50 protein-coding genes are annotated in these 56,057 nt (G+C 71.3%); 23 read left to right on the forward strand and 27 right to left on the reverse strand.

Annotated features, from left to right (window positions below; genetic code table 11):
- Positions 1-21: 21 nt before the first annotated feature.
- The 3 genes from OCJ37_RS07565 (at position 22) to OCJ37_RS07575 (ending at position 4,924) form a co-directional block, all read left to right on the forward strand.
- A complete protein-coding gene (locus OCJ37_RS07565; RefSeq protein WP_263113052.1) occupies positions 22-492 on the forward strand; it encodes a GFA family protein in 471 nt (156 codons plus the stop codon).
- A 205-nt stretch (positions 493-697) separates the two neighbouring features.
- Entirely contained in the window at positions 698-1,444 is a 747-nt protein-coding gene (gene rlmB, locus OCJ37_RS07570; RefSeq protein WP_263113053.1) for a 23S rRNA (guanosine(2251)-2'-O)-methyltransferase RlmB, read from the forward strand.
- Positions 1,445-1,993: 549 nt separating this feature from the next.
- Positions 1,994-4,924: a ligand-binding sensor domain-containing diguanylate cyclase gene (locus OCJ37_RS07575; protein WP_263113617.1), complete on the forward strand. Its 2,931-nt coding sequence runs from the start codon at positions 1,994-1,996 to the stop codon at positions 4,922-4,924.
- Positions 4,925-5,061: 137 nt separating this feature from the next.
- Here OCJ37_RS07575 and OCJ37_RS07580 read toward each other — a convergent pair whose 3' ends face one another.
- The 11 genes from OCJ37_RS07580 to OCJ37_RS07630 form a co-directional block, all read right to left on the reverse strand.
- Positions 5,062-5,517: a GNAT family N-acetyltransferase gene (locus tag OCJ37_RS07580; protein ID WP_317633228.1), complete on the reverse strand. Its 456-nt coding sequence runs from the start codon at positions 5,515-5,517 to the stop codon at positions 5,062-5,064.
- A 94-nt stretch (positions 5,518-5,611) separates the two neighbouring features.
- Positions 5,612-6,073 carry a gas vesicle accessory protein GvpU gene (gene gvpU, locus OCJ37_RS07585; protein WP_263113055.1) on the reverse strand — a complete coding sequence of 154 codons (462 nt, stop codon included), beginning with the start codon at positions 6,071-6,073 and terminating at the stop codon, positions 5,612-5,614.
- A 222-nt stretch (positions 6,074-6,295) separates the two neighbouring features.
- On the reverse strand, positions 6,296-6,940 hold the full coding sequence (gene rnt / locus OCJ37_RS07590; protein WP_263113056.1) for a ribonuclease T: 645 nt from the start codon (positions 6,938-6,940) through the stop codon (positions 6,296-6,298).
- A 205-nt stretch (positions 6,941-7,145) separates the two neighbouring features.
- Complete coding sequence (locus tag OCJ37_RS07595; protein ID WP_263113057.1) at positions 7,146-7,553, reverse strand: RcnB family protein; 408 nt, start codon at positions 7,551-7,553, stop codon at positions 7,146-7,148.
- Between the two features lie 152 nt (positions 7,554-7,705).
- Entirely contained in the window at positions 7,706-8,425 is a 720-nt protein-coding gene (gene phoU / locus OCJ37_RS07600) for a phosphate signaling complex protein PhoU (RefSeq protein ID WP_263113058.1), read from the reverse strand.
- A gap of 115 nt (positions 8,426-8,540) precedes the next feature.
- Positions 8,541-9,368, reverse strand: coding sequence for a phosphate ABC transporter ATP-binding protein PstB (gene pstB, locus OCJ37_RS07605; protein WP_263113059.1), 828 nt, complete (start codon positions 9,366-9,368; stop codon positions 8,541-8,543).
- Positions 9,369-9,387: 19 nt separating this feature from the next.
- Positions 9,388-10,254 (reverse strand): phosphate ABC transporter permease PstA, encoded by an 867-nt coding sequence (gene pstA / locus OCJ37_RS07610; protein WP_263113060.1) that lies wholly within the window; start codon positions 10,252-10,254, stop codon positions 9,388-9,390.
- The gene (pstC, locus tag OCJ37_RS07615) at positions 10,255-11,229 is read right to left on the reverse strand and encodes a phosphate ABC transporter permease subunit PstC (RefSeq protein ID WP_263113061.1); all 975 of its coding nucleotides are present in this window, start codon (positions 11,227-11,229) and stop codon (positions 10,255-10,257) included.
- 237 nt (positions 11,230-11,466) lie between these two features.
- On the reverse strand, positions 11,467-12,567 hold the full coding sequence (pstS, locus tag OCJ37_RS07620; protein WP_263113062.1) for a phosphate ABC transporter substrate-binding protein PstS: 1,101 nt from the start codon (positions 12,565-12,567) through the stop codon (positions 11,467-11,469).
- Positions 12,568-12,936: 369 nt separating this feature from the next.
- On the reverse strand, positions 12,937-13,956 hold the full coding sequence (gene pstS / locus OCJ37_RS07625; protein WP_263113063.1) for a phosphate ABC transporter substrate-binding protein PstS: 1,020 nt from the start codon (positions 13,954-13,956) through the stop codon (positions 12,937-12,939).
- 160 nt (positions 13,957-14,116) lie between these two features.
- Positions 14,117-15,367: an OprO/OprP family phosphate-selective porin gene (locus tag OCJ37_RS07630; RefSeq protein WP_263113064.1), complete on the reverse strand. Its 1,251-nt coding sequence runs from the start codon at positions 15,365-15,367 to the stop codon at positions 14,117-14,119.
- A gap of 312 nt (positions 15,368-15,679) precedes the next feature.
- On the opposite strand from OCJ37_RS07630, the gene OCJ37_RS07635 reads away from it, so the two are divergent.
- From OCJ37_RS07635 to OCJ37_RS07645, 3 genes are all read left to right on the forward strand, one after another.
- Positions 15,680-15,973, forward strand: a complete 294-nt coding sequence (locus OCJ37_RS07635) for a hypothetical protein (RefSeq protein WP_263113065.1) — start codon at positions 15,680-15,682, stop codon at positions 15,971-15,973.
- A 173-nt stretch (positions 15,974-16,146) separates the two neighbouring features.
- A complete protein-coding gene (locus OCJ37_RS07640) occupies positions 16,147-16,836 on the forward strand; it encodes a carbonic anhydrase (protein WP_263113066.1) in 690 nt (229 codons plus the stop codon).
- 11 nt (positions 16,837-16,847) lie between these two features.
- Positions 16,848-18,416 carry a SulP family inorganic anion transporter gene (locus OCJ37_RS07645; RefSeq protein WP_263113067.1) on the forward strand — a complete coding sequence of 523 codons (1,569 nt, stop codon included), beginning with the start codon at positions 16,848-16,850 and terminating at the stop codon, positions 18,414-18,416.
- A 726-nt stretch (positions 18,417-19,142) separates the two neighbouring features.
- Here the strand turns inward: OCJ37_RS07645 and nth are convergent.
- The 3 genes from nth to OCJ37_RS07660 are packed head-to-tail and all read right to left on the reverse strand — an operon-like array spanning position 19,143 to position 20,981.
- Positions 19,143-19,820 (reverse strand): endonuclease III, encoded by a 678-nt coding sequence (gene nth, locus OCJ37_RS07650; protein WP_263113068.1) that lies wholly within the window; start codon positions 19,818-19,820, stop codon positions 19,143-19,145.
- Positions 19,817-20,185, reverse strand: coding sequence for a hypothetical protein (locus OCJ37_RS07655; protein ID WP_263113069.1), 369 nt, complete (start codon positions 20,183-20,185; stop codon positions 19,817-19,819). Before OCJ37_RS07655 ends, nth begins: the two co-directional genes overlap by 4 nt.
- 13 nt (positions 20,186-20,198) lie before the next feature.
- Positions 20,199-20,981: an enoyl-CoA hydratase-related protein gene (locus tag OCJ37_RS07660; RefSeq protein WP_263113070.1), complete on the reverse strand. Its 783-nt coding sequence runs from the start codon at positions 20,979-20,981 to the stop codon at positions 20,199-20,201.
- 163 nt (positions 20,982-21,144) lie between these two features.
- On the opposite strand from OCJ37_RS07660, the gene OCJ37_RS07665 reads away from it, so the two are divergent.
- From OCJ37_RS07665 to OCJ37_RS07680, 4 genes are all read left to right on the forward strand, one after another.
- On the forward strand, positions 21,145-21,846 hold the full coding sequence (locus OCJ37_RS07665; protein WP_145707454.1) for an FKBP-type peptidyl-prolyl cis-trans isomerase: 702 nt from the start codon (positions 21,145-21,147) through the stop codon (positions 21,844-21,846).
- Positions 21,847-21,960: 114 nt separating this feature from the next.
- A complete protein-coding gene (locus OCJ37_RS07670) occupies positions 21,961-22,761 on the forward strand; it encodes an NUDIX hydrolase (RefSeq protein ID WP_263113071.1) in 801 nt (266 codons plus the stop codon).
- The gene (locus tag OCJ37_RS07675; protein ID WP_263113072.1) at positions 22,758-23,645 is read left to right on the forward strand and encodes a sulfurtransferase; all 888 of its coding nucleotides are present in this window, start codon (positions 22,758-22,760) and stop codon (positions 23,643-23,645) included. Before OCJ37_RS07670 ends, OCJ37_RS07675 begins: the two co-directional genes overlap by 4 nt.
- 64 nt (positions 23,646-23,709) lie before the next feature.
- Positions 23,710-24,642 (forward strand): DUF1684 domain-containing protein, encoded by a 933-nt coding sequence (locus tag OCJ37_RS07680; protein WP_263113073.1) that lies wholly within the window; start codon positions 23,710-23,712, stop codon positions 24,640-24,642.
- A gap of 130 nt (positions 24,643-24,772) precedes the next feature.
- Here OCJ37_RS07680 and OCJ37_RS07685 read toward each other — a convergent pair whose 3' ends face one another.
- Entirely contained in the window at positions 24,773-25,390 is a 618-nt protein-coding gene (locus tag OCJ37_RS07685) for an N-acetylmuramoyl-L-alanine amidase (RefSeq protein ID WP_263113074.1), read from the reverse strand.
- A gap of 38 nt (positions 25,391-25,428) precedes the next feature.
- Here OCJ37_RS07685 and OCJ37_RS07690 point away from each other — a divergent pair, with 38 nt between their 5' ends.
- From OCJ37_RS07690 to rlmKL, 5 genes are all read left to right on the forward strand, one after another.
- Positions 25,429-25,923, forward strand: a complete 495-nt coding sequence (locus OCJ37_RS07690) for an MOSC domain-containing protein (RefSeq protein ID WP_263113075.1) — start codon at positions 25,429-25,431, stop codon at positions 25,921-25,923.
- Positions 25,920-26,447 (forward strand): alpha/beta fold hydrolase, encoded by a 528-nt coding sequence (locus tag OCJ37_RS07695; protein ID WP_263113076.1) that lies wholly within the window; start codon positions 25,920-25,922, stop codon positions 26,445-26,447. The genes OCJ37_RS07690 and OCJ37_RS07695 overlap by 4 nt, the downstream gene beginning before the upstream one ends.
- A 43-nt stretch (positions 26,448-26,490) precedes the next feature.
- Complete coding sequence (locus tag OCJ37_RS07700) at positions 26,491-27,000, forward strand: GNAT family N-acetyltransferase (protein ID WP_263113077.1); 510 nt, start codon at positions 26,491-26,493, stop codon at positions 26,998-27,000.
- Positions 27,001-27,165: 165 nt separating this feature from the next.
- Positions 27,166-28,779, forward strand: a complete 1,614-nt coding sequence (locus OCJ37_RS07705; RefSeq protein WP_263113078.1) for an ATP-binding cassette domain-containing protein — start codon at positions 27,166-27,168, stop codon at positions 28,777-28,779.
- Between the two features lie 201 nt (positions 28,780-28,980).
- Positions 28,981-31,161, forward strand: a complete 2,181-nt coding sequence (gene rlmKL / locus OCJ37_RS07710; protein ID WP_263113079.1) for a bifunctional 23S rRNA (guanine(2069)-N(7))-methyltransferase RlmK/23S rRNA (guanine(2445)-N(2))-methyltransferase RlmL — start codon at positions 28,981-28,983, stop codon at positions 31,159-31,161.
- Between the two features lie 108 nt (positions 31,162-31,269).
- Here the strand turns inward: rlmKL and OCJ37_RS07715 are convergent, their stop codons facing one another.
- The 4 genes from OCJ37_RS07715 to OCJ37_RS07730 form a co-directional block, all read right to left on the reverse strand.
- Entirely contained in the window at positions 31,270-32,313 is a 1,044-nt protein-coding gene (locus OCJ37_RS07715; RefSeq protein ID WP_263113080.1) for an HD domain-containing phosphohydrolase, read from the reverse strand.
- A 57-nt stretch (positions 32,314-32,370) separates the two neighbouring features.
- The gene (locus tag OCJ37_RS07720; protein ID WP_263113081.1) at positions 32,371-36,474 is read right to left on the reverse strand and encodes a CHASE domain-containing protein; all 4,104 of its coding nucleotides are present in this window, start codon (positions 36,472-36,474) and stop codon (positions 32,371-32,373) included.
- Positions 36,475-36,652: 178 nt separating this feature from the next.
- Positions 36,653-37,954, reverse strand: a complete 1,302-nt coding sequence (locus OCJ37_RS07725; protein ID WP_263113082.1) for a DUF445 domain-containing protein — start codon at positions 37,952-37,954, stop codon at positions 36,653-36,655.
- A 361-nt stretch (positions 37,955-38,315) separates the two neighbouring features.
- On the reverse strand, positions 38,316-39,185 hold the full coding sequence (locus OCJ37_RS07730; RefSeq protein WP_263113083.1) for a plasmid replication/partition related protein: 870 nt from the start codon (positions 39,183-39,185) through the stop codon (positions 38,316-38,318).
- 158 nt (positions 39,186-39,343) lie between these two features.
- On the opposite strand from OCJ37_RS07730, the gene OCJ37_RS07735 reads away from it, so the two are divergent.
- Positions 39,344-39,673, forward strand: coding sequence for a hypothetical protein (locus OCJ37_RS07735; protein ID WP_263113084.1), 330 nt, complete (start codon positions 39,344-39,346; stop codon positions 39,671-39,673).
- 112 nt (positions 39,674-39,785) lie between these two features.
- On the forward strand, positions 39,786-40,145 hold the full coding sequence (locus OCJ37_RS07740) for a ribosomal maturation YjgA family protein (protein WP_263113085.1): 360 nt from the start codon (positions 39,786-39,788) through the stop codon (positions 40,143-40,145).
- 96 nt (positions 40,146-40,241) lie between these two features.
- Here the strand turns inward: OCJ37_RS07740 and OCJ37_RS07745 are convergent, their stop codons facing one another.
- The 5 genes from OCJ37_RS07745 to OCJ37_RS07765 form a co-directional block, all read right to left on the reverse strand.
- Positions 40,242-40,556, reverse strand: coding sequence for an EthD family reductase (locus OCJ37_RS07745; protein ID WP_263113086.1), 315 nt, complete (start codon positions 40,554-40,556; stop codon positions 40,242-40,244).
- A 100-nt stretch (positions 40,557-40,656) separates the two neighbouring features.
- Positions 40,657-40,986 carry a hypothetical protein gene (locus OCJ37_RS07750; RefSeq protein WP_263113087.1) on the reverse strand — a complete coding sequence of 110 codons (330 nt, stop codon included), beginning with the start codon at positions 40,984-40,986 and terminating at the stop codon, positions 40,657-40,659.
- Positions 40,987-41,070: 84 nt separating this feature from the next.
- Positions 41,071-42,564, reverse strand: a complete 1,494-nt coding sequence (locus tag OCJ37_RS07755; protein ID WP_317633221.1) for a CoA-acylating methylmalonate-semialdehyde dehydrogenase — start codon at positions 42,562-42,564, stop codon at positions 41,071-41,073.
- Positions 42,565-42,593: 29 nt separating this feature from the next.
- Positions 42,594-43,706, reverse strand: coding sequence for an alanine dehydrogenase (gene ald / locus OCJ37_RS07760; RefSeq protein ID WP_263113088.1), 1,113 nt, complete (start codon positions 43,704-43,706; stop codon positions 42,594-42,596).
- 60 nt (positions 43,707-43,766) lie between these two features.
- Complete coding sequence (locus tag OCJ37_RS07765) at positions 43,767-45,143, reverse strand: omega-aminotransferase AptA (RefSeq protein WP_263113089.1); 1,377 nt, start codon at positions 45,141-45,143, stop codon at positions 43,767-43,769.
- A gap of 259 nt (positions 45,144-45,402) precedes the next feature.
- Between OCJ37_RS07765 and OCJ37_RS07770 the strand changes: the two genes are divergently transcribed.
- Together OCJ37_RS07770 and OCJ37_RS07775 are read left to right on the forward strand one after the other, a co-directional pair.
- Positions 45,403-45,951 carry a type II toxin-antitoxin system RelB family anti-toxin gene (locus tag OCJ37_RS07770; protein WP_263113090.1) on the forward strand — a complete coding sequence of 183 codons (549 nt, stop codon included), beginning with the start codon at positions 45,403-45,405 and terminating at the stop codon, positions 45,949-45,951.
- 73 nt (positions 45,952-46,024) lie between these two features.
- Entirely contained in the window at positions 46,025-47,527 is a 1,503-nt protein-coding gene (locus OCJ37_RS07775) for an aldehyde dehydrogenase (protein ID WP_263113091.1), read from the forward strand.
- A gap of 258 nt (positions 47,528-47,785) precedes the next feature.
- On the opposite strand, the gene OCJ37_RS07780 is transcribed toward OCJ37_RS07775, so the two are convergent.
- The 3 genes from OCJ37_RS07780 to OCJ37_RS07790 form a co-directional block, all read right to left on the reverse strand.
- Positions 47,786-48,256, reverse strand: coding sequence for a DUF1203 domain-containing protein (locus tag OCJ37_RS07780; protein ID WP_263113092.1), 471 nt, complete (start codon positions 48,254-48,256; stop codon positions 47,786-47,788).
- Between the two features lie 444 nt (positions 48,257-48,700).
- A complete protein-coding gene (locus OCJ37_RS07785; RefSeq protein ID WP_263113093.1) occupies positions 48,701-49,294 on the reverse strand; it encodes a hypothetical protein in 594 nt (197 codons plus the stop codon).
- A gap of 349 nt (positions 49,295-49,643) precedes the next feature.
- Positions 49,644-50,711, reverse strand: coding sequence for a substrate-binding domain-containing protein (locus OCJ37_RS07790; protein ID WP_263113094.1), 1,068 nt, complete (start codon positions 50,709-50,711; stop codon positions 49,644-49,646).
- A 157-nt stretch (positions 50,712-50,868) separates the two neighbouring features.
- On the opposite strand from OCJ37_RS07790, the gene OCJ37_RS07795 reads away from it, so the two are divergent.
- From OCJ37_RS07795 to OCJ37_RS07810, 4 genes are read left to right on the forward strand one after another with little or no spacing between them, the layout of a single operon-like run.
- Positions 50,869-52,551, forward strand: a complete 1,683-nt coding sequence (locus OCJ37_RS07795) for an OFA family MFS transporter (protein WP_263113095.1) — start codon at positions 50,869-50,871, stop codon at positions 52,549-52,551.
- Between the two features lie 25 nt (positions 52,552-52,576).
- Positions 52,577-53,416: a formate dehydrogenase accessory sulfurtransferase FdhD gene (gene fdhD, locus OCJ37_RS07800; protein WP_263113096.1), complete on the forward strand. Its 840-nt coding sequence runs from the start codon at positions 52,577-52,579 to the stop codon at positions 53,414-53,416.
- Positions 53,413-55,761 (forward strand): FdhF/YdeP family oxidoreductase, encoded by a 2,349-nt coding sequence (locus OCJ37_RS07805; RefSeq protein ID WP_263113097.1) that lies wholly within the window; start codon positions 53,413-53,415, stop codon positions 55,759-55,761. Before fdhD ends, OCJ37_RS07805 begins: the two co-directional genes overlap by 4 nt.
- On the forward strand, positions 55,751-55,999 hold the full coding sequence (locus tag OCJ37_RS07810; RefSeq protein WP_263113098.1) for a hypothetical protein: 249 nt from the start codon (positions 55,751-55,753) through the stop codon (positions 55,997-55,999). Before OCJ37_RS07805 ends, OCJ37_RS07810 begins: the two co-directional genes overlap by 11 nt.
- Positions 56,000-56,057: the final 58 nt, after the last annotated feature.

Below are 56,057 nucleotides of genomic sequence, written 5' to 3' on the forward strand. Positions count from 1 at the left end.
GGACGCAACCAGGGAGCAGGCATGGACCACGATCAGTACAGCGGCGGTTGCCAGTGCGGGGCGGTGCGCTTCCGCGTGCGCGGCCGGCTCGACGACGCCTCGATCTGCCATTGCCGGATGTGCCAGAAGGCGTTCGGCGCCTACTACGCGCCGCTGGTGTCCACGCGCGGCGCGGAGCTGGTGTGGACGCGCGGGGCGCCGGCGCATTTCCAGTCCTCCAACCTGGTGCGGCGCGGTTTCTGCGCCGATTGCGGCACGCCGCTGACCTACGAGGCGCCGGACGGCATCGCGCTGGCCGCCGGCGCGTTCGACGACCCGGCGGCGTTGCCGCCGCGGATCCAGTACGGGCTGGAGGGCAAGCTGCCGTTCGTGGACGGCCTGCACCGCTTGCCGGCGATGCGCACCGAGGGCGATCTGGAGGCGGCGCCGTTCCTTGCGCAGCTGGTATCGCGCCAGCATCCGGACCACGACACCGAGCATTGGCCTGCCTGAGCCCCGGGGGGCGCTGGGCCATGCGGCGTCCTGTAAACGGCGCTCGGCCTGCATCGGGCCGCGCAGGACGCCTTCGCGCTCCGTTTCCGGGCGCGGGCCGCCTGGAGGCTGGCGCGGCCCAGCCTGCGCTTGCGGCGCCGGCAATGTGACGCGGGCGGCCGCAACGCCTACCATGCCCGCTTTCCTTCCTCGCAGTCCCCGTCTCATGAGCAAGCAGAACCAGTGGATCGTCGGCGTCAACGCCGTGGCCTCGTCGATCGAGAACGATGCCGACAACGTGCGCGAAGTGCTGGTGGAGGCGGGCAGCAAGAACCCGCGGCTGGTGGAGATCGAGGAGAACGCGCGGCGCAAGGGCATCGAGGTGCGGCGGGTCAACACCCAGGCATTGGACGGCGTCGGCGGGTCGGTGCGGCACCAGGGCGTGGCCGCGCGCTATGCGGCGGCGCGCACCTGGGGCGAGAACGAACTGGAAGGGCTGGTCGCCGCCGCCGAGGGCCGCGCGCTGCTGCTGGTGCTCGACGGCGTGCAGGATCCGCACAACCTCGGCGCCTGCCTGCGCAGCGCGGCGGCGGCCGGCGCCACCGCGGTGGTGATTCCGAAGGACAAGTCGGCGCCGGTCAACGCCACCGTGCGCAAGACCTCGGCCGGCGCCGCCGACCGCATCCCGATCGTGGCGGTGACCAACCTGGCGCGCTGCCTGCGCGAGCTGCAGAAGCAGGGCGTGTGGATCTACGGCCTGGTCGGCGAGGCCGAGACCTCGCTGTACGCGCAGGACCTGCGCGGCAACGTGGCGCTGGTGCTGGGCGGCGAATCCGACGGCCTGCGCCGGCTCACGCGCGAGCATTGCGACGGCCTGGTCAAGATCCCGATGCCCGGCGACATCGAAAGCCTCAACGTGTCGGTGGCGACCGGCGTGACCCTGTTCGAGGCGGTGCGGCAACGCATGGGGTGAATCGCGCGAGCGCGCAGCGGGCCGGATAGCCCGCCGAGCGATCGCGCCCGCGGCGACTGGGGGGGCGGCCAGCCCCGCGTCCGCCCTGCGTGCATGGCCCGGCGGCAATGGCGCGACGCTGGATGCGGCATGGCGCAGCCCGCGGCGCAGCGCGGTGTCACCCGCGCGGCCGGATTTTTGCCTACCATGTGCATTCTTCCCGTGTTCAGTTCCGGCAATGAGCCAGCATCGCCCCCGTCTCGCCGATCCTGGCCGGCCGTCGTGCCCGTGCCCCGGGGCGGGTCGCCCACCGTCGCGCAGGATCCGCCCGCCGCGCCGCGCTCGCGTCCGCCCGGCGCCGCGCCAGCGCCCGCAGCCGAACCTCTCGGCCTTTGCTTGCCCTTGCTTGCCCCGTGCGTGCGCAGCAACGTTGCGACCCGCCCGGGGGCCGACACGCCCTAGCGCGCGCCAGGTCGGATCCGCCCGGTGAGGGCGGCGGCGTCGTTGCACGCGGCGGCCGGCCGCCGCGCTGCGCATGCGTGGTTGCCGGTGCTGCTGGCGCTGCTCGGGTTGCTGTTCGGCGCAGGCACCGCCGCGGCGGACGACGCGCCCGCCGCCGGGCCGCCGCCGCTGCGCGACTACGCCGTGGACGCGTGGACCTCGCGCAACGGCCTGCCGCACAACTCGCTGCGCGACCTGGCGCAGACCGCGGACGGGCGCCTGTGGTTCGCGACCTGGGAAGGGCTGGTGCGCTACAACGGCCTGGACTTCGCGGTGATCGACCGCAGCACCCGTCCCGGCCTGCCCGACAACGGCGTCGGTTCGCTGTACGTGGGCCGCGACGGCGCGCTATGGCTCAGCGACTCGCGCGGCAACCTGGGCCGCTACGACCGCGCCGGCCGCTGGCGCTTCTGGGTGCAGCCGCCGGGCTGGCCGCGCGCGTTGATCCACGCCATGACCCAGGACCGCCATGGGCGGCTGTGGCTGCTGTTCGAAGGCAACGGGCTGGGCTGCCTGTGGCCGGACGGCCGCTTCGACTACCAGGCGCCGGCGCCGGACGTGCCGCTGGCGGCGAGCTTCCCGCACATCGCCGTCGACGACCGCGACCGGGTCTGGATCGGCAGCCTGGACGGCCTGCTGTACCGCGACGCGCAGGGCGCGCTGCGGCGCGCGCCGGCGGCGTTCGGGCTGCCGCCGGGGCTGGCCTGGCCGTACCGCGACGCGGACGGCACGTTGTGGCTGGTCGCCGGCGAGAACGTGTACCGGCTGCAGGGCGAGCGCGCGGTGCTGATGCATCGGCTGCCGGGCCACGGCCATTTCACCGCGATGCTGCGCGATCGCAACGGCGAGCTGTGGCTGGGCACCGAGAACCAGGGCCTGCTGCGCATTGGCCGCCATGGCGTCGAGCACATGGCGCCGGGCGAGGTGCTGCCCAACGGGCGCATCGTGAGCCTACTCGAGGACGCCGAAGGCAGCATCTGGATCGGCGCCAACGGCGGCCTGTTCCGGCTGCGCGAAACCCTGTTCACCAGCTACACGCGCCACGACGGACTCAGCGGCGACTACGTGCGCGCCTTGCTGGAGGCGCCCGACGGCGCGCTGTGGATCGGCAGCGCCGCCGGGCTCGACCGGATGGCGGCGGACGGCACGGTCGCGCCGGTGGGCTTGCGCAACGCCGACGGCAGCGCGCCGTCGGTGCTGAGCCTGGCGCGCGGCGCCGACGGCGACCTGTGGGTCGGCACCTATGCCGACGGTGTGTACCGGATGCGCCAGGGCCGCGTACTTCGCCACTACGGCCAGGGCGACGGCCTGCCCAGCGGCCACGTGCGCGCGATCAGCGTGGACCGCGCCGGCACGGTGTGGATCGGCACCCAGCGCGGGCTGGTGCGCATCGACGGCGAGCAGGCGCGCGCCGCCGACGTACCTGGCCTGCCGCAGGGCCTGATCACCGCGCTGGCCAGCATCGACGGCGCGCTGTGGATCGGCTCGGTCGAGGGCACCTCGGTGCTGCGCGACGGCCAGGTGCAGCGGCTGCCGCTGGAGCCGCTGGGCGGCGCGCGCAGCGTGTTCGGCTTCCAGGCGCTGGGCCGCGACATGTGGATCTCCACCGATCGCGGCCTGCACCGCTATCGCGACGGCCGCCTGGCGCGGGTCGGGCTGGAGCAGGGCATGCCGGTGGACACCGTGTTCCAGCTGGTCCGCGACCGCCTCGGCAACGTCTGGATCAGCAGCAACCGCGGCGTGCTGCGGACCAGCGCCGACGCGCTCGACGCGGTCGCCGACGGCCGCGCCGGCACGCTGCAGGTGACCCGCTACAACGAGATCGACGGCATGGCCAATGCGCAGGGCAACGGCAGCTCCGGCCCGTCGATGATCGTGCGCGGCGACGGCAGCGTGTGGCTGGTCACCGCCGGCGGCGTCAGCACGGTCGATCCGCGGCGGCTGCAGCGCTTCCGCGAGCGTCTGCCGCCGCCGGCGGCGATCGAGACCGTGCTGCTGGACGGGCGCCCGCTGGCCTGGCGCAGCCAGTCGCGCCTGCCCGGCGCCACCCGCATCGCGGTGTCCTACGTCGGGCTCAGCTACCTGTTGCCCGAGCGCATCCGCTACCGCACCCGGCTCGACGGCCTGGATGCGGAGTGGGTCGAACGCGGCCAGCAGCGCAGTGTCGAATTCGTCGGCCTGCCGCCGGGCGACTACATCCTGCACGTGGCCGCGGCGCATCCGGACGGCGCGTGGAGCACGCGCGAGGCGATATGGCGTTTCAGCGTGGCGCCGTTGTGGTGGCAGCGGCGCAGCGTGCAGGCCGGCGCGGCGCTGGCGCTGCTGCTCGGCATGGTGGCGCTGTACCGCTACCTGATCGGCCGCTACAAGCGCCGCAACCTGCGCCTGGAGCGGCTGGTCGAGCAGCGCACCGGCGACCTGCGCCTGCAGACCGAGCGGCTGCTGCAGGCCGATGCCGACAAGAACCGGCTGCTGGCCAAACTGCAGGACCAGGCCGACGCGTTCGAACGCCAGGCCCACGAGGACGCGCTGACCGCGCTGCCGAACCGCCGCCATTTCGACGAGGTGCTGGCCCGCGACGTGCGCCGCGCGCAGCGCAGCGGCACCCCGCTGTGCCTGCTGGTCATCGATATCGACCGTTTCAAGCAGATCAACGACGGCTATTCGCACGCTACCGGCGATGCGGTGCTGCGCGAGGTCGGGCGCCTGCTCGCCGAGGCCTGCCGCGGCTCCGACTTGGCGGCGCGGCTGGGCGGGGAGGAATTCGCGGTCGTGCTCAGCGACACCACGCTGGCCGACGCCGAGCGCATGGCCGCGCGGCTGCGCGAGCTGTTCCACGCGCGTCCGCAATGGGCCGACGGCCCGGCGCTGCGGGTGACCTTCAGCGCCGGGCTGGTGGCGCTGGGCGCGGAGGAAACGCCCAGCCAGCTGCTGCAGCGCGCGGACGTGGCGCTGTATCGGGCCAAGAGCGGCGGGCGGGACCGGGTCTGCGTGGGCTGAGTGCGGGTGCGGCGGTGCGGCGCCAAGCGCACGCGGCGGGACCTTCCGCGCATGCCGCGCGGCCGCGGTTGCGCATCTGCCGGAGCGATGGGGGCGCGCTCGGCCCGTTGCCAAGCGGGTGCGACGGGCGCGCGTGGTCAGGAGTCTTGCGCTTGCAGGAACTTGAACATGACGTGGGCATCCACCAGGCCCAGTTGCCGATGCCGGAAGGCCTTGGGCAGCGTACCGACGATGGCGAAGCCGAGCTTCCGGTACAGCGCCATGGTCGGGCGATTGGTGCTCACGACGTAGTTGAACTGCATGGCCATGAAACCATCGCGCTGCGCTTGGGCAAGGCTGTGCTCGACCAGCGCGCGGCCCACGCCCTTGCCTTGCGCGGACGGGTCCACGAGGTAGGTCGCGGTGGCGACATGCGCGCCCAGATCCGGGTAGTTGGCGCCAAGTTTGTACATGCCGAGCAGGCGCGCGCCGGCCACGGCCACATACGCGATGTGGGCGCCAAACCAGTGCGCGCGAAAGGTGTCGCAGTCCACGCCATCGGAAAAGGGCAGGGTGTCGCCAGGGGCGATGACGGACCGAAAGAGCGTCCACATCGCCTCAAGGTCGGCCGGTCCGGCTTGCCGAATCGTCGCCGTCGTGGGGAGGACGCTCGCCTGCACGCGCTTGGACCTGTTGCCCGGCGCGTGGTCAGGCCTGCTCGGCGGTGAGCGATCCCAGGCTGAAGCCGGACACGGCATTGATCTTGCCGCGCCACAGCACGCCGCGGTTGTTCGGCAACGGCTGGCCGCCCGGGGAGAAGTGGCGCGAATCGATCAAGTGGATGAATTGCGGAGGCGAGGCGGCTTGCCCGTCGTTCCCGGCGTCGTAGATCGAGGCATGGCTGGCGAAGGCCTGGCGGATGCTCTCCTTGCCTTCGGCGTCGCCGGGATAGGCGGTGGAGAACTCCTGCGCGAACGTCTCGAAGTATTTCCTGCCGCTGACCAGCACGCCCGACACGATGGCGCCTTCGACGAACAGGGTGACGCCGAACTGCACGTCGGAGGTGTTGACCACCGAGACCAGCTTCTGCAGGTACCAGTCGACACTCTGGCCGTCGAACGACAGCTTGATCGCTTCCGGGTTGGAGGGGGTTTCGTCTTGAGCGGTCATGCGATTCTCCTTGGTGGAAGGGCTGGCGCCTGAACCGCGCCGCGGAGCGGTGGCGGCCAGGCTGCGTCGCCAGGCGGCGAGCGGCCGCGCCGGTTGGATGGTGCGACGCGCTTCCCGGTACCGCCGCGCGAGTGTGCCACAGGAGGCGGGGCGGAACGCGTTGTCGCGCCGGAGGTGGGATGGCGGCGGCGCAGCGGCCCGGCATCCGGCCGCGCGAGGCGCTCAGCCGAGCTGCGGCGCCGGCCAGGCGTTGGCGATCTTGCAGAACAGCCGTGCGGTCTGCTCGGTGTCGTAGACCGCGCTGTGCGCGTCGGCGGCGTTCCAGTCGAAGCCGGCCGCCTGCACCGCGCGTGCCAGTACGGTCTGGCCGTAGGCGATGCCGGCCAGGGTCACCGTGTCGAATACGCTGAAGGGGTGGAACGGGTTGCGCTTGTGGCCGCAGCGGGCAACGGTGGCGTTGAGGAAATTCAGGTCGAAGTGCGCGTTGTGGCCGACCAGGATCGCGCGCTGGCAGCCGTATTTCTTCACCGCCGCGCGCACCGGCGCGAACACGTGGTCCAGCGCTTCGCGCTCGGGCTTGGCGAAGCGGAACGGGTGGTCGAGGATGATGCCGGTGACTTCCAGCGATTTCGGGTCGATGGCGGTGCCGGGCGCCGGCACCACGTGCGCGCTGGCGGTGGCGCCGGGATACAGCTGGCCGAAATCGTCCATCTCGATCGGCACCGCGGCGATCTCCAGCAGCGCATGCCGGTTCCAGTCGAAGCCGCCGGTCTCCACGTCCACCACCACCGGCAGGTAGCCGCGGAAACGCCGCGACATGGGAGTGATGGCAAGGGGCTGGGACGGGCTGTCGACGTGATCGTTCATGCGCTCAGGGTAGCAGAGCGCGGCCGAATGCCTGCCACGGAGGCGTGCGGCACGCGGCGCCTCGGCAACGTGGACGTAGGTCGCATCGCCACGCTGGCGGTGTCCGCCAAGCGGGTCCGCAGCCGCCGTTCGCATATGCCGCGCGGCGCCGGGCGCGCAACGAAAAGCCCCGCCGAAGCGGGGCCCTGTTGCGTTGGCGCCGGCGTCAGCGGCTGTTGGCGACGACGCTGGCGATGATGCCGGTGGCGACGGCGATCAGCACGTACTGGTCGTCGACCCGGCGCCACTCGTGGCCGCGCGGCGGCGCCCTCAGGCCGTGCTTGCGGTAGTCCGGCACGCGATCGCCGCGATGGCCGAGCGCGAGGCGTTCGCCGCGCTGGTGGTGGCGCCAGCCTTCGTGGCGGCCGTTGTCGTGGCGATCGTCATGGCGGTCGTCGCGACGATCGTCGCGATGGTCGTCGTGGCGCGCCTGCTGCGGGCCGCGGTCGTCGCGGTGGTCGTTGCGATCCTGGGGCCGATCGTGGTCGCGATCGTGGCTGTTCTGGCCGGCGGCGAAGGCGCCGCCGGAGGCCAGCAGCGACAGTGCGAGGACCGAACCGATGATGCGCTTCATGGTGTCTCCCGGGGGCGGTGGAGAACGGCTCCACGCGTGACCACACCGTACGCGCCGCTGCATGAACGCAATGAATTGCCAGGAGAATCAGCGCGTTGCGGGCGCCGATGCGGCGCCCGGGCGATTGCGCCGCCCGCCGCGGCGAAGCGCGCTCAGACGCCGGTGGTGGTGGTGGTGGTGGTGCTGGTCTCGTCGCGCTTGTCGCGCGGCGGCAGCGGCTGGTCGCCGTGCACCAGGAACCACACGTTCTCGGCGATGTTGGTGGCGTGGTCGCCGATCCGCTCCAGGTTCTTGGCCATGAACAGCAGATGCGTGCACGGGGTGATGTTGCGCGGATCTTCCATCATGTAGGTCAGCAGTTCGCGGAACAGCGCGGTGTACTGCGCGTCCAGCAGCGCATCGCCCTGGCGCACCCGCAGCGCGGCGTCGGCATCGCCGCTCTGGTAGGCGGTCAGGGCTTCGCGCACCTGCTGCGCGGCCAGCGTGCCGAGCTGGCGCAGGCCCAGCGTCTGCGGCATCGGCGGCGAGGTGTTCAGCGCGATCGAGCGCTTGGCCACGTTCGCGGCGTAGTCGCCGATGCGCTCGATGTCGGCCGGGATGCGCAGGCCGGCCAGGATCTCGCGCAGGTCGCGCGCCATCGGCCCGCGCAGCGCCAGGCGCATCACGTCGTGGCTGATGGATTGCTCGAGCGCGTCGATCGCCTCGTCGTTGACGACGATGCGCAGCGCGGCGTTGTCGTCGCGGCGTTCGACCACGTCCAGCGCCGCTTCCAGCTGCGCCACCGCGGTCTCGCCCATGCGCACGATCTCGGCAACGAGGCGGTGCTGTTCTTCGTCGTAGCTCTTCACGATGTGCTCGTTGGGGATGTTCATAGGCTGCCGGGAATGGGAAATGGGAATGGGAAGGGCGCAGCGGCGCGTGGAGGAGGGGCCGCGAACGGGGGCGTTGCCGCGATGCCCCCATTCCCGATGCCCGATCCCCGGCGCGTCAGCCGAAACGGCCGGTGATGTAGTCTTCGGTCTGCTGCTTGCTGGGCTGCGAGAAGATGATCTCGGTGCGGTCGTGCTCGATCAGGTCGCCCAGGTACATGAAGGCCGTGTAGTCCGAGACGCGCGCGGCCTGCTGCATGTTGTGGGTGACGATGACGATGGTGTAGTCGGTCTTCAGCTCTTCGACCAGTTGCTCGATGCGGCTAGTGGAAATCGGGTCCAGCGCCGAGGTCGGCTCGTCGAGCAGCAGCACGTCCGGGCGCAGGGCCACCGCGCGGGCGATGCACAGGCGCTGCTGCTGGCCGCCGGACAGGCCCAGCGCGCTCTGCCCGAGCTTGTCCTTGACCTCGTCCCACAGCGCGCCCTGGCGCAGCGCCTGCTCGACGCGGTCGTTCATGTCCGCCTTGGACAGCTTCTCGTGGTGGCGGATGCCGTAGGCGACGTTCTCGAAGATGGTCATCGGGAACGGCACCGGCTTCTGGAACACCATGCCGACCTTGCTGCGCAGGCGGTTCATCGGGTACTTCGGCGACAGGATGTTCTCGCCGTCCAGCAGCACCTCGCCGCGCGCCTCCAGCTTCGGATACAGCGCGTAGATGCGGTTGAAGATGCGCAGCAGGGTGGACTTGCCGCAGCCGGACGGGCCGATCAGCGCGGTGACGCGCTTTTCCGGCACCTCGATGTTGATGCCCTTCAGCGCGTGGTACTTGTCGTAGTAGAAGTCCAGGCCGCGCGCGGCCACCTTGACCGGCGATGGCGCCAGCGCGGTGTGCCCGGTGGGCATGGCGATGCGGTGCATCGGTGCGGCGTTGTGCTGATCGTTCATGGCCGGTTCCATAGGGGAATCAATCGTTGGATGTCTTGTAGCGGCTCAGCAGGGCGCGCGCGCCCAGGCTGACCAGCAGCACGAACACGGTGAGCACCAGCGCGCCGGACCAGGCCAGCTGCTGCCAGGTCGGGTAGGGGCTGCCGGCGAAGGAGTTCATCACCACCGGCACGCTCGCCATCGGCTGCATGATGTTGTTGTTCCAGTACTGGTTGCCGAAGGCGGTGAACAGCAGCGGCGCGGTCTCGCCGCTGATGCGCGCCAGCGCCAGCAGCACGCCGGTGACGATGCCGGCCGAGGCGCTGCGGTACAGCACCTGGATGGTCACCTTCCACTGCGGGATGCCCAGCGACAGCGCCGCTTCGCGCATCTGCGAAGGCACCAGGCGCAGCATCTCGTCGGTGGTGCGCACCACCACCGGCAGCACGATGAAGGCCAGCGACAGCGCGCCGGCCATCGCCGAGAAGCGCCCGCCGGTCTGCATCACGTACAGCGTGTACACGAACAGGCCGAGCACGATCGACGGCGCCGACAGCAGGATGTCGTTGACGAAGCGCACCACCTGGCCGGTCTTGCGCGCGTTGCCGTATTCGGCCAGCCAGGTGCCGGCGGCCACGCCCAGCGGGGTGCCGATCAGCAGCGCCAGGCCGCACATCACCGCGCTGCCGAAGAACGCGTTGGCCAGGCCGCCATCCTCGCCCGGCGGCGGGGTCATGCGGGTGAACAGGTCGACGTCGATGCCGGCGATGCCCTTGGCCAGCAGCGTCCACAGGATCCAGCCCAGGAACACCAGCCCGAACAGCGCGGTGAGGCAGGACAGCAGCAGCGCGAAGACGTTGACCACGCGGCGGCGGTTGTACAGGCGGTCTGCGATGTCGGCGGCCATTTAGTTGCCCTCCCGGCGCGACAGTTGCTGCAGCATCAGGCGGGCGATCGCCAGCACGATGAAGGTCACGATGAACAGTACGAAGCCCAGCAGCAGCAGCGCCGAACGGTAGGTCTCGGTGGCCTCGCCGAAGTCGTTGGCGATCAGCGCGGCGATGGTGGTGCCCGGCTCCAGCAGCGACGGCGACAGCCGCACCGTGTTGCCGACCACGAACGCCACCGCCATGGTCTCGCCGAGCGCGCGGCCCAGGCCCAGGAAGATGCCGCCGATCACCGCCGAGCGGGTGTAGGGCAGCACGATGTCCCAGCTCACTTCCCACTTGGTCGAGCCCAGCGCGTAGGCCGATTCCTTCAGCCGCGTCGGCACGGTCAGGAACACCTCGCGCATCACCGAGGAGATGAACGGGATCACCATGATCGCCAGCACGAAGCCGGCGGTGAGCAGGCCGATGCCCAGCGGCGGGCCCTGGAACATCGGGCCGATCACCGGCAGCGTGCCGACGTGGTCGTTGAGCCACGGCGTGCCGTATTCGGTCATCACCGGCACCAGCACGAACAGGCCCCACATGCCGTAGATGATCGACGGGATGCCGGCCAGCAGTTCGATGGCGGTGCCGATCGGGCCGCGCAGCCAGCGCGGCGACACTTCGGTGAGGAAGAAGGCGATGCCGTAGCTCACCGGCACCGCGATCAGCATCGCGATCAGCGCCGTGACCAGGGTGCCGTAGATCGGCGCCAGCGCGCCGTACTTGTTCTCGACCGGGTTCCATTCGCTGGAGTAGAAGAAGCTCAGGCCCTGCATCTGCAGGGCATGGCGGCCGCCCCACAGCATCGACAGCGCCGCGCTGGCCAGGGCGATGAGGACGAATACGACGGTGGCGGTGAGCGTCCAGCGGAACAGTCGGTCGGCACGGGCGTCGCGCAGGTCGCGTCCGCGGGGCGCCGTTATCGCTTCGGGAATGACAGTGGCGTTCATGGGCTCGATGTTTGCCGGACCGCGCAGGGGCGCGGTCCGATCGTGGCCGCGGCGGGGGTGGCCGCGCGCGGTGGGTGGCTGCGTCGCTCCCGCGCAGGCGGGAACCCGAAAGTCCGGATTACGTGGTGCCGATGCGGCGGCCGGCGGTGCTTGCGGCGCACCGCCGGTCGCTGGATACCTGCGCGGCGCGCCATGCGTGCCGCGTTGCCGCCGCCGGCAAGGGCGGCGGCGGTGCGCTTACTTGAACTCCTTGGCCCAGTACGCCTCGATCTGCTGCACCAGCTCCGGCGGCAGCGGCACGTAGTGCAGGTCGTTGGCCTGCGGCTGGCCCTTCTCGAACGCCCACTTGAAGAACTCCAGGGTCGCCTTGTTGCGCGCCGGATCCTTGGCCTGCTTGTGCATCAGCATGAAGTTGGTGGCGGTGATCGGCCACGCCTGCGCGCCGGCGGCGTTGGTGATGACCAGGTTGAAATCCTGGGCGTTGGCCCAGTCGGCCGAGGCGGCGGCCGCGGCGAAGCTCTCGGCGTTGGGCTGCACCCAGTTGCCGGCGGCGTTCTGCAGCGAGGCGTACGGCATCTTGTTCTGCAGCGCGTAGGCCAGTTCGACGTAGCCGATCGAGCCCTTGATCTGCTGCACGTACGAGGCCACGCCCTCGTTGCCCTTGCCGCCGACGCCGCCCGGCCACTGCACGGAGGTGCCTTCGCCGACCTTGCTCTTCCAGTCCGCGCTGACCTTGGACAGGTAGTTGGTGAAGTTGAAGCTGGTGCCCGAGCCGTCGGAGCGGTGCACCAGGTTGATCTTGGTGTCGGGCAGGGCGGTGCCGGCATTGAGCGCGACGATCGCCGGATCGTTCCACTTGGTGATCTTGCCCAGGAAGATGTCCGCCAGCACCGTGCCGGTCAGCTTCAGCTTGCCCGCTTCCATGCCGTCCAGGTTGACCACCGGCACCACGCCGCCGATCGCCGAGGGGAACTGGCCGAGGCCGGCGGCGGCCAGCTCGGCGCTGTCCAGCGGCTTGTCGGAGGAACCGAAATCGACCGTGCCGGCCTTGATCTGGGCGATGCCGCCGCCGGAGCCGATCGACTGGTAGTTGATCTTGTTGCCGGTGGCGGTGTGGTAGTCGGCCGACCACTTGGACACCAGCGGATAGATGAACGACGCGCCGGCGCCGGAGATCTCCGCGGCGGTCTTGGCGCCGTCGGCCGGCGCGGCCGCGGGTGCGCCACCCGCCGCATCGGCGGCACCCTGCGGCTTGTCGCCATTGCCCGGCTGGCAGGCCGTGACGGCGAAAGCGAGGGCCAGGGACAGGACGGCAAAGCGTGCCGGCTGCAGTTTCATGGGGGTCACTCCGTAGCGAAGAGGGCCGGACGATCCGGCGGATGCACGCTATGAAATGATGTTTTTGTTACAGCCTCATGACGCGGCCACCCGCATGTGAAATTGATCAAGAAAAACAGCCGCTTGCTCCCTTCTCCCGCCGGCAGAGGGGCCGCAGGTGAGGGGACGGGGCGACGCGATGTGCGACCGGCGCCACCGTTTCGCCATGGCGCTCGTGCCGCAGCCGGAGTGCGTTCTCGCGCGCACCCTCATTTGCCTGCAGGCACCATCCCTGAGAAGGGGGCACGGTCCCGACGCGGGGCCGCGACAAAAAACGCGGGCCCCGTGAGGGGCCCGCGTCCGGGTAGCGATCGACGGAGAGAGAGCCGATCAGTACTTCAGGTTGGCGCTCCAGTAGGCGTCGATCTGCTTGACCAGCGCATCCGGCAGCGGCACGTAGTCCAGCTGCTTGGCCTGCGCGTCGCCATTGGCGTACACCCACTTGAAGAAGTCCTTGGTGGCCTTGGCGCTGGTCGGGTTCTTCGGCTGCTTGTGGACCAGGATGAAGTTGGTCGCGGTGATCGGCCAGGAGGCCTCGCCCGGGGCGTTGGTCATCACCAGGTAGAAATCCTTGGCGCTGGCCCAGTCGGCGCTGGCGGCCGCGGCGGCGAAGCTCTCGTCGCTGGGCTGCACGATCTTGCCGGCGGCGTTCTTCATCGCGGTGTAGGACATCTTGTTTTGCAGCGCATACGACAGCTCGACGTAGCCGATGCCGCCCTTGATCTGCTTGACGTAGGCGGCCACGCCTTCGTTGCCCTTGCCGCCGATGCCGACCGGCCACTGCACCGCGGTGCCTTCGCCGACCTTGCTCTTCCAGTCCGGGTTGACCTTGGACAGGTAGTTGGTGAAGTTGAAGCTGGTGCCCGAACCGTCGGAGCGGTGGACCACGGTGATCTTGCCGTCGGGCAGCTGCACGCCCGGGTTGAGGGCCACGATCGCCGGGTCGTTCCAGGTCTTGACCTTGCCCAGGAAGATGTCGGCCAGGGTCTTGCCGTCAAGCTTCAGCGCGCCCGGGGCGATGCCCTGCACGTTGACCACCGGCACCACGCCGCCGATCACCGACGGGAACTGGGCCAGGCCCGACGCGGCCAGGTCGTCCGGCTTGAGCGGCGCATCGGAGGAACCGAAGTCGACCGTCGCGGCCTTGATCTGGGCGATACCGCCGCCGGAACCGATCGACTGGTAATTCACCTTCTTGCCGGTGGCGGTGTTGTAGTCGGCCGACCACTTGGACATGACCGGGTAGATGAACGAGGCGCCGGCGCCGGTGACATCGGCGGCGTTGGCGGCGAACACGAACGACGCGGCGACGGCGGCAGCCAGGACGCGGGATTTGAGCGAGAAGATCACGGAGGAAGCTCCTGAAGGGTGGTATGCGGGACACCGCACGCGGCCATTACATAACCGTTGGATGACAGCCGCGAGGCTGTTACATGACGGAAACATGACGCTGCGGCGGGCATGTGCGAGCGCAGGGCGCGGCAGTCGCGCCCTGCGCCGGCTGGAGCGATTACCAGTAGAACTGCGCGCGCGCTTCGAGGATGTTCGGCTTGTCGCTGACGTTGCCGCGGGCGGCGCTGCTGTACTTGCTGCTGTCGACCATCACGTAGTTCAGCGCGAACTTGAAGTTGGAGTGCCAGTACCAGTTGGCGCCGACCGTCCAGGTGTTCATCTTGCCGCCGAGCACGCCGTCGACCAGCGGTGCGCCGACCGGACGCGCGACCAGATCGCCGTCGTTGAGGTCGATGCTGTCGTAGCGCACGCCCAGCTGCCACATGCCGCCGGCCGGATCGTTCGGCAGCGGGGTGGTCGGCACGCCGGCCTTGTAGCCCCAGGTCTCGCCGGTGATGTTCCACACGCCGCTCAGGTACCAGCCGTCGGTGCTGTAGTTGTCGCTGGCGCCGTAGCGCTCGACCTTGGCGTTGTAGTACTCGCCCTGGGCCTTGAACGGGCCGGTGACCCACATCGCTTCGCCGCCGATCACGCCGATGCGGTCGGTGTTGGTCAGGTTGCCGCTGTCGACCAGGCGCACGCCGGACAGGTCGGCGTTCGGACGCGCGCGCAGGCGCAGCGTGTCGGCGTCGGTGTCGTAGTTCACGTAGCTCAGGCCGAAGTGCAGGATGTTGCCCGCTTCGTTGATCGGCGCGAAGGTGCCGCGCGCGCCGTAGCCGCTGCCGTGCGCCAGGTTGCGGCTCAGCTCGCGGCCGAACACGCTGCCGACCACGCTCCAGTTGCTGTCGCCGAAGCCGACCGCGCCGCCGAGACGGCGTGCCACCGCGTAGGTGTTGGTGACCGAGGACTTGGAGATGAAGTCGTTGTTCTTGGTGCTGGACAGTTCTTCCAGGCTGTTGGGCTGCTTGTACTGGCCGACCTGCAGGAAGTTGTTGGCGTTGCCGCCGAACTTGTACTTGATGTTGGTGTCCAGGAACTTGCCGGTGCTGCGCACGGTGGTGCCGTTGTTGGACGACTCGCGCAGGACGCTGGCGTCGTAGCCCAGCACCCACTCGAAGTTGCCCGGGCCCTTGCCCTTGGCGACCAGCTCGGCGCGGCGGATGCCGAAATCGGTGTTCTTGCCGTTGTTGCCGGTGGTGCCGTTGAGGTCCTGGACGTCGTTGTCGTACCAGCTGCCGTCGGCCTGGACCAGGCCTTCGAAGGAGATTTCCGAGCCGCCGATCACGTCGATGGCGATCTCGGCGTGAGCGGCAGGCGCGAACACCGCGGTGAGCACGGCGGCCGAGAGGAGGGTGCGAGACAGTTTCATGGGTTGCCTGGGCGGTGGAAGATGCGCGCAGGCTAATATGTGAAGATTGCGTAAATGTGACACTTAACGTACACCGGGCATGCACACCCGTGCTCGCCGCCGCGTCTTCTGCGCCATTGAACGCGCGGCATGTTGCGATCCGATGGCGCGCAGATGAAATGCGGCCGGGCGCGTCATCCCAGGATGGACGTCACAAAGCGCGGCATCGTCTCGCCATCGCGCCACCGATTGGCGCTTTTGTGCGCTGCACCACTTGTCGGCTTCCGGCACGGTGGTTAGCGTGAAGGCATGAACCTGCATGCCTGCAATCGGATGCCGACATTCGCCGCGCTGTTGCTGGTCGCGTTGTTCGCGCTGTTCCCGGCGCAACGCTCGGCGCTGCCGGCATTGCCCGCGGCAGGCCAGGCCGAAACGGTGCAATCGCCTGCGGACGATGCGCAGATCGAAACGCGCAGCAGTGCCGAACAGGTCGCCTACGACGACACGCCGGTTCTGCCAATGGCGCCGTGCTGGCCGGCGCGTGTCGTGCCACGCTGGCCCGAGCCGGCGCCGCGGCATGGCGCCGGCACCCGTCCGCAACCGCGCTTGCGACCTCCCAGCGCCTGAGCCGCCGGATCGGGCGCCGCCCGGCCCATCGCCGCGGCGGTCTCGATCGTCCACGCCGTGCCGCGCAACGTGCCGTCGCCGGCAGCGCTCGCGCGGCGTGCAGTCCTCCTTCCGTTCTCCGTTCTGCGGCGCCCGCCGCGGCGACGCCTGCCCCTTGTCCCGAGGTCTCCCCCATGCAAAGCCTGCTCGATGGTTTCCGCCACTTCCGCAAGGAGGTCTATCCGCGCCAGCGCGGCCTGTTCCGGCAACTGGCCGGCGGCCAGACCCCGCACACGCTGTTCATCACCTGCGCCGATTCGCGGGTGATGCCGGAACTGATGTTCGCCGCGCAGCCCGGCGAGCTGTTCGTCTACCGCAACATCGGCAACGTGGTGCCGCCGTACTCGCAGCACGTCAGCGGCGTGGTCGCGGCGATCGAGTACGCGGTGGCGGTGCTGCAGGTCAAGCACATCGTGGTCTGCGGCCATACCGACTGCGGCGCGATGAAGGCGGTGCTCAACCCCGATTCGCTGCGCGACGTGCCCAACGTCGCGGCCTGGCTCAAGCACACCGACAGCGCGCGCCATGTCGCCGCCCAGCACGGCCACGCCGCGCACGGCGCGGACGCGCTGCACTGCCTGACCGAGGAGAACGTCGTCGCGCAACTGGACCACCTGCGCACGCAGCCGGTGGTGGCGGCGCGGCTGGCGCGCGGCGCGCTGCGCCTGCACGGCTGGATCTACGACATCGCCCATGGCGAGATCCGCGCCTTCGACGCCGAGCAGGGCCGCTTCGTGCCGCTGCTGCCGGAAGAGGGCCGGCGTCCTCCCGAAGCCACCCCGCGACCGCGCCTGGCGCCGGTGCCGCGCGACGTCGCGATCTGAAGGAGCCACGCATGCGAACCATGACAGAACCTTCTTTCGCCGGGGCGTCCGCGCGCGCCGGCTACCTGCGCAACGGCCTGTTCGGCCGCGACCTGCTGGCCTCGGTGGTGGTGTTCCTGGTCGCGCTGCCGCTGTGCATGGGCATCGCGATCGCCTCGGGCATGCCGCCGGCGGCCGGGCTGATCACCGGCATCGTCGGCGGCCTGGTGGTCGGATCGATCGCCGGCTCGCCGCTGCAGGTCAGCGGCCCGGCGGCCGGCCTGGCGGTGCTGGTGTTCGAACTGGTGCGCGAGCACGGCGTGGCCGCGCTGGGGCCAGTGATCCTGCTGGCCGGCGCGATCCAGCTGGTGGCCGGGTTGTGCCGGGCCGGGGTGTGGTTCCGCATGACCTCGCCGGCGGTGGTCGCCGGCATGCTGTCGGGCATCGGCATCCTGATCGTCGCCTCGCAGGCGCACGTGCTGATGGATGCGGCGCCGAAGGCGCGCGGCCTGGAGAACTTCGCCGTGCTGCCGGCGGCGCTGTGGCGGGCGCTGGAGCAGGGCGTGGGCCGTGCCGCGCTGCTGGTCGGGCTCGGCACCATCGCGATCATGCTGGCCTGGGAGCGGCTGCGCCCGCAGCGGCTGCGCTTCGTGCCCGGCGCGCTGCTGGCGGTGGTGGCGGTGACCGCACTGGTGCAGCTGCAGGGCGTGGACGTGCGCAAGGTCGACGTGCCGGCCAACCTGTTCTCGGCGATCCGGATCCCGACCCCGGCGCAGATGCTCGGCGTGTTCGACGCCACACTGCTGCTGTCGGCCTTCACCTTCGCCTTCATCGCCAGCGCCGAAACCCTGTTGTCGGCGGCGGCGGTGGACCGCATGCACCAGGGGCCGCGCACTCACTACGACCGCGAACTGGCCGCGCAGGGCGTGGGCAACATGCTGTGCGGCTTCCTCGGCGCGTTGCCGATGACCGGGGTGATCGTGCGCAGCGCGGCCAACGTGCAGGCCGGCGCCGCCACGCGCGTGTCGACCATGCTGCATGCCGGCTGGCTGCTGCTGTTCGCGCTGCTGCTGCCGTGGCTGCTGCGGATGACGCCGGTGGCGTGCCTGGCCGGCATCCTGGTGTACACCGGGTTGAAGATGGTCAAGCTCGGGCAGGTGCGCGAGCTGGCCGCCTACGGCCGCGGCACCGCCGCGATCTACCTGGCCACCACCTTCGCCATCGTCGCCACCGACCTGCTCACCGGCGTGCTGATCGGCTTCGCGCTGTCGCTGCTGCGGCTGGCGCTGCAGCAATCGCGGTTGAAGGTGGGCGTGCATGCGCATGAGGACGCCGGCGGCGCCGCGGCGGGCGCCGGCAAGCTGCGCCTGTCGCTGGAAGGTTCGGCCACCTTCCTGCGCGTGCCGACGATGGCGCGCACCCTGGAACGGCTGCCGCCCAACACCGAGCTGCATCTGGACGTGGCGCGATTGCACCACGTCGACCACGCCTGCCTGGAACTGCTGCGCGACTGGAGCCGCAACGCCGCCGCCCGCGGCTGCGCGCTGGTGGTGGACTGGAAGGAACTGCACCGGCGCGTGGAAGGGCAGCGCGCGGCATAGAGTGTGTGGCGCGGTGCATCAGCCAGTCACCGCAGACCCTGTAGGAGGAGCGGCTTCAGCCGCGACGAGCGAAGTGGTGAAGTTCCCGGCTTCGGAAACGGTCGGGGCTGAAGCCCCTCCTACAGTGCACCCAGCCAGCGATCGGGAAGGCCTGTGTAGGAGCGACTTCAGTCGCGACGAGCGAAGCGATGGATTCGGCGGCTTCCGTCAGCGTCGGGACTGAAGTCCCTCCCACAGTGCTCCATGAGTCGATCGCGCGCCTTGATGCTTTGTAGGAGCGGCTTCAGCCGCGACGAGCGAAGTGGTGAAGCTCCCGGCTTCGGAAACCGTCGGGGCTGAAGCCCCTCCTATAGCGCACCCAGCGCCGATGCGGAAGGCCGGTGTAGGAGCGACTTCAGTCGCGACGAACGAAGCGATGGATTCGGCGGCTTCGGTCAGCGTCGGGACTGAAGCCCCTCCCACAGTGCTCCATGAGTCGATCGCGCACCTTGATGCTTTGTAGGAGCGGCTTCAGCCGCGACGAGCGAAGTGGTGAAGCTCCCGGCTTCGGAAACGGTCGGGGCTGAAGCCCCTCCTACAGTGCACCCAGCCGCCGATGCGGAAGGCCGGTGTGGGAGCGACTTCAGTCGCGACGAGCGAAGCGATGAGCGTCCTGGCTCCGGAAGCTGTCTCGGCCGAAAACCCGCACGGCGCAGCAAACGGCGCTGGCCTTCGCCGCGCCACCCCTCACCCCGGCGTCTTGTCCGCGTACCGGCACAGGTCGCGGATCACGCAGCGCGGACAGTCCGGCTTGCGCGCCTTGCATACGTAGCGGCCGTGCAGGATCAGCCAGTGGTGCGCGTCGTGCATGAATTGCGCCGGCACCCGCTTGAGCAGGCCGTCCTCGACCGCGCGCACGTCCTTGCCCGGCGCCAGGCCGGTGCGGTTGGCGACGCGGAAGATGTGCGTGTCCACGGCGATGGTCGGCTCGCCGAAGGCGGTGTTGAGCACCACGTTGGCGGTCTTGCGCCCGACCCCGGGCAGGGCCTCGAGCGCGGCGCGGTCGCGCGGCACCTCGCCGGCGTACTGCTCGACCAGGATGCGGCAGGTGGCGATGACGTTCTTGGCCTTGGCGTTGAACAGGCCGATGGTGGAGATGTAGCGCTTGAGCCCGTCCTCGCCCAGCGCCAGGATCGCCGCCGGCGTGTTCGCCACCGGGTACAGGCGGCGCGTGGCCTTGTTGACGCCGACGTCGGTGGCCTGCGCCGACAGGATCACCGCGATCAGCAGTTCGAACGGGGTGCTGTACTCCAGTTCGGTGGTCGGGGTGGGGTTGAGTTCGGACAGGCGCGAGAACAGTTCGTGGATCTCGGCCTTGCTCAACGTGCGCCCGCGCCGCGGCGCGACGGCGGCGAGCGCGCTCATTGCGGCCCCCGCGCGGCCGCCTTGGCCTTGGCCCGCGCCAGGATCGCCGCGGCCGCCGGCGGCAGCGACGGCGCCGTGGCGGCCACGGCGGCCGGCGGCGTGCGGCGGGCGTCGCGCGCGGCGGCGCGGCGTGCCAGGCGCGCCTGGCGCGCGCGATAGCGCTCGCGCGCGGCCCATGCGTCGCGCAGGCGATGTTGCGCCGCCAGCAGCTGCGCGCGCAACTGCGGATGCGCCGGGTCGAGCCGGTCGTCGGCGGCATCGCCGACGTAGTCCATCAGGCCGCCGTCGATCGCCGCGTCCAGATCGTCGTCGAGCACCCAGCGCAGCAATTGCAGCGGCGCCGCAGGGGAGGGCGGAACAGGCATCGGTGCGCGCGGCTCAGCGATTGCGGAACAGCGGCGCGCGCCGCTCCAGGAACGCGCGGGTGCCTTCGCGCATGTCCTCGCTGGAGAACAGCAGGCCGAACTGCGCGGTCTCGTATTCCAGGCCCTGCTCGATCGCCGATTCGCCGCCGACCTGGATCGCGTCGAGGATGCCGCGCAACGCCAGCGGCGCGGCGCCGGCCAGTTGCCGCGCCAGCTGCAGCGTCGCCTCGCGCAGTTCGGCGGCCGCCACCACGCGGTTGACCAGGCCCAGGTGCAGCGCGCGCGCCGCGTCGATCGGCGCGCCGAGCAGGCACAGCTCCAGCGCCGCGGCGCGGCCGACCAGCCGCGGCAGGCGCTGGGTGCCGCCGAAGCCGGGGATCAGGCCGAGATTGATCTCCGGCTGGCCGAAGCGGGCGCTGTCGGCAGCCACGCGCAGGTGGCAGGCCATGGCCAGTTCCAGCCCGCCGCCGAGCGCGAAGCCGTTGACCATCGCCAGCACCGGCTTGGGCATGCGTTCGATCCGGCGCATCAGGCGCTGCCCCAGTTGCGAGAAATCGCGGCCCTGAACCGGTGTGAGTTCGTTCATTTCGGCGATGTCGGCGCCGGCCACGAAGGCCTTTTCGCCGGCGCCGGTCAGCACCACCACGCGGATCGCGGGGTCGGCCTCGGCCTGCGCGAAGGCCGTGTCCAGGTCCTGCAATGTGTGGCGATTCAACGCGTTGAGCTTGTCCACGCGGTTCACGGTGACGATGCGGATCGCATCCTGGGTAGCGGTGTCGACCGGCACGCCGGACATGGCCATTCCTGAGATGTAAAAAAATGGTGAAGGGAACTCCGGGCGCGCCGGCCGTGTCAGACCTGCGTCCCGTCGGTAGCGGTTATGCGCCGCGGCGGCTATCCTAACGCGTCATCTCAGGCGGCACAGGCCGTCCTGTGCCACCACCCTGGAGAATTGTTTGATGAAGTTGCGTTCTATTGCGGTCGCCGTGGCGGCCCTAGCCCTGAGCGGCAATGCGTTCGCCCAGGACACCTCGTCCGAGAAGGGCAAGCTGAGCTATTACTTCGGTTACGACTACGGCAACAACCTTGCCGAACTGTCCGGCCGCGGCGAGCAGCTCGATATCAACGCGGTGGTGAAGGGCCTGCAGGATGCCTACGCCAAGAAGCAGCCGGCGGTCGCCGCCGACCAGTTGAAGCCGGCCGTCGAAGCGTTCCAGAAGCGCGAGCAGGCCCGTGCCCAGCAGGCCAAGGCCGACTACGAGAAGGCCGCTGCCGAGAACAAGACCAAGAGCGATCAGTTCATCGCGCAGAACAAGGCCAAGGCCGGCGTGCAGACGCTGCCCAGCGGCGTGCAGTACCGCGTGATCGAAGCCGGCAAGGGCGCCAAGCCGACCCAGGCCAGCACCGTGCAGCTGGAAGTGGCCGGTCCGTATCCGTTCGGCCAGCGCCCGGCGCAGGCGCGTCCGGCGCAGCAGATCCCGTCGATCAAGGTCAGCGAAGTCGAGATGCAGGCCATGCGCGACACGCTGCTGCAGATGCCGGCCGGTTCCAAGTGGGAAGTGACCCTGCCGCCGGACAAGGCCTACGGCGCCGACCCGCGCACGCCGTTCCCGCCGAACGTGGCGGTGCAGTTCGAGATCAAGCTGATCAGCGTCAAGTAAGCGCGCTGCCCAGTGCATGACCAATGCGCCGGCGGCAACGCCGGCGCATTTTTTTGTGGCGAGCAAAGTGCCGCCGCCGGCAAATCGCGCTAGGCTGACCAGGTGTCGAATCCGATGGATCCCGTCCCCCATGCGTTGCTCTCGCCCTGCATCGGCATCTGCGCGCTCGACGCGCAGGGCTACTGCGCGGGCTGCCTGCGCAGCGGCGAGGAGATCGCGCGCTGGCGCGGCATGAGCGACGCCGAGCGCCAGCGCTACATGCAGGAGGTGCTGCCGGCGCGCGGCTGGTCGCCATCGCCCGGCCAGCGCCTGGCCGAACGCACGCGGCTGCTGCGCGCACTGCATCCGCTGCAGCGGCCGCCGGCAGGTCCTGGCTGGAACCATCACGAACTGCACGATCTGCTGCCCGACGGTACGCCGGCCGAGGCGGCGGTGCTGGTCGGGCTATTGCCGCGGGCCGACGGTACCCACGTCCTGCTGACCCGGCGCACCGACGGCCTGCGCCACCATGGCGGCCAGGTCAGTTTTCCCGGCGGCCGCATCGAAGCCGGCGATGCCGATGCGGTGGCGGCGGCGATCCGCGAGAGCGAGGAGGAGATCGCCCTGTCCGCGGCGCAGGTCGAACCGCTGGGCTATCTGGATCCGTTCGTGACCATCAGCGGTTTCCGGGTGATGCCGGTGGTGGCGGCGATCGATCCGGCGTTCGTGCCGCAGCCGCATCCGGGCGAAGTGGCGGACGTGTTCGAAGTTCCGCTGGCCTACCTGATGGCGCCGGAGAACCTGCGCAGCATCGAGACCGACTACCGCGGGCGGCCGCGCGCCGTGCTGGAATACGGCTGGCCGGGGCAGCGGATCTGGGGCGCGACCGCGGCGATCCTGCTCAACCTGCGCCGACGACTGGAGCACACCGCATGAGCGAACGCAGCGCATTTCCCGACTGGCAGCACCTGGTCGACGCGCCGGCGCTGGCCGCCGCGCTCGGCCACCCCCATCTGCGCATCGTGGATGCGCGTTTCGCCGCGGCCGCGCTGGCCGATCCGCAGGCCGCGCAGCTCGCGCGCCAGGCCTATGCGCAGTCGCACCTGCCCGGTGCGGTGTACGCCGATCTCAACACGGACCTGTCCGACCTCGGCCGCCCCGGCCTGGGCCGGCACCCGCTGCCGGCGGCCGAGGCGTTCGCGCAGACGCTGGGGCGCTGGGGCATCGCCCCGCACACCCAGGTGGTGGTCTACGACGCCGGCGACGGCAGCATGGCCGCGGCGCGGCTGTGGTGGATGCTGGGCCTGCTCGGGCATCGCCGTGTCGCCGTGCTCGACGGCGGCCTGGCCGAATGGCGCCGGCTCGGCCTGCCGGAAACCGACGCCGCCGCGGCGCCGTCGCCGCAGCCGCCGTATCCGGGACGGTTCGACACCCGCCGCATCGCCGATGCCGAGGAAGTCGCCGCGCGCCTGCACGAGGCGCCGGGCTGGTTGCTGGATGCGCGCGCCGGCGAGCGCTTCCGCGGCGAGGTCGAGCCGATCGATCCGGTCGCCGGGCACGTGCCCGGCGCGATCAACCGCCCGCTGGGCCAGAACCTGCGCGACGGGCGCCTGCGTCCGCCGCAGGAACTGCGCGCGGAGCTGGAACCGCTGCTGCACGGGCGCGATCCGCGCGAGGTGGTGCTGATGTGCGGGTCGGGCGTGACCGCCTGCCATCTGCTGCTGGCGCTGGAACACGCCGGCCTGCACGGCGCGCGCGTCTATGCCGGGTCGTGGAGCGGCTGGATCGCCGATCCGGCGCGGCCGCGCGCCAGCGGCTAGGCCCGGGCCAGGCGTGCCGCGCGGCGCGAGGACACACACGGTGGCAAGCAGGAGGACTGAGGCGATGCGGTGGCGTGGACTGTGGATGCTGGCGGTGGCGCTGGGCCTGGCCGCCTGCGGCGAACGGTCGCGCGATGCCGGGGCCGACGCATCGCCGGCATCGCAGTCCGGCGCGCACTACCGGATGGCGGTGGAGCAGCGCCGCGCCGAACGCGTGGCGCAGTTGCGCGCCCCGTCCAGTTGGCTCAGCTATACCGGCTCGGGCCGGCTGCGCAGCGGCGAGTACCGGGTCGGCAGCGCGGCAGGCAACGACGTGCAGCTGCCGGCCGGTCCGGCGCACCTGGGCCGCCTGCGCGTGGATCCCGATGCCGGGGTGTTCTTCGAGGCCGCGGCGGACGCGGCGGTGACGGTGCGCGGGCAGCCGTTCGGCGCCGGCCGCCTCGGCACCGACGCGGCGCACGGCACCGAGACGCGGCTGGCGCTGGGCGAGCAGGAGTTCTACGTGGTGCGCACCGGCAACCTGTTCGGCTGGCGCTTCCGCGATCCGCATGCGGCCGCGCGCAGCGGCTTCCGCGGCATCGACTATTTCCCGGTCGATCCGCGCTGGCGCGTGGTGGCCGACTGGCATCCGGCACCGGCGCCGCGCGCGATCGTCCTGCTCACCTCGATCGGCACGCCGCAGCCGCTGGCGCTGGCGGGCAGCGCCGAATTCACCCTCGACGGCCGCCGTTACCGGCTGCAGGCGATGCGCGAGGACGACGGCAAGCGGCTGTTCTTCCCGTTCTCCGACCGCACCAGCGGACGCGAGAGCTACGGCGGGGCGCGCTACCTGTTCGTCGAACCGCCGCAGGGCGCGCGCATCGTGCTGGACTTCAACCTGGCGCAGAACCCGCCCTGCGCGTTCACCGCGCACGTGGTGTGCCCGCTCGCGCCGGTCGCCAACCGCCTGGAACTGGCGGTGACCGCGGGCGAGAAGAATTACGTCGGTCCGCGCTGAGCGCGCGGCGCTGCGGCGTCGCGCAGCTCGGGCGTGGCAGGAACGTGCGCCGGCGTGGCGGGCGCTTCCGTAGGAGCGGCTTCAGCCGCGACAGGCAGCCTGGCGGCCCATGTCGCGGCTGAAGCCGCTCCTACAGGGGCGCGATCGGGACGTTTCCGCTGCCCGCAAGCGCGTCCGCCGAAGGCACGTACGGCGTCAGCGCCACCGCCTCCAGCACCTGCGTCCAGGGAAAGCGCGGGCCGGGATCGAGCTTGCGCTGCACCTGCAGCGCCGGATCGTCGCTGGCCGGTTCGCGGCTGCGGTCCAGCGCGTCGTGGCCGGCGATGCGGCGCAGCTGCGGCAACTGCGCCTGCAACTGCCGCAGCAACGCGATCAGCGCCTGGATCTGCGCCGGCGGATACGCCTCGTCCATCGCCTGGTGGCGCGAATCCAGCCAGTGCGGGTAGCGTCCGCGGTTGACCAGTTCGATGCCCAGTGACTGCGGGTTGTAGCCGCGCACGTGGTGCGCGACGCGCTGCAGCGGCACGTACTGGTGCACGCTGCCGTCGCGGTCGATGTAGAAGTGGCCGCTGTTGCCGGTGCCCGACGGATACAGCACGCGTTCGCCGTAGGCGCGCGCGCTGGCCAGGTCGGGCAGTTCGGTGCAATGGATCACCGCCAGCTCGATCGCATCCAGCGTGCGCGCCTGCAGCCGTTCGACGTAGGGCAGGGGAGCGGTGTGGATCGGCAACGGCGGGGTCTGCGACATGCGCGGATGCTAGCATTCGCCGATCGCTCTGAATCCTGGTGACGACTCTGAATCCCGACAGCCCGCTGGCGACGCTGCTCGCCACGTTGCCGCGCGCCGGACGCGTGGACTGGATAGGCCTGCGTTCGGCGCGCGACGTGCCGATGCTCGAGGTGGCGCAGGCCGTGGCGCATGCCGACGGCGGCCTGTTCGGCGACCGCTACGCCGGCAGCAGCGGCAAGCGCGGCGTGACCCTGATCCAGGCCGAACACCTGCCGGCGATCGCCGCGCTGGCCGGCCATGCGCAGGTGGCGCCGGCGACGCTGCGGCGCAACCTGGTCGTCTCCGGCATCCCGCTGATCGCGCTGAAGGGGCGCCGCTTCCGCATCGGCGACGTCGAGCTGGAAGGCATCGCGCCGTGCGATCCGTGCTCGCGGATGGAGGATGCGCTGGGGCCTGGCGGCTACAACGCGATGCGCGGCCATGGCGGGCTGTGCGCGCGGATCGTGCACGGCGGCACGCTGCGGCTGGGCGACGCGGTGGTGGCGCTGTGAGCCGCGGCCACTGCATCCTCGCGCACGGTTTCGAGAGCGGCCCGGACGCGATCAAGGTCGCGGCGCTGGCCGAGGTCGCGCAGCGCCTGGGCTGGAGCCACGAACGCCCGGACTTCACCGACCTGGACGCGCGCCGCGAGGTCAGCCAGCTTGGCGACGTGCCGATGCGGCTGCAGCGCCTGCTGCAGCTGGCGCAGGCCGCGGCGCAACGCGGCCCGGTCGTGCTGGCCGGCTCCAGCCTGGGCGCGTACATCGCCGCGCAGGTGTCGCTGCAGGTGCCGGTGCGCGGCCTGTTCCTGATGGTGCCGCCGACGCGGATGGGCTGGATGCCGGCGCTGGACGCGGCGCCGGTGCCGATCTCGATCGTGCACGCCTGGCACGACGAACTGATCCCCGCCGCCGAGGTGATCGCCTGGGCGCAGGCGCGCGCGGCGCGGCTGCTGCTGGTCGACGACACGCACCGGCTCGGCGCCCACGTCGAGACCGCGGCGCATGCCTTCGCCGAATTGCTGGAAACGCTGTGAGCGGCGCATCGCGCGCGGCAGGCCGCAGCCGCCGGAGCCCCCGATGGACCTGAACATCCGCGCCGAAACCGCGGCCGACCATGCCGCGATCGAGGCGCTGACCCTGGTCGCGTTCTTCCGCGTCGCGCACAGCCGCCACGACGAACAGCTGAGCATCGAGCGGCTGCGCGCCGACGGCGCGCTGACCCTGTCGCTGGTCGCCGAGCACGACGGCTACGTGGTCGGCCATGTGGCGGTGTCGCCGCTGCAACTGTCCGACGGCAGCCGCGGCTGGTACGCGCTGGGGCCGCTGTCGGTGGGGCCGGGCCACCAGCGCCAGGGGCTGGGCACGCGACTGGTGCGCGAGGCGCTGGCGCAGCTGCAGGCGCTGGGCGCGGCTGGCTGCGTGGTGCTGGGCGAGCCGGCGTTCTTCGCGCGTTTCGGCTTCGCTCCGGAACCGGGGCTGGTGCTGCCCGGCGTGCCGGCCGGGGACTTCCAGGCGCTCGGCTTCGGCGACCGCCTGCCGCCGGTGGCCGAGGCCGACTACCACGACGCGTTCCTGGCCGGCGGCTGAGCGCCGCCGCCGCAGTGCTGCCGGGTACGCGGCGGCACGGGTTACCATCGCCATCCCGATCCGCGAGTTGAGGCTTCCTCCGATGCGCCATTGATGCCGCCGTCTTCGACGGCCTCGTCCGTTCCTGCCGACCCGGCGGGCGCGACCGGCATCTGTGGAGGTTCCATGACGCATCCCCTGCTCGCGCTGCAACGCGCGTCGTATGTCCTGCCCGACGGCAGGATCCTGTTTTCCGATCTGGATTTCGCGCTCGACGCGCGGCCTACCGGCCTGGTCGGCCGCAACGGCGTAGGCAAGAGCGTGCTGGCGCGGCTGCTCGCCGGGCAGCTGGCGCCGAGCGCCGGCAAGTGCCACCGGCATGGCCGCGTCCACTACCTGCCGCAGCAGATCGTGCGCGCCGCGCACGACACGGTGGCGGCGCTGGCCGGCGAGCGCCCGGCACTGGACGCACTGGCGCGGATCGAGGCCGGCAGCACCGATCCGGCCGACTTCGACGCGCTCGGCGAGCGCTGGGACATCGCCCAGCGCGTGCGCGCGGAACTGGAGCTGCACGGGCTCGGCCACCTGGCGCCGGAGCGGCCGGCGCGCACGCTCAGCGGCGGCGAGGCGATGCGGGTGGCGCTGCTCGGCGCGTGGCTGTCCGCGGCCGACGTGCTGATCCTGGACGAACCGAGCAACCATCTGGACCACGCGCAGCGCCGGCATCTGCAGCAGCAACTGCAGCGCTGGCCGCACGGCCTGCTGCTGGTCAGCCACGACCGCGCCTTGCTGGAGCCCATGCAGCGCACCGTGGAGCTGTCCACGCTGGGCCTGCGCGACTACGGCGGCGGGTACGCGTTCTACGCCCAGTGCAAGGCGCAGGAACGGCAGCAGGCGCTGGACGAGCTGGAGCGGTGCCGGCACGAACGCCGCCGCCAGGGCGAGGCGCTGCACGAGCAGCAGGCGCGCCAGCAACGGCGCAACGCGCACGGCCGCCGCCAAGCGCAGGACGCCAACCAGGCGCCGATCCTGCTCGGCGGGCAGAAGCAGCGCAGCGAGCACAGCGCCGGCAGGCAGCACCGGCAGCTGGCCGCCGCGCACGCCCGGCTGTCCGCCCAGGTACGCGAGGCCGCGCGCGCGGTCGAGGTCGCCGCGCCGATCGCCCTGTTCGCGCCGGCACCGGCCGCGGCGGCGGCGCGCCGGGTCGCCGACCTGCACGGGCTGCGGCTGCCGTACGCGCCGCCGACGCGCGCCGCACTGGACCTGCGCATCGGCGGCCGCCAGCGGATCGGCGTGGTCGGGCCCAACGGCAGCGGCAAGTCGACCCTGCTGCGGGTGCTCGACGGCCAGCTGGCGCCGGTGGCCGGGCGCTGCGCCGTGCCGGTGCCGAGCGCCTACCTGGACCAGTCGCTGCAGCTGCTCGACCCGGCGCGGCCGGTGCTGGCGCAACTGCAGGCGGCCAACCCGGCCGCCGACGTCGCCGACCTGCGCACGCGGCTGGCCCTGCTCGGCCTGGATGCGCAGCGCATCGGCGTGCCCAGCGGCCGGCTCAGCGGCGGCGAGCGGCTGAAGGCGGCGCTGGCCTGCGCGTTCTACCGCGATCCGCCGGCCGAGCTGCTGTTGCTGGACGAGCCGGACAACCACCTGGACCTGGACGCGCGCGAGGCGCTGCGGCAGGTGCTGCTGCAGTATCCGGGCGCATTGCTGGTGGTCTCGCACGATGCCGCGTTCCTCGACGGCCTGTGCCTGGACACGCGCCTGCAGGCCGACGCCGACCGCTGGCGGCTGGCGCCGTGGTGAGCGTGCGGCGCACGCCGCGGGCTGCGCCCACCGGCGTGGATCGCGGCCCGGGCTGGTAATGGCGGGCGCGATGGCCGACCATTCGCGTCTTCCCGTCCGTTGCCGCCGCCCGCCCGTCGCGGGCCGCGCTGCCGCGATACGCGCGGGGCGGGCCCGGCGCCCGCCCGCGCATTCCTCCTTCTCCGTGTGGTCCGCATTCCCGTGAAATTCTTCGTCTCCTGCGCCAAGGGCCTGGAATACCTGCTCGTCGACGAGCTGCTCGCGCTCGGCGCGGCCAAGGCCACCGCCACCGTGTCCGGAGTCAATGCCGAGGGCGAACTGCGCGATGCGCAGCGCGCGGTGCTGTGGTCGCGCCTGGCCAGCCGCGTGCTGTGGCCGCTGGACGAATTCGATTGCCCCGACGAGACCGCGCTGTACGCCGGCGTGGCCGCGCTGCCGTGGCGCGACCACCTCACTTCGCAGCACACCCTGGCGGTGGACGCGCACGTGTCCGGGACCGCGATCACGCATGCGCGCTACGCCGCGCAGCGGGTCAAGGACGCGGTGGTGGACACGCTGCGCGGCGAGGGCCTGGAGCGGCCGTCGGTGGACGTGGAGCAGCCGGACCTGCGCCTGAACCTGTCGCTGCGCAAGGGCCGCGCCACGCTGTCGGTGGACCTGGGCGGCGGCTCGCTGCACCGGCGCGGCTGGCGTCAGGCGCAGAACGAAGCGCCGCTGAAGGAGAACCTGGCCGCGGCGGTGCTGCTGCGCGGGCAGTGGCCGCAGCTGTACAAGCAGGGCGGCGGCCTGCTGGATCCGATGTGCGGCAGCGGCACGCTGCTGATCGAAGGCGCGCTGATGGCCGCCGACGTGGCCCCGGGCCTGCTGCGCGGCGACCTGGCCGCCGCGCGCCGCGGCGATGCGGGGCCGCTCGAGTTCAGCGCCGCGCCGAGCCGCTGGCTGGGCTTCGACCAGGCGGCCTGGCGCGAGCTGCTGGCCGAGGCGCGGCAGCGCGAGGCCGCAGGCCGCGCCGCATTGCAGCCGGTGATCCACGGCGGCGACATCGATCCGCATGCGATCCGCGCCGCGCGCGAGAACGCGCAGGCCGCCGGGGTCGCCGCGGCGATCACGTTCGAGGTGCGCGACGTCGCCGACCTGCGCACGCCGGCGCAGGCGCTGGGCACGGTGGTGTGCAATCCGCCGTACGACGAGCGCCTGGCCGCCGACACCGCGCTGTACCGGCGCCTGGGCGAGGCGCTCAAGCGCGCGGTGCCGCAGTGGCGCGCCAGCCTGCTGTGCGGCAATGCCGACCTGGCCTACGCCACCGGCCTGCGCGCGGCCAAGAAATACCAGATGTTCAATGGCGCGCTGGAATGCCCGTTGATCGTCTGCGACCCGATCGCGGTCGCGCAGCGCGAGCCGGCCGAGGCGCCGCGCGCGCTCAGCGACGGCGCGCAGATGGTCGCCAACCGGCTGCGCAAGAACCTGCGCAAGTTCAAGACCTGGCGCGCGCGCGCGCAGGTCGGCTGTTTCCGCGCCTACGACGCGGACCTGCCCGAGTACGCGGCGGCGATCGACGTGTACCAGGAAGACGGCGGCCAGGCCCGCACCTATCTGCACGTGCAGGAGTACGCCGCGCCGGAAGAGATCCCCGACGCCGACGTGCGCCGCCGCCGCAACGAACTGCTGGCCGCCGCGCGCGAGGTGTTCGCGGTGCCGGCCGAGCGGGTGGCGCTGAAGTCGCGCGAGCGCGGCAAGGGCGGCAGCAAGTACGGGCGCTTCGAGCAGCGCGGCGAGTTCCTGGTGGTGCGCGAACATGGCGCGCTGCTGCGGGTCAACCTGTTCGACTACCTGGACACCGGCCTGTTCCTGGACCACCGCCCGCTGCGCGGGGCGATGGCGCAGCAGGCGCGCGGCAAGCGCTTCCTCAACCTGTTCTGCTACACCGGCGTGGCCAGCGTGCAGGCGGCGGTGGCCGGCGCCGATTCCACCACCAGCGTGGACCTGTCCGGCACCTATCTGCAGTGGTGCGCCGACAACCTCGCCTTCAATGGCAAGGGCGGCGCCCAGCACCGGCTGGTGCAGGCCGACGCGCTGACCTGGCTGGAGGCGGAGAAGAACCGCTACGACGTGATCTTCTGCGATCCGCCGACCTTCTCCAACTCCGCGCGCGCCGAGGATTTCGACATCCAGCGCGAGCATGTGCGGCTGCTGCGCGCGGCGGTGGCGCGGCTGATGCCCGAGGGCGTGCTGTACTTCTCCAACAACTTCCGCCGCTTCAAGCTGGATGCGGACGCGCTGGCCGAATTCGCGCTGTGCGAGGAGATCACCGCGCAGACCATCGACCCGGATTTCGAGCGCAACCCGCGCATCCACCGCGCGTGGCGCTTGCAGCGGCGCTGAAGGCGGGCCGGTAACGCCCGCCGGATCGGCGTGATCCAGCTGTCGTTGGCCGTGAGAGCGGTTCTTTGTGGGAACGACTTCAGTCGCTCCCACGATGGGCCGTGAGGCTCAGCTGTCGCTGTGCCGCGCCACGGTCTGCGTGGCGGCGCGCGGCTGCATCCCGTCGCCCGGCTCGCGTTCGCTCCAGTAGTCCTGGATCTGCAGGATCTGCGGCAGGATCGCGGTGAACAGCGCCACCAGGCGCGGCTCGAAGTGGGTGCCGGCCTGCTGCTGGAACAGCTCCATCACCTGCGCCAGCGGCCATGCCTCCTTGTACGGGCGCCGCGTGGTCAGCGCGTCGAACACGTCGGCCAGGGCCACGATCCGCGCCGACTCCGGAATGTCTTCGCCGGCCAGGCCGGCCGGATAGCCGCTGCCGTCCCAGTGCTCGTGGTGGTACAGCGCGACCTCGGCGGCGAGCCGGAACAGCGGTGCGTTGCTGCGGCTGAGGATGTCGTGGCCGATCTGCGGATGGCGCTTCATCACCCGCCATTCGTCCTCGTCCAGCGGCCCGGGTTTCTTCAGCACCGCGTCGGGGATGCCGATCTTGCCGGTGTCGTGCATCGGCGCGGCCTGCTCGAGCAGGTTGGCGTCCTCGCTCGACCAGCCGGCGGCCACCGCCAGCGCGCGCGCGTAGGCGGCCATGCGCCAGATGTGGGTGCCGGTGTCCGAATCGCTGTAGTGGCCGGCCATGCCGAGCATGCGGATCGCGTCGCGGTGGCTGCTGGCCAGGCTGGCGGCGCTGACCAGCGACAGGTGGGTGCGCACCCGCGCGCGCAGGATGCTCGGCGAATACGGCTTGGTGATGTAGTCCACGCCGCCGGCCTCGAAGCCGATGCTCTCGTCGGCGTCCTTGTCCTTGCCGGTGACGAAGATGATCGGGATCGCCGCGGTGCGCGGATCCTGCTTGAGCGTGCGGGCGATGGTGTAGCCGTCCAGGTCGGGCAGGTCGACGTCGAGCAGGATCAGCGCCGGGCGGTGCTTGACCACCGCGCGCAGCGCCTCGGCGCCGTTCTTGGCGAAGGCCAGCGCGTAGTCCTCGCGCAGGATCTGCCGGATCAGCGCCAGGTTGCTGGCCTCGTCGTCTACGCACAGGATCGGAGGGTGGGCCATCGTGGTTCCTTGTCGTGTGCACGCCGCCACGCCCGGACCGGGGCGCAGCGGCGGATGCTATTGGATTGCCTCTGCTTGCCAGCGCCTGACTTTAGTTTCGGCCTCGCGGAAGGAGAAGCTCTCCACCAGCTGCCGCAGCTCCGTCGCCATCGCCGCCGGCAGCGACGGCGCCAGGCCGTGCAGCACCTGTTCGACGCGGTCCGGGTCGTCGCTGTCCAGCGCCTGCAGCAGCAGCTGCAGCTGCTGTCGCAGCGGCATCGCGGGCGCTGCGGCGCCGTTGCCGGCGGCGACGTGCGTGGCGCGCGCGGCCGGCGGCGCCTGCACGGCGGTGGCCTCGGCCTCGGCCACGAAGCGCCCGATCGCCACGGCGGTGGCGGCCATCGCCGTGTCCAGCGCCGCGATCGCCGCGCCGGCCGCGGCCGGCGCCTCGCTCAGCTGTTCCTCCAGCGCGGCGCTGGCCGCGACCAGCGCCGGCAGCGCCAGCGAACCGGCCGAGCCGCGCAGCTTGTGCACGTAGGAGATCGCCGCCGCCGGCGCCTCCGGATCCAGCAGCGCCTGCAGCATCGCCGCCGGGTCGGGGTTCTCCTGCAGCAGCTTCAGCAGGTAGCGCTGGTAGGGCGCGCGTTCGCTCCACAGGCGCTGCGCCTGGGCGGCGTCGAGCAGCTGCGGATCCGGATCGGGCCAGACCTCGGCGGCGGACGCCGGCGCCGGCGCGAGCGGCGCCGGCACGCGCAGCGGCAGGAACTGGCGGATCACCGCGATCAGTTCCTCGACCTGGAACGGCTTGGCGATGAAGCCGTTCATGCCGCTGGACAGCGCCAGGTCCTGCTGCTGGCGGTAGGCGCCGGCGGTCAGCGCGATCACCGGCAGGTGCGCCAGGCGCGGGTCCTCGCGCAGCAGGCGGGTGGCCTCATAGCCGTCCAGGGTCGGCATCTGCACGTCCATCAGCACCAGCTGGAAGCGGCTGGGATCGCGGCGCAGCCGCTGCAGCGCCTGCTCGCCGTCGTGCGCCAGTTCCACCAGCGCGCCTTCGCCCTCCAGGATGCGCTGGGCGACCTCGCAATTGATCTCGCTGTCGTCGACCACCAGCAGCCGCGCGCCGGCCAGGCGCGGGGTGCCGTCGCCGCTGAGCAGGGGCGCCGGGCCGTCGCCGCGGCGGCGCGCCAGCAGCGTGGCGATGGTGCGGTACAGCGCCGAGGCGGTGACCGGCTTGGTCATCACCGCGTCCACGTCGCTGGGCGCGTGGTGCTGTTCCTCCAGCAGGCGCCGCTCGTAGGCGGTGACCATGACGATGATCGGCTGCCGCTCCGGCGTCGATTGCGCGCGGATGCGCTGCGCCACGCTCAGCCCGTCCAGGTCGGGCATGCGCCAGTCGAGCAGGATCACGTCGAAGCCGTCGCGTTCCGGGCTGGCCGCGGCGACCGCCGCGGTGCCGCTGGACACCGCTTCCACCTGCCAGCCGAAACCGCTGGCGATGCTGGCCAGGTTGTTGCGCACCAGTTCGTGGTCGTCGGCGATCAGCACCCGCCGCGCCTCCGGCTGTTCCACTTCGGCGGCCGGCGCCGGCAGCACTTCGAAGCTGATCGCGAAATAGAAATCGCTGCCGCGGCCGGGCGTGCTCTGCACCTCGAGCTGGCCGCCCATCAGTTCCACCAGGCGCCGGCTGATGGTCAGGCCCAGGCCGCTGCCGCCGTAGCGGCGGCTGGTGGAGGTGTCGGCCTGCAGGAACGGCGAGAAGATCACGCTCTGCTTCTCGCGCGCGATGCCGATGCCGGTGTCGCGCACCGAGAAGAACAGCTTGACCTTGCCGGGCTCGGCGCTGGGGAAGCTGCGCACCGACAGCGCCACCTCGCCCTGCTCGGTGAACTTGATCGCATTGCCGACCAGGTTGATCAGCACCTGGTTCAGGCGCAGCGCATCGCCGCGCAGCCAGCGGCAACCGGCCGGCAGCGGCTCGACGATCATCTCCACCGGCTTGGCGCTGATCGCCGAGGTCATCAGCGCGGCGATGTTCTCCAGCAACTGGTTCAGGTCGAACGGTTCCGATTCCAGGTCGATGCGCCCGGATTCGATCTTGGAGAAGTCGAGGATGTCGTTGATGATCTCCAGCAGCGAACGCGCCGAGGCGTCGATCTTCTGGATCATGTCCTTGGCCGCCTGCGGCAGCTCGCTGTGCTGCAGCAGGTACAGCATGCCCAGGATCGCGTTCATCGGCGTGCGGATCTCGTGGCTCATGTTGGCCAGGAAATCGCTCTTGGACTGGTTGGCGGTCTCGGCCGCGTCGATCGCCAGGCGCAGCTCGCGTTCGTGGCGCTTCTGCTCGGTCAGGTCGACCGCGATGCCGAGGTAGCCGATCACCTGGTCGTTGTCGTCGCGCAGCGTGCTCAGCGTCAGCAGCACCGGGAACGGGCGGCCGTCCTTGCTGACGTAGGTCCATTCGCGGGTGTCGCTGCGGCCCAGCGTGGACAGCGCGGCCACCGACTCGAACGCCGGCACCACCGCCATGCCCGATTGCGCGGCCATGTGCTCGGCGCGGCTGGCCAGTTGCTCCGGATCCAGGAACAGGCCGGTGGCCTTGCGCCCGATCATCTCGTGCGCGGCGTAGCCGAGCATGGTCTCGGCGGCCGGGTTGAACAGGGTGATGGTGCCGTCCGGGCCGGTGGCCACGATCGCGTAGCCGGCGTTGGCCAGGATCGCGCGCTGCAGCGCCGAGTAGGTGACCAGTTCGCTGGTGCGTTGCGCCACCTGCTGCTCCAGGGTGGCGTTGAGTTCCAGCACCCGCGCCTCGGCGCGCACCCGTTCGGTCACGTCGTGCAGCAGGTGCGAGTGGCCGACGACGTCGCCGTCGGTGTCCAGGATCGGCGAGGCGCTGGCCAGCACGCTGACCACATGGCCGTCGCGGTGCCGCAGTTGCCGCACCGCGCCGGCGCCGTCGTTGGCGGCGCCGCGCACCTGCGCGCCGAGCAGGTCCTGCAAGGGCTGGCCGATGGCCTGCGCCGGCGCGTAGCCGAAGATGTGTTCGGCGGCCGGATTCCAGTGGGTGATGCGGCCGTCGCGGTCCTCGGCCACGATCGCTTCGCTGGAACCGCCGACCAGCGCGGCCAGCTGGGTCTGCTCGCGCAGGATCAGGTCGCGGCGATGGCGGCCGGTCAGGTACAGGTACAGCAGCGCGGCGAGCAGCAGCGAGATGCCACCGACCAGGCCGCCGGCCAGCAGCGGCGGGGTCTGGTTGAGCGAGCGCACGAAACCCGGTGTCGCCTGTGCGCTGAGCAGCCAGCGCCGGCCGTAGACCGACAGGCTACGCTCGGCGTGCAGGCCGGTGGCCGGCGCCTGCGCGGCAGCGTCGCCGCCGCGGTAGAACGGCTGCGCGGGGTGCTCGCTGTCGGCCAGGGTCAGCAGCAGCTCGCTGCTGTGGTCGGGCGAGGAGGCCAGCACCTCGGCGATGTTCAGCGGCGCATAGGCCCAGCCGGTGGTGGCCTGCCAGCGCTGTTCCGGGGTCTGCAGCGGCAGGCCCTCGCGGTAGATCGGCAACAGCAGCAGGAAACCGCTGTGGCCGACGCCGGGGCTCTGCACCAGGCGCACCGGCGCGGTGATGGTGGGCTTGCCCGAGCGGGCCGCGGCGATGGCGGTGGCGCGCCGGGTCGGCTCGGAGGCGATGTCGAAGCCGTGCGCCGGGTTGTTGGTCCGCCGCGGCTGGATGTACAGGATCACGAAGCGGTCGCCGGCGTGCGGCGCCATCTGGCTGATCTGCAGCGACGGCGCGCCGTCGCTGCGCGCCTGCTGCAGGAAGGCGGCTTCGTCGGCCGGGGCGACCCGGTGGATGTAGCCGAAGCCGCGCACGCCGGGGAACTCGCGCCGGTACTCGCGCGAGTCGCTGTAGCGCTCGAAGCGCTCGCGCGAGATGCGGTCGCCGCCGGCGGCGATCACCGCGCCGCGCGCGCCGCGCAGGCCGTGCTCGTAGATGTCCATCCGCTGCTGCAATTCGTTGGCCACGTGCGAGGCGAGCTGCTGGAAGCGGTCGCGGCTTTCCTGGCGGTTGTGCGCGTGCACGCTGCGCGCGATCAACGCCGCCGCCAACATGCCGAGCACCAGCACCGCCAACGCGGCGACGAGCGCCAAACGCGCAGGGCCGGCGGCGGGTGTCCAGTGGTTGTTCGACATGAGCCCCTTTCCTTTGGCGAACGCGGGCGATGCGCAGGCACCGCCGTCCTTCCGCTCCGTACGCGAGGTTGGCCTTCACGATTGCGCGCCGGCCCTGCCCCGACCGTGCACGCCACGCTAGCGCGATCGTTGCCGCCGTACCAGCCCCCGCGCAGGGCTGGGGCAACGGTTCAGACCATCATGGAATCAGCGTGACGGCTGCGTGGAGCGCGAGCCCGATCAGGCCGCCGACCAGGGTGCCGTTGAAGCGGATGTACTGCAGGTCGCGGCCCACGCTCAGTTCCAGCTGTTCCACCAGGTGACGCTCGTCCCAGCCCTTCACGGTCTGCGCGATGTGCTCGGTGACGCCGCTGCGCAGGCGCTGGGTCAGTTTCTCCGCGCCGCCGAGAAGGTGCTGGTTGAGCGCGTCGCGCAGCGCGCTGTCCTGCGCCAGCGACTGGCCGAGCGCGCCCAGCGAGCGCTGCAAATGCTGCACCAGCACACCGTCGCTGCGCGACAGGTCCTCGCGCAGGCTGGCGTGGATCTGGTCCCACAGGCCCTGCACGTAGTCCTGCACGCCGGGATGCTCGATCAGGCGCTGCTTCATCGCCTGCAGCTTGTCGGCGGTGGCCGGGTCGCTGCGCAGGCGCTGCACGTAGCCGCCGAGCCAGCGCTCGTAGTCCTGGCGCAGCGGATGCTGGGGCTGCGACAGCACGTCCTGCAGCTCCTCCAGCAGCGCGTGCGCCAGGCGTTCGGCCAGGGTGTCGGCGATGCCTTCCACCGGCTTGACCCATTCCACCGTGCCGACCAGCTTGGGCCATTCGCGGCGCGCGTACTTGACGATCATCGCCGACACCCGCTGCTTCACCGCCGCATCGTCCAGGTGCCGCCCGAGCCGGGTCAGCGCCTCGTCGAGCAGCGCCTGGTGGCGGCCGTCGGCGGTGAGCAGGCCGAGGATCTCGCCGGCGGTCGCCGCCGCGTTCCACTCGCGCAGGCGCGCGACCACGAAGCCGTGGATGCGGCGCCGCACCGCGGCCTCGTCGAGCAGGTCCAGCGCCTGCAGCGCCCAGCCGCGCGCCAGTTCGGCCAGCTTCCCGGCCTGCACCGGTTCGGCCAGCCACTGGCCCAGCCGCGCGGCCGGATCGAACGCGCGGAGCTTGGACAGCAGCGCCGCCGGCTCCAGGAAATGGTCGCGCACGAACACCGCCAGGCTGTCGGCGATGCGCGCCTTGCCGTGCGGGATGATCGCGGTGTGCGGGATCGGCAGCCCCAGCGGATGGCGGAACAGCGCCACCACCGCGAACCAGTCGGCCAGCGCGCCGACCGTGGCCGCCTCGCAGAACGCGCCGATCCACGCCCAGGCGCCGTGCATGCCCATGACGTGGCTGAGCAGGAAGCCGGCCAGCATCGCCAGCAGCAACAGCGCCGCCAGCAGCTTCATGCGCCGCAGCTGCGCGCGGCGCGGATCGGGCGGCATCGACGGGTTGGAAGCGGCGCTCATGCCGGCCAGTGTACGCAGCGGCGGGTTAGGCGGATTTCATCGCGCCGGCGCGGTGGCTGCATGCGCAGCGATGTATGGAACCATGGTCAACCATCACAGTTCGGACGACGTACCTGCGCGGACGCCGGGTCGCACTCGGCGGTGTGGGCGTTCCGCGCGACGCCCATGAAGGACATCCGCCGCCACGCGACCGACGCTGCGCCCGGGGCGACGGCCCGGGCCGGCAGGCCGACGCATCGGACGGGCGACAGCCGGTGGCATGCGACACCAGCGCGCCGTTCTTCCAGGACGTGGTGGCACCAGCTACCGAAGCCACGCTCGCAACCCGTGCGTGCCGGTCTCGATGGAGCGGGGCAACCGATCAATCCCGCAGCCGCGCCCGCAGCGCCGCCACTTCCTCGCGCAGCGCCTGGTTCTCGGCGTCCAGCTCGGCCACGCGCAGGCGCAGCGCGGCGAGTTCGGCCCCGCCTTGCGCGGCGTCGCCATTGCCGTCCGCGTCGGCGGCCGGGGTTTCGCGCGGCTTGCGCTTGGCTTCGCGGGCGCGCTTGGCCGCCTGCCTGAGTTCGTCCTTGCCGGCCCGGGCCGCGGCGCGCTGCTCCTCTTCCGGCAGGCTGGCCACCGCGGCGGCGGCGTTGATCGAGATCGCCCCGGACTTCACCGCCTCCACCACCTCGGCGGTGGCCTGCTTCTGGATCTTCTCGATCTGCACCACCTGGCTGTTGCTGAGCCGCGCGGCGCGCGCCAGCTCGGCGCGGCTCAACGGCGCCGGCGCCGCCTCGCCGTGCGCGCCGGCGTCGCCGGCAGTGGCGGGTGCGTCGGCCCAGGGCGCGGCATCGTCGTGCGCATCGGTGGCCGCGGCCTCGGTGCCGTCGGCCGTTGCCGCGGTCGGCGCGGCCACGCGGCTGCGCCGCGCGGCCAGGATCTCGCGCTTGCGCAGCGCCAGCACGCCGCGCTGGAAATCGGACACGCTGCGCCGGCCCAGATGCTGGTCGATCATCCACAGGTGCACGTCCTGCAGCGACTGGAAGCGGGTGTTCTGCACGGTCTGGAACGGCAGCCCGTGTTTCTGGCAGATGCCGTAGCGGTTGTGCCCGTCGACCAGGATCTCGCCCCACAGCACCAGCGCATCGCGGCAGCCCTCGGCCAGCAGGCTGCGCTCCAGCGCCGCGTATTCGTCGGCGGTGAGCGGATCGATGTAGGCCTTGAGGTCTTCGTTGACGACGATGTTCATCGGGGCAGGGCACGGCGTTGCGACGGGGGCGGCATTGTAGGGATTTGCGCGGGTCCGCGCCTGGCGTTGCGCGGCCGTTGACGCTGTGCCGGACCCGGCACAGAATCCGCACGGCCTGGCGATCGGGGGATCGCGGCCGGGCCGATGGGGAAGCGACGATGATCTTGTGGGGCTGGGGCGAGCGCGACGTCGCCTGTGGCATGGAAGAGCGCCAGTTCTGCCCGCGCTGCGAGCAGGAGCGCGCGTTCGCGATGCGCCTGCGCTATTCGTACGGGCACTTCTACCACCTGTTCGGCTGGGTCCGCGAAAAGCAGTACCAGTTGGTATGCCCGGTGTGCCACCACGGCTGGCTGCTGAACCAGGCCAGCGCCGAAGGCCTGCTGCAGGCCGTGCCGATCCCGTTCCACCAGCGCTGGGGATGGCTGGTGATGCTGGTGCTGGCGGTGCTCATTGCAGCGGCGGTGCTGCTGCGCGGTGGCGGCGCGTAGCCGTCGCGGTCGTCCGCCTTGGCCATCGCCGCGCCCGTTCTGCTGTAATGCGCGGCCCTGCCACCGATGATGCCCCATGCCCGTTTGCGCAACCGGACGCCGCCGTCTGTGGTTGACCGCCGCCATTGTGGCGACGATCGCCGCCGGCTTGGCGTCGCGGCAGTTTCCGTGGCTGCTGCCGTCGTGGCTGGGCAAGTTTCCCGGCGATGCGCTGTGGGCGCTGATGGTCTATCTCGGCCTGGCGTGGCTCGCGCCCCGCGCGCGGCCGCTGCGGGTGGCGGCCGTGGCATTGGCCGTGTGCTGGCTGGTGGAAGCTTCGCAGCTGTACCGCGCGCCATGGCTCGACGCGCTGCGCGCCACCACGCTGGGGCGCCTGGCCCTGGGCTCGACGTTCGTGTGGCTGGACCTGCTCGCCTACGCGGTGGGCGTGGCCGCCGGCGCGTGGCTCGATCAGCGCTGCGCCCGGCGATGAACGCGTATCTGGTTCCGAGGAACATGGTGCCTGGCGCTCGGGCGCCGGCTCGACGAAGGGAAGGGCCGCTGCGCAACCGCGCAACGGCCGCAGCGCTCAGCCGACCACCACCTCGCTGATCTGCATCACCGGGGTCAGGTCGGTGTAGTTCTTGATGTCGCCGAGGATCTCGTCGGCGTGCGGGCCGAAGCCGGCCTGGAACGCGTCCACCGAGTCGCTGAAGATGTGGCACATGCCGACGTAGGTGGGGTCGCTGCCGGGCGCGCCGCCGGACAGGCCCCTGTCCACGGTGTAGTGCCTGCAGGCATCGCCCATGCGCGCCTTGAGCAGCGGCATGTGCGTGTCGCGGTAGTAGTCGTGGTCGAAACGGGCGCCTGGCGTGTACGGGTACATCACGCTTACCTTGATCATCGTGCTGCTCCTGTCGGTGGTACCGCGAAGGTCGGCCACCGCGGATCTGGCCGGCGCTGCGCAAGGCTAGCACCGGGCGCCGGTGCCGATAAGTGCCGCGTCAGGCCCAGGCAAGCCGGTAGTGGCCGGGGCCGGTCCAGGCGATCCGCAGGAAGGTCCCGCTCAGCAGGCCATGCTCGCGCAGGTGCGCGAACACCTCCGCCGGGCACCACTCCCTGCCGTCGGCGAAGGCCACGCCCAGCGCACGCAAGGCGCCGAACGCGGTGGCCTTGTGCGCGTCGTCGGCGACCTGCAGCGTCCATGCATCGCGCGGCGCCGCCGCGGCGAAGCCAAGCGCCGCCAACGCGCCATGCAGCCGATGGTCGAGCGCCCTGACCCGGATCGCATCGCCGTCGGCTTTTTCCACATAGGCGGCGAGCGGCTCATCCATCGGACGGCCACGCTGCTGCGGCAGGGCGGTGACTGGCCATCGTCGCCGAGTGCAGGGCGCACAACGTGCAGGCCATGCTGCGCCTCATTTCATCGTCGGCATCGCGAACTCGGCGTCGCGCGCGGCCGCCGGCCAGCGCGCGGTGACGGTCTTGCGCCGGGTGTAGAAGCGCACGCCGTCCGGGCCGTGCACGTGCAGCGGACCGAACAGCGAGCGCTTCCAGCCGCCGAAGCTGTGGAACGCCATCGGCACCGGGATCGGCACGTTGATGCCGACCATGCCCGCCTGCACGCGCCGCGCGAAGGCCTGCGCAGCGCCGCCGTCGCGGGTGAACACCGCTGCGCCGTTGCCGTATTCGTGCGCGTCGATCAAGTGCAGCGCGGCCTCGGCGTCGGCCACGCGGACCACGCACAGCACCGGGCCGAAGATCTCCTCGCGGTAGATGCGCATGTCGGCGCGCACGTGGTCGAACAGGCTGCCGCCGAGGAAGAAACCCTCGGCCGTCGTCGGCGTTTGCGCGGCGCGGCCGTCGACCACCAGCGTGGCGCCGTCGGCCACGCCGCTGTCGATGTAGCCGCGCACGCGCTCGCGGTGCGCGGCGCTGATCAGCGGGCCCATGTCCGGTTCGTCGGCGCCGGCGCCGAGGGTCAGCGCGGCCACGCGCGGGGCCAGCTTGGCGACCAGCGCGTCGGCGATCGCATCGCCCACGCACACCGCCACCGAGACCGCCATGCAGCGTTCGCCGGCCGAACCGTAGCCGGCGCCGAGCAGGGCGGAAACGACGTCGTCCAGGTCGGCGTCGGGCAGCACCACCAGGTGGTTCTTGGCCCCGCCCAGCGCCTGTACGCGCTTGCCCAGCGCGCTGCCGCGCGCGTACAGGTCGGCGGCGACCGGGGTGGAGCCGACGAAGCTCAGCGCCTGCACCTGCGGATGCGCCAGCAGTGCGTCCACCGCCGGCTTGGCGCCGTGCACCACGTTGCACACGCCGTCCGGCAGACCGGCCTCGTGCAGCCACTCGGCCAGCAGCAGCGACGCGGACGGGTCGCGCTCGGAGGGCTTGAGCACGAAGCTGTTGCCGCAGGCCAGCGCCACCGGCAGCATCCACAGCGGCACCATCGCCGGGAAGTTGAACGGGGTGACGCCGGCGACCACGCCCAGCGGCGCGTATTCGCTCCACGAATCCACGCCGCGGCCGACGTCGACCGAATGCTCGCCCTTGAGCAGCTGCGGAATGCCGCAGGCGAACTCCACCACCTCCATGCCGCGGGTGACCTCGCCGCGCGCGTCGGACACCACCTTGCCGTGTTCGGCGCTGATGCAGCGGGCGAGGGTGTCGGCATGCCGTTCGAGCAGCTCGCGCAAGCGGAACATCACCCGCGCACGCTGCAGCGGCGGCGTGGCGGCCCAGGCCGGGAACGCCTGCGCGGCGGCGGCGACCGCGGCATCGACCTCGCGCGCGCCGCCCAGCGGCACGCGCCGCACCGCCGCGCCGCTGGCCGGATCGAACACCTCGGCGTGGTCACCGCCGTCGGACGCGACGCGGCGGCCGCCGATGTAGTGGGACAGGGATTCGATCATGCTCGGCGCTCCTCGGCGCTCCTCGGCGCTCAGCCCAGCGCGTCCAGCGGCCGCACGAAATCCTCGCCCAGCGCCTGCGCCACCGCGCGGTGGGTGAGCTTGCCGGCGTGCACGTTGAGGCCGTTGCGCAGGTCCTGGTCGTCGCGCAGCGCCTGCAGGCCGTGCTCGGCCAGCTGCAGCACGAACGGCAAGGTGGCATTGGTCAGGGCGAAGGTGGAGGTGCGCGCCACGCCGCCGGGCATGTTGGCCACGCAGTAGTGGACGATGCCGTCGACCTCGTAGGTCGGCTGCTGGTGGGTGGTGGCTTGGCTGGTCTCGAAGCAGCCGCCCTGGTCGATCGCCACGTCCACCAGCACCGAGCCCGGCCGCAGCAGCGCCAGCTGCGCGCGCGACACCAGCTTGGGCGCGGCGGCACCGGGGATCAGCACCGCGCCGATCACCAGATCGGTGTGCGGCAGGCGCTCCTCGATCGCGTCGCGGGTGGAATACAGCGTGGTCAACTGATCGCCGTACAGTTCGTCCAGGTACTTGAGCCGTTCCAGCGAACGGTCCAGCACCGTCACCCGCGCGTGCAGGCCCATCGCCATGCGCGCGGCGTTGATGCCGACCACGCCGCCGCCGATCACCAGCACTTCCGCCGGCTTGACCCCGGGCACGCCGCCGAGCAGCACGCCGGAGCCGCCCTGCGCCTTCTCCAGCGCGTGCGCGCCGGCCTGGATCGCCATGCGTCCGGCGACCTCGCTCATCGGCGCCAGCAGCGGCAGCCCGCCATGGCCGTCGGTGACGGTCTCGTAGGCGATCGCGGTGCAGCCCGAGCGCAGCAGCGCGCCGGCCTGCGCCGGGTCCGGCGCCAGGTGCAGGTAGGTGAACAGCAACTGCCCCGGGCGCAGCATCGCGCACTCGTCCGGCTGCGGTTCCTTGACCTTGACGATCATGTCGGCCTGCGCGAACACGCTGGCCGCGTCGTCGGCCAGGCGCGCGCCGGCGCGTTCGTAGTCCGCGTCGGCCAGGCCGATGGCCTGGCCGCCGTCGCGCTGCACCAGCACCTGGTGCCCGTGCAGCACCAGTTCGCGGACCCCGGCCGGGGTCAGCCCGATCCGGTATTCGTGGTTCTTGATCTCTTTCGGGACGCCGACCAGCATGAGCGGTTCTCCAGGCATGCGGCGCGCGTGGGGAGCGCGGAGCGGGTTGGGTGGGTGGAATCAGGGCGTGCCGCGGATCATGTCGGCGAGCACGGCGAAGATGCGGTCGATGTGCTCGCGCTCCACGATCAGCGGCGGCGACAGCGCGATGGTATCGCCGGTGACGCGGATCAGCAGGTCGCCCTCGTGGAAGCAGCGCTCGAAGATCTCGTAGGCGCGCGCGCCCGGCGCGCCGTCGCGCGGCGCCAGCTCGATCGCGCCGACCAGGCCGAAGTTGCGGATGTCGACCACGTGCGGCAGGTCCTTCAGCGCGTGGATCGCCTGCTGCCAGTAGTCGCCCAGGTCGATCGCCCTGTCGAACAGGTTCTCCTCGGCGTAGGTGTCCAGCGTCGCCAGCGCCGCGGCGCAGGCCAGCGGATGGCCGGAATAGGTGTAGCCGTGGAACAGGTCGATGGCGCCGGCCGGGCCGTGCGCGAAGGCATCGTGGATCGCGTGCGAGACGAACACCGCGCCCATCGGCACGCAGCCGTTGGTCAGGCCCTTGGCGGTGGTGATCAGGTCCGGGGTGACGCCGAAGCGCTGCGCGGCGAAGGCGTTGCCGACGCGGCCGAAGCCGGTGATCACCTCGTCGAAGATCAGCACGATGCCGTGCTTGTCGCACAGCTGGCGGATGCGCTGCAGGTAGCCCTGCGGCGGCAGCACCACGCCGGCCGAGCCGGAGATCGGCTCGATGATCACCGCGGCGATGGTCGAGGCGTCGTGCAGCGCGACCAGCCGCTCCAGGTCCTCGGCCAGTTCCGCGCCGTGCGCCGGCAGCCCCTGCGAGAACGCGTTGCGCCCGATGTCCAGGGTATGCCGCAGATGGTCCACGCCGGGCAGCAGCGGGCCGAACCACTTGCGGTTGTTCGGCAGCCCGCCGACCGAGATGCCGCCGAAGCCGACCCCGTGGTAGCCCTTCTCGCGGCCGATGAAGCGGGTGCGCTGGCCTTCGCCGCGGGCGCGGTGGTAGGCCAGCGCGATCTTCATCGCCGTGTCCACCGATTCGGAGCCGGAGTTGGTGTAGAACACGTGGTCCAGCCCGGGCGGCGCCAGTTCCACCAGCCGTTCGGCGAGCACGAACGGCAGCGGCGAGCCCATCTGGAAGGTCGGCGCGAAATCCAGCGTGGCGATCTGTCTGGACACCGCCTCGACGATGCGCGGCCGCGCGTGCCCGGCATTGCAGCACCACAGCCCGGCGGTGCCGTCGAGGATCCGGCGCCCGTCCACGCTGCGGTAATGCATGCCCTCGGCCGAGGCCAGCAGCCGCGGCCGCGCCTTGAACTGGCGGTTGGCGGTGAACGGCATCCAGAACGCGTCCATGGCGTCGGGCGCCTGCGTGGCCTGGGCGGCGTAGTGGTCGGCCAACGCCTGGGAGGAGGGGGGCGGCTCGGGACGCATCGCAGGCTCCAGGCGAGAGGGTGTTGAAAAAACTTTACACCAACCGCGGCCGCGGTGGCGGAGCGGTCTCCACCCTGCCGCGACCGCGCCGCCGCCCGCCGCGCAGGCCGCTGCGTGGTCCTGTGCCGGCGAAATGGCGCCAAGACACGCGTGTCCGGCCGCGCCGGCCGGCCGCAACGCGCAGCGCGGCGCAAATTGACCGCCAGGACCGGCTGTGTAAAGTATCCGGCAACACCGTCCCGGCTCTCCTCATCACGCGATGGATATCGGCGCCCGCCTGCACCGGGTTCGCACCGCCCACGGGCTGAGCCAGCGCGAGCTGGCCAAGCGCGTGGGCGTGACCAACAGCACCATCTCGCTGATCGAGCAGAACAAGGTCAGCCCTTCGGTGAGTTCGCTGAAGAAGGTGCTGGACGGCATCCCGATCTCGCTGGCCGATTTCTTCACCCAGGACCTGGACATCGGCGTGGCCGACGCGCCGTTCTACCGCGCCGACGAATTGCCCGACGTGGGCAGCGACGGCATCCACTACTACCTGGTCGGGCAGCACCGCCCGCAGCGGCAGATGTGCATCCTGCGCGAGGTGATGCCGCCGGGCAGCGACACCGGCAGCGCGATGCTGGTGCACGAAGGCGAGGAGGGCGGGGTGGTGGTGGCCGGCGAGGTGGAGGTCACCGTCGGCAGCCTGGTGCGCGTGCTGCGCGCCGGCGAGGGATACTATTTCGAGAGCCGGGTGCCGCATCGGTTCCGCAACGTCGGCAGCGACGCGGCGGTGATCGTCAGCGCCAATACCCCGGCCACGTTCTGAGCGGCGCGCGCCGCGCCTGGCCGCGATCGCACGACCGCAATTCCATTCCTTTCCGCCGACCCGGAGCCTGCCGATGAACGCACCCCGTACCCGCGCTGCATGGCAGGCGATGGCCGATGCGCTGCAGCTGCGCACCCAGGCCTTCATCGACGGCCGCTACGTCGATGCGGCCAGCGGCAAGACCTTCGATTGCGTCAGCCCGATCGACGGCCGCGTGCTCGGCCAGGTCGCCGACGGCGGCGCCGAAGACATCGAATGCGCGGTCGCCGCGGCGCGGCGCAGCTTCGACGCCGGGCACTGGTCGCAGGCCAGGCCGGCGCAGCGCAAGAAGGTCCTGCTGAAGCTGGCGCAGCTGGTCGAGCGGCATGCCGACGAACTGGCGCTGCTGGAATCGCTGGACATGGGCAAGCCGCTGCGCGACGCGCGCAGCGTGGACGTGGCGGCCACGGTGCGCTGCCTGGCCTGGACCGGCGAGGCGCTGGACAAGCTCTACGGCGAGGTGGCGCCGACCGGGCACGACGAACTGGGCCTGATCACCCGCGAGCCGCTGGGCGTGGTCGGCGCGATCGTGCCGTGGAACTTCCCGCTGCTGATGGCGGCGTGGAAGATCGCCCCGGCGCTGGCGGCGGGCAATTCGGTGGTGCTCAAGCCCTCGGAGAAGTCGCCGCTGAGCGCGCTGCGCCTGGCCGAACTGGTGGCCGAGGCCGGCATTCCCGACGGCGTGTTCAACGTGGTGCCCGGGTTCGGCAAGAGCGCCGGCGAACCGCTGGCGCTGCACATGGACGTGGACGGGCTGGTGTTCACCGGCTCCACCGCGGTCGGCAAGCGCCTGCTGCAATGCGCCGGGCTGTCGAACATGAAGCGCGCATACATGGAATGCGGCGGCAAGAGCCCGAACCTGGTGTTCGCCGACGCGCCGGACCTGGAGCAGGCGGCGCAGGCCGCGGCCGGGGCGATCTTCTACAACCAGGGCGAGGTCTGCACCGCGGCCTCGCGGCTGCTGGTGGAGCGCCCGATCAAGGACGAGTTCGTGGCCCGCGTGGTCGCCGCCGGGCGCGCGCTGCAGCCGCGGCACCCGTTCGACGACGACGCGGCGATGGGCGCGCTGGTGGACGAGGCGCAGACCCACCGCGTGCTCGACTACATCGCCCGCGGCAACGAGGAAGGCGCGCGGCTGCTGCTCGGCGGCAAGCGCGTGGACGTGGTGGCCGGCGGCTGCTACGTGGAGCCGACCATCTTCGACGAGGTCGGCCACGAACACACCATCGCCCGCGAGGAGATCTTCGGCCCGGTGCTGTCGGTGATCGCCTTCGACGACGAAGCGCACGCGCTGCGCATGGCCAACGACAGCGACTACGGCCTGGCCGCGGGCGTATGGACCCGCGACATCGGCCGCGCGCACCGCGTGGCGCGCCAGCTGCGTGCCGGCAGCGTGTGGGTCAACTACTGGGACGGCGGCGACATGACCGCCCCATTCGGCGGCTACAAGCAATCGGGCAACGGCCGCGACAAGTCGCTGCATGCGTTCGACAAGTACACGGAGATGAAGGCGACCTGGATCAATCTGGCGGTTTGAGCCGGGATTGGGGATTGGGGATTGGGGATTCGCAAGGGCGCCGCGGCTGCGCTTTTTCGCTTTTGTAGGAGGGGCTTCAGCCCCGGTGCCTTACCGGTGACGCGTCGGGGCTGAAGCCCCTCCCACAGAAAAGCGGCAGGGCTGGAGTTGAACAGGAAGCTGCTTTTTCCTCTCTTTCTAAAGACCGCGCTTCAATCGCTTGACGGCGATTCGCCCCGCCGCGGCATCCTGCAATCCCGAATCCCGAATCCCGGCCCCTCAGCCCCGCTCGACCCGGCACGCGAAGCAGCCCTGGCGCGCATTGTGCAGGTGCAGGTAGCGCACCTGCGGGTCGTCGAACGCGCGCTCGATCGCGGCGGCGATCGCGTCGCCGGGATGCACGTCGGCGGCGACCATCATGTCGGCGGCGTCGTAGCCGCGCAGCGAGATCAGCCGCGCGCGGATCGCATCGGGGACCTGGCCCGGCACCGTGGCGGCGGTCTGCGCATGGCGACGCACGTAGATCGGCCCGGCGGCGCGATAGGGCGTGTCCGCCGGCTGGTGCAGGTAGTGCAGCAACAGCAGTTCTTCGCCGATCGCAGCGTCCTGAAGGCTGACCCGGCACGGGAAGCCCCGCGCCTGGTCGGCGATCACCCGGCGCGCGCCGAGCGCGTGCAGCTCGGCATCGGACAGTGCGAACAGCGGGGCGAAGGGTGCCGGCGACAGGCCGACGCAGAGGAAAGCGGACATGCAGGCGCTCCAGGTGGAAAGCGCGAAGCATGCCTGCCGCCCGCGCGGCCGGCTGGCCGGATTCGGACGCCGCAGCGGCGAGCGTCGCCAATGCGATCACGTGCTGCTGGCCGAGGACTACTTCCTCGTCGACAAAGGAACGTTGGCGCGTTCCAGGCCGCGATCCCGTGGAGCGTGCGGACCCAGTCCCCCGCCTGCAGCCCGCCATCGATTTCCACGTATCCGCCACAAACCTCGGATCGGCACGACGCGCGCGACCGCCAGCGCCGCCGCGCGCTGCACGAGGCGCGCAGGCCGGACACGTGGAGATCGTCCATCACTCCAACCGATACGGCACCGGTACCCGCTGGCGCGGCGCCCGGCGTTGCTGGCGATTCCAACCGGTTGTCGGCCACGCCGCCGCCGCGCGGTGCCGATGCGCGGCGATCGCGCGGCCGGATCGCGTCAGCGCGGCACGTAGTCGGCGAAGCCGACCGGATGCCCGGGATCGGCGGCATCCACCCGGTCGGCGTCCTTCACCAGCGCTTCGGCATCCGGGCGCTGATCCGGATTCAGTTCCCAGCGCTGCCGGATGCGCTTGTGGAACATCCAGGTCTTGCGCTCGGGCAGGTAGCGGAAAGTGATGTAGTCGCTCCAGTGCTGGCCGCAGGAGACGCTGTTCTGCACGGTGAAGAACCTGCCCTTGACCGCGAACGGCTCGTCGCTGTCGGTGAACGGATCGCACTGGCCGCCATCGTCGCGCTTGAGCACCACGCGGTCGTTGCGCGCGGCCAGCCGGTAGTGGCCGTCGGCCTGCTGCACGAAGATCAGCAGCGGCCGCGCCGGCGCCGGCTCGCGCTCGGCTTCGCCGCGTTGCTGCAGCGCCACCAGGTAGTCGGCGCGGCCGTCCGCGTCCAGGTCGGCGCGCTGCTGCGCCAGCGGCAGGTAGCCTGCCGGCAGCTGGCGCAGCACGTCTGCGGGAAGATCGGCGGCGCGGGCGCCGTGTGTGGCCAGCAGCAGGAGGCCGGCGGCGAGGCCGAAGCGGAACGAGATGGGCATGGGGGTCGCGTCGAAACGAGGGCCGCAAAGCCTAACCGACCGGCACGCAAGCGGCGCTGTCGCGCTGGCGCGGCATGCGATGTACGTGGTGCGACCGCTTTTCTTGCTGGTCCGCAGAGCAACAGCGCCATGCAGGCGTGGATCGACAAAGCGTCGGGACTGAAGTCCCTCCCACAAAAAAGCCGCTAGGTCGATCCGATCCCCGGGGCCTTCAGCCCAGCCCAGTCCCGAATCCGAACCCCGAATCCCGAATCCCGAATCCCGAATCCTCAGTCCCAATCCCAGTCCCAATCCCAGTCCCAGTCCCAGTCCCAGTCCCGAGCCCAATCCCCAATCCCCAATCCCAGCCCTACAACCCAAACGCCTCCGCCACCCCCTGCACCCGCCCGCAGTCATGCGCGTCGTAGCCGGGCAGCAGGCCGAGTTCGTGCTGGAACGCCTCGCTGCGCAGCAGGTCCACGATCGGCGCCAGGCGGCCGCTGTCCAGCGCCGCGCGGCGGCACAGCAGGAAGTAGCGCTCGCTGACGATCGGGATGAAGTCCAGGCCGTAGCGCCGCGCCGGCGGTTCCAGGCCCAGTCCGGCGTCGGCCAGGCCGCTGGCGACATAGGCGGCGACCGCGGCATGGGTCAGTTCTTCCATGCCGGCGCCGTGCAGGCCGCCCAGCGGCAGGCCCTGGCGCGCCAGCAGGCATTCCAGCAGCAGGCGCGTGCCCGAGCCGGGCTGGCGGTGGATGAAGCGCACGTCGGCGCGCAGCAGGTCGGGCAGGGCGTGGATGCGCTTGGGATTGCCCGGCGCCAGCACCAGGCCCTGGGTGCGCGTGGCCAGGTGCAGCACGCAGTCGCCGTGCGGGTCGAGCCGGTCGCGGTAGTGGCCGAGCAACTCGGCCTCCAGTTCGCCGATCGGCAGGTGCAGGCTGGCCAGGTCACAGGCGTCGTTGCGCAGCGCGGTCAGCGCATCGTCCGGGCTGCGGTACTTCAGTTCCAGCGGCGCGCCGGCCAGCACCATGCAGCGGCGCAGCGTCTCCACCCCGAAGCCGTGCGAGGCGTGCAGGCGCAGCGGCGTGGCTTCCTGCCGGAACACCCGCTCCAGTTCGGTCTCCAGTTCGCTGGCCAGGCTTTCCAGGGTCGGCGCCAGGCGTGCGGCGATGCGCTGTTCGGCCCAGACCAGGCGTTCGCCGATCGGCGCCAGGCGCGCGCCGCGGCCGCGGGTGGCGCGCAGCAGCGGTTGCCCGAACAGGCGCCGCGCCTCGCGCAGCGTGCCCCAGGCGTAGCGATAGGACAGCCCGGTGTGGCGGCAGGCCGCCGCCAGCGAGCCGGTGGCGCGGATCGCCAGCAGCAGTTCCACCAGCCGCGGCGGCAGGCGCTGCCCGTCCTCGGTGTGCAGTTCCCACTGCGGTCGGATCGTCACTTTGTACATGGCAGTTGCCGCGCGCGGCCCAATCGGCTTTTCACAGCCGATTATTAGACCATCCGGCGCTCGGCACCATGGCGCTTTCGTACTACCCTCGGCCCGCGTCGCTGCATCGCAATATGCACCCGATCACATAAAAACGCTGGGCATCAAGGGGAAACGAATGAGCCACTCACGCAGTGCGGCGACGTCCGCGCACACCGCCCAGACCGGCCTGCTGTCGAAGGAACGCATCGTCGCCGGGCCGGGGTTCAACCGCTGGCTGGTGCCGCCGGCGGCGCTGGCGATCCATCTGTGCATCGGCATGGCCTACGGGTTCAGCGTGTTCTGGCTGCCCCTGTCCAAGGCGCTGGGCATCACCGAGGCGGTGGCGTGCCCGGCGGACATGGGCTTCTTCGCGCGCATCGTATCGGCCAGCTGCGACTGGAAGATCAGCGAGCTGCAGTGGATGTACACGCTGTTCTTCGTGCTGCTGGGCTGCTCGGCGGCGCTGTGGGGCGGCTGGCTGGAACGCGCCGGCCCGCGCAAGGCCGGCGTGGTCTCGGCGCTGTGCTGGTGCGGCGGGCTGGTGATCTCGGCGCTGGGCATCCACCTGCACCAGATCTGGATGCTGTGGCTGGGCTCGGGCGTGATCGGCGGCATCGGCCTGGGGTTGGGCTACATCTCGCCGGTGTCCACGCTGATCAAGTGGTTCCCGGACCGCCGCGGCATGGCCACCGGCATGGCGATCATGGGCTTCGGCGGCGGCGCGATGATCGGCAGCCCGCTGGCCGATGCGCTGATGCGCCACTTCGCCAGCCCCACGTCGGTGGGGGTGAAGGAAACCTTCCTGGTCATGGCCGGGCTGTATTTCGTGTTCATGATGGCCGGCGCGTTCGGCTACCGGGTGCCGCCGAGCGGCTGGACCCCGGCCGGCTGGACGCCGCCGGCGGCCAGCGCCAACGCGATGATCACCGCCAACCACGTGCACGTGAAGAAGGTCTGGGGCATCCCGCAGTTCTGGCTGCTGTGGGGCGTGCTGTGCCTGAACGTGTCGGCCGGCATCGGCGTGATCGGCATGGCCTCGCCGATGCTGCAGGAAGTGTTCGGCGGGCGCCTGATCGGCGTGGACGCCGGCTTCGGCAGCCTGGACACCACGCAGCTGGCGGCCATCGCCGCCATCGCCGCCGGCTTCACCGGCCTGCTCAGCCTGTTCAACATCGGCGGGCGCTTCTTCTGGGCCAGCATGTCCGACAAGCTCGGCCGCAAGCACACCTACACCGTGTTCTTCGTGCTCGGCATCGCCCTGTACGCGGCGGCGCCGTGGGCCGGCAAGATCGGCGGCACCGCGCTGTTCGTCGGCATCTTCTGCGTGATCCTGTCGATGTACGGCGGCGGCTTCGCCACCATTCCGGCCTACCTGGCCGACCTGTTCGGCACGCAGATGGTCGGCGCCATCCACGGCCGCCTGCTCACCGCCTGGGCCACCGCCGGCATCCTCGGCCCGGTGGTGGTGGGCTACATGCGCGAGTACCAGCTGGGCCTGGGCCTGCCGCCGTCACAGGTGTACAACACCACCATGTACATCCTGGCCGGGATGCTGGTGCTGGGCCTGGTCTGCAACCTGCTGGTGCGGCCGGTGGCGGCCAAGCACTTCATGACTGCGCAGGAACTGGCCGCGGAGAAGCAGCTGGCGCACGAGAAGGTCGGCAGCAACGGCCAGCCGGCGCTGGATGCGGCGCAGCTGGCGCAGGTCGGCCACGGCGGCAACCCGCTGCTGGTGGCGCTGGCCTGGCTGGCGGTCGGGGTGCCGATGCTGTGGGGCATCTGGATCACCCTGCAGAAGGCCTTCGTGCTGTTCCACTGATCCGTTTGCGGAAGGAGGCGTCACCATGGACCCGCGTGCGTCTTCCAGGCCTGGCGCGGTCGCGCGCGGCGTGCGCCGCCATCGCGACGGCCACACGGCCGCGACGCAGGACCTGGTGGCGGCCGAGGTGCCGGTGGCGTTCGCCTACAACGGCGAGCCGTTCGTGGTGATGATGGCCACCCCGGAAGACCTGCACGACTTCGCGCTGGGCTTCTCGCTCAGCGAGGGCATCGTCGAGGACCCGGCGCAGCTGCGCATCGCCAGCGTCGACACCTACCTGGAAGGGGTCTCGCTGCAATTGCAGATCCCGTCCGCGCACGCCGCGGCCTTGCAGGCGCGGCGTCGCAACCTGCAGGGCCGCAGCGGCTGCGGGGTGTGCGGCAGCGAATCGATCGAGGCGGTGCTGCGCGCGCCGCGGCCGCTGCCGGCCGGCACCGCGATCGCGCCGGCGGCGCTGGCGCGTGCGCTGCGCGAGCTGCGCCAGCGGCAGACGCTCAATGCGCTGACCGGCGCCACCCACGCCGCCGCCTGGGCCGCTGCCGACGGCCGCGTGCAGTTGGCGCGCGAGGACGTGGGCCGGCACAACGCGCTGGACAAGCTGATCGGCGCGCTGGCCAGCGCCGGCCTGGACCCGGCCAGCGGTTTCGCCGTGGTCACCAGCCGCGCCAGCTACGAGATGGCGATGAAGGCCGCGCAGGCCGGCATCCCGCTGCTGGCGGCCATTTCCGCACCCACCGCGCTGGCGATCGCGCTGGCCGACAGCGCCGGCCTGACCCTGATCGGTTTTGCCCGCGACCACGATTACGTCGTCTACAGCCATCCGCAGCGCCTGACCCAGGCCGAGCACGCCGGAGAGCCCGCATGAGCAAGAAAACCATCCAGCCCTACACGCAGCCCGCCGGCGGCTGGGGCGCGCTGCGCGCCGTCGCCAGGCACCTGATGCAGCAGGACGTGGCGGTGCAGGGGTCCAAGACCCTGCTGCACGTCAACCAGCCCGACGGCTTCGACTGCCCCGGCTGCGCCTGGCCCGACCGCGACCACACCTCGACCTTCGAGTTCTGCGAGAACGGGGCCAAGGCGGTGGCCGCCGAATCCACCGCGCGCCGCGCCACGCCGGAGCTGTTCGCGCAGTACAGCGTCGCGCAGCTGGCCAAGTACAGCGACTACTGGCTGGAAGGGCAGGGCCGGCTGACCCATCCGCTGCGCTACGACGCGGCCAGCGACCACTACGTGCCGGTGAGCTGGGACGACGCGTTCGCGCTGATCGCCGGCCATCTCAACGGCCTGGCCTCGCCGGACGAGGCGATCTTCTACACCTCCGGGCGCACCAGCAACGAAGCGGCGTTCCTGTACCAGCTGTTCGTGCGCGAGTTCGGCACCAACAACTTCCCCGACTGTTCGAACATGTGCCACGAGCCGTCCGGCACCGCGCTCAAGGCGCAGATCGGCGTGGGCAAGGGCACCGTGTCGCTGAACGACTTCGAGCTGGCCGATGCGATCTTCATCTTCGGCCAGAACCCGGGCACCAACCATCCGCGCATGCTCGGCGAGCTGCGCCAGGCGGCCAAGCGCGGCGCGGCGATCGTCTCGTTCAATCCGCTGCGCGAGCGCGGCCTGGAGAAGTTCGCCGACCCGCAGGACAAGCTGCAGATGCTGCACAACGGCTCCACGCGGATCTCCTCGGACTATTTCCAGCTGAAGATCGGCGGCGACCTGGCCGCGGTCAAGGGCATCATCAAGCACGTGCTGGAGCGCGACGCCGAAGCCGCGCGCGAGGCGCGGCCGAGGCTGCTGGACCTGGACTTCATCACCCAGCACACCGCCAACTTCGACGCCTTCGCCGCCGACGTGATCGCCGAGCCGTGGGCGGTCATCGTCGAGGAATCCGGACTGAGCGAGGCCGAGCTGCGCCACGCCGGCGAGATCTACCTGAAATCGGAGCGGCTGATCGCCTGCTGGGGCATGGGTATCACCCAGCACAAGCACTCGGTGGCGACGATCCACATGATCGCCAACCTGCTGCTGCTGCGCGGCCACCTCGGCCGCCCCGGCGCCGGCGCCTGCCCGGTGCGCGGCCACAGCAACGTGCAGGGCGACCGCACGATGATGATCTACGAAAAACCGCCGGTGGCGTTCCTGGACCGGCTGCAGGCGGTGTTCGGTTTCGATCCGCCGCGCGCGCCCGGCTACGACACGGTCGGCGCGATCGAGGCGATGCTCGACGGGCGCGCCAGGACCTTCTTCGGCATGGGCGGCAACTTCGCCACCGCCACCCCCGACACCGAGGCCACGCACCGCGCGCTGCGCCGCTGCGACCTCACCGTGCACGTGACCACCAAGCTCAACCGCAGCCATCTGGTGCACGGCCGCGACGCGCTGATCCTGCCGTGCCTGGGCCGCACCGAGATCGACATCCAGGAGGCCGGGCCGCAGGGCGTTACCGTCGAGGATTCGATGAGCATGGTGCACCTGTCGGCCGGCATCAATCCGCCGGCCTCGCCGGAACTGCTGTCGGAGCCGGCGATCGTCGCGCGCCTGGCCGAGGCCACCCTCGGCACGCGCAGCGCGATCCGCTGGCGCTGGCTGGTCGCCGACTACGACCGCATCCGCGACCTGATCGCGCAGGTGTTCGTGGACTTCGCCGATTTCAACGCGCGGGTGCGCGTGCCCGGCGGCTTCCGCCTGTCCAACACCGCGCGCGACCGCGTGTGGGAGACGCCGGAAGGCCGCGCGGTGTTCAAGGCGCACCCGGTGCCGACCGACAACCCGATCCATCGCGCACGCCTCCAGCGTCCCGAGCAACTGGTGTTCACCCTGGCCACCACGCGCTCGCACGACCAGTACAACACCACCATCTACGGCCTGGACGACCGCTACCGCGGCGTGTTCGGCGAGCGCCGGGTGCTGTTCATCAACGCCGCCGACATCGCCGACCTGGGCCTGCAGGCCGGCGCCTGGGTGGACCTGGAAAGCCTCGGCGAGGACGGCGTGCAGCGCCAGGCCAAGCGCTTCCTGCTGGTGGAGTACAACATCCCGCGCGGCTGCCTGGCCGCCTACTACCCGGAGACCAACGGCCTGGTGCCGCTGTCCAGCTTCGCCGACGAGGCGCGCACGCCGACTTCCAAGTCGATCCCGGTGGTGGTGACCCCGCATCTGGCCGAGGCCGCCGACGCGGCGCCGCGCGACATCGGCGTGGCGCTTGTCCGCTGATCCGGCGCTGACCCGGGCGCTGTTCGAGGCGCTGGCGCCGGAACCGGAAGGCATCGCCCTGGCGCGGCTGTGCAAGCGCCTGGGCGTGCGCATGAGCGTGCTGCTGCGCACCCTGGCCTGGCTGGGCGAGGCCACCCTGGACGGGCGCCCCGGGCCGGGCTGGATCCGCGTGGAGAGCCGCGGCGAGCGCGAGGTCGCGGTGCTGACCGCGGCCGGCCGCGCGCAATTGCCGCGCTGAGCCCGGCGCTGCGTGGGGCCTCTTCCGACCGGCGCGGCCGGGCCCGTCAGGCCCAACC

The organism is Xanthomonas sp. AM6 (genome assembly GCF_025665335.1).
Lineage (GTDB): Bacteria > Pseudomonadota > Gammaproteobacteria > Xanthomonadales > Xanthomonadaceae > Xanthomonas_A.

Bases quoted from the DNA above. Each gene is read 5' to 3' on its own strand.
- pstA (WP_263113060.1), bottom strand. From the start codon at position 10,254: ATGGCCGCCGACATCGCAGACCGCCTGTACAACCGCCGCCGCGTGGTC.
- OCJ37_RS07595 (WP_263113057.1), bottom strand. From the start codon at position 7,553: ATGAAGCGCATCATCGGTTCGGTCCTCGCACTGTCGCTGCTGGCCTCC.
- fdhD (WP_263113096.1), top strand. From the start codon at position 52,577: ATGGACCCGCGTGCGTCTTCCAGGCCTGGCGCGGTCGCGCGCGGCGTG.
- OCJ37_RS07635 (WP_263113065.1), top strand. From the start codon at position 15,680: ATGCCGACATTCGCCGCGCTGTTGCTGGTCGCGTTGTTCGCGCTGTTC.
- OCJ37_RS07755 (WP_317633221.1), bottom strand. From the start codon at position 42,564: ATGATCGAATCCCTGTCCCACTACATCGGCGGCCGCCGCGTCGCGTCC.
- OCJ37_RS07750 (WP_263113087.1), bottom strand. From the start codon at position 40,986: ATGGATGAGCCGCTCGCCGCCTATGTGGAAAAAGCCGACGGCGATGCG.
- gvpU (WP_263113055.1), bottom strand. From the start codon at position 6,073: ATGACCGCTCAAGACGAAACCCCCTCCAACCCGGAAGCGATCAAGCTG.
- OCJ37_RS07705 (WP_263113078.1), top strand. From the start codon at position 27,166: ATGACGCATCCCCTGCTCGCGCTGCAACGCGCGTCGTATGTCCTGCCC.
- OCJ37_RS07675 (WP_263113072.1), top strand. From the start codon at position 22,758: ATGAGCGAACGCAGCGCATTTCCCGACTGGCAGCACCTGGTCGACGCG.
- nth (WP_263113068.1), bottom strand. From the start codon at position 19,820: ATGAGCGCGCTCGCCGCCGTCGCGCCGCGGCGCGGGCGCACGTTGAGC.
- OCJ37_RS07775 (WP_263113091.1), top strand. From the start codon at position 46,025: ATGAACGCACCCCGTACCCGCGCTGCATGGCAGGCGATGGCCGATGCG.
- ald (WP_263113088.1), bottom strand. From the start codon at position 43,706: ATGCTGGTCGGCGTCCCGAAAGAGATCAAGAACCACGAATACCGGATC.
- OCJ37_RS07640 (WP_263113066.1), top strand. From the start codon at position 16,147: ATGCAAAGCCTGCTCGATGGTTTCCGCCACTTCCGCAAGGAGGTCTAT.
- OCJ37_RS07790 (WP_263113094.1), bottom strand. From the start codon at position 50,711: ATGTACAAAGTGACGATCCGACCGCAGTGGGAACTGCACACCGAGGAC.
- OCJ37_RS07770 (WP_263113090.1), top strand. From the start codon at position 45,403: ATGGATATCGGCGCCCGCCTGCACCGGGTTCGCACCGCCCACGGGCTG.
- OCJ37_RS07565 (WP_263113052.1), top strand. From the start codon at position 22: ATGGACCACGATCAGTACAGCGGCGGTTGCCAGTGCGGGGCGGTGCGC.
- OCJ37_RS07670 (WP_263113071.1), top strand. From the start codon at position 21,961: ATGGATCCCGTCCCCCATGCGTTGCTCTCGCCCTGCATCGGCATCTGC.
- OCJ37_RS07765 (WP_263113089.1), bottom strand. From the start codon at position 45,143: ATGCGTCCCGAGCCGCCCCCCTCCTCCCAGGCGTTGGCCGACCACTAC.
- OCJ37_RS07580 (WP_317633228.1), bottom strand. From the start codon at position 5,517: ATGTGGACGCTCTTTCGGTCCGTCATCGCCCCTGGCGACACCCTGCCC.
- OCJ37_RS07655 (WP_263113069.1), bottom strand. From the start codon at position 20,185: ATGCCTGTTCCGCCCTCCCCTGCGGCGCCGCTGCAATTGCTGCGCTGG.
- OCJ37_RS07780 (WP_263113092.1), bottom strand. From the start codon at position 48,256: ATGTCCGCTTTCCTCTGCGTCGGCCTGTCGCCGGCACCCTTCGCCCCG.
- pstC (WP_263113061.1), bottom strand. From the start codon at position 11,229: ATGAACGCCACTGTCATTCCCGAAGCGATAACGGCGCCCCGCGGACGC.
- rlmB (WP_263113053.1), top strand. From the start codon at position 698: ATGAGCAAGCAGAACCAGTGGATCGTCGGCGTCAACGCCGTGGCCTCG.
- OCJ37_RS07700 (WP_263113077.1), top strand. From the start codon at position 26,491: ATGGACCTGAACATCCGCGCCGAAACCGCGGCCGACCATGCCGCGATC.
- OCJ37_RS07785 (WP_263113093.1), bottom strand. From the start codon at position 49,294: ATGCCCATCTCGTTCCGCTTCGGCCTCGCCGCCGGCCTCCTGCTGCTG.
- OCJ37_RS07725 (WP_263113082.1), bottom strand. From the start codon at position 37,954: ATGAGCGCCGCTTCCAACCCGTCGATGCCGCCCGATCCGCGCCGCGCG.
- OCJ37_RS07720 (WP_263113081.1), bottom strand. From the start codon at position 36,474: ATGTCGAACAACCACTGGACACCCGCCGCCGGCCCTGCGCGTTTGGCG.
- OCJ37_RS07665 (WP_145707454.1), top strand. From the start codon at position 21,145: ATGAAGTTGCGTTCTATTGCGGTCGCCGTGGCGGCCCTAGCCCTGAGC.
- OCJ37_RS07745 (WP_263113086.1), bottom strand. From the start codon at position 40,556: ATGATCAAGGTAAGCGTGATGTACCCGTACACGCCAGGCGCCCGTTTC.
- OCJ37_RS07680 (WP_263113073.1), top strand. From the start codon at position 23,710: ATGCGGTGGCGTGGACTGTGGATGCTGGCGGTGGCGCTGGGCCTGGCC.
- phoU (WP_263113058.1), bottom strand. From the start codon at position 8,425: ATGAACATCCCCAACGAGCACATCGTGAAGAGCTACGACGAAGAACAG.
- OCJ37_RS07715 (WP_263113080.1), bottom strand. From the start codon at position 32,313: ATGGCCCACCCTCCGATCCTGTGCGTAGACGACGAGGCCAGCAACCTG.
- OCJ37_RS07630 (WP_263113064.1), bottom strand. From the start codon at position 15,367: ATGAAACTGTCTCGCACCCTCCTCTCGGCCGCCGTGCTCACCGCGGTG.
- OCJ37_RS07735 (WP_263113084.1), top strand. From the start codon at position 39,344: ATGATCTTGTGGGGCTGGGGCGAGCGCGACGTCGCCTGTGGCATGGAA.
- OCJ37_RS07685 (WP_263113074.1), bottom strand. From the start codon at position 25,390: ATGTCGCAGACCCCGCCGTTGCCGATCCACACCGCTCCCCTGCCCTAC.
- OCJ37_RS07645 (WP_263113067.1), top strand. From the start codon at position 16,848: ATGCGAACCATGACAGAACCTTCTTTCGCCGGGGCGTCCGCGCGCGCC.
- OCJ37_RS07795 (WP_263113095.1), top strand. From the start codon at position 50,869: ATGAGCCACTCACGCAGTGCGGCGACGTCCGCGCACACCGCCCAGACC.
- OCJ37_RS07730 (WP_263113083.1), bottom strand. From the start codon at position 39,185: ATGAACATCGTCGTCAACGAAGACCTCAAGGCCTACATCGATCCGCTC.
- pstS (WP_263113062.1), bottom strand. From the start codon at position 12,567: ATGAAACTGCAGCCGGCACGCTTTGCCGTCCTGTCCCTGGCCCTCGCT.
- OCJ37_RS07660 (WP_263113070.1), bottom strand. From the start codon at position 20,981: ATGTCCGGCGTGCCGGTCGACACCGCTACCCAGGATGCGATCCGCATC.
- pstB (WP_263113059.1), bottom strand. From the start codon at position 9,368: ATGAACGATCAGCACAACGCCGCACCGATGCACCGCATCGCCATGCCC.
- rnt (WP_263113056.1), bottom strand. From the start codon at position 6,940: ATGAACGATCACGTCGACAGCCCGTCCCAGCCCCTTGCCATCACTCCC.
- OCJ37_RS07805 (WP_263113097.1), top strand. From the start codon at position 53,413: ATGAGCAAGAAAACCATCCAGCCCTACACGCAGCCCGCCGGCGGCTGG.